A 55,846-nucleotide genomic window follows, 5' to 3' on the forward strand; every position below is an offset into this window, starting at 1 on the left:
ATAATTTTATATATATTGTGGTAAAGGGTTGTGACAACCGCAATCGGAATAATAGAACCTAAAATACCGAGCCACATTCCTTCCAATAGGAAAGGGATACGCACAAATGAATTCGTGGCACCTACTAGTTTCATAATTTCTATTTCATCTCGTCGAGCAATAATCGTAATTCGAATAGTATTTGAAATTAAGAAAATTGCTGTGAATAATAACCCTAAAATAAGCACGATTCCTACATTACGACTCATATTTAAGAAGTTAAATAGTTTTTCTACTTTTCCTTCGCCATACATAACGTCATATGTATACTCATATTTATCAATCGTCTTCGCCACTTTTGCCGTTTGCTGAGGTTCAGTAGCTTTTACATAAATTACATTACGTAATGGGTTACTTTGCTCAAATAGTTTAAAATCGTCACCAAAATCTTTGACTAATTTGGTTAACTCATCTTCCTTAGTTGAGTAGTTCATTTCTAAGACACCAGGTAATTTTTTAATTTTCTCAATGAGTGCTTTTTCAGCGGCCTCATCTGCTGTCTCATCAATTAAGACTTTTATCTCAACGTCGTTTTCTAAATCAGTTGCCACCTTATTTAAATTCATCATAATAAGCGCAAAAACGCCAACTAGAATAAGTGTAACTGTGACTGCACTGACAGACGCAATAGTCATCCAGCTATTTCGTCCAAGCGACTTTATACTTTCACGGAAGTGGCGCTTTACTGTACTAAATTTCATAGCCGTATTCACCTCCGTGTTCATCACGGACAATTAAACCGCCCTCAATAGCGATCACTCGACGTCGAATCGTATTGACAATTTCACGGTTATGGGTCGCCATTACAATGGTTGTCCCCCGCGCATTAATTTCCTCAAATAAATTCATAATCTCCCATGAAGTTTCTGGATCAAGGTTTCCTGTAGGTTCATCCGCAATCACAACTTTTGGTACATTGACGATAGAGCGTGCAATGGACACACGTTGTTGCTCTCCCCCTGAAAGCTCATTCGGAAACATTCTGGCTTTATGCTTTAATCCAACGAGCTCTAAAACTTCCATAACGCGACGTCTGATCTCATCAGGCTGTTCCTCGATTACTTCTAGTGCAAACGCTACGTTCTCATACACGTTCAAACGAGGTAATAATTTAAAATCTTGGAAAACAACACCAAGTTGACGACGCAAAAAAGGGACTTTCTTATTCTTTAACGTTGCTAAATCGATACCATTAACAATAATCTGCCCTGACGTTGCTTTTTCTTCACGGTACATCAATTTGATAAATGTAGATTTACCTGCACCACTTGGGCCAACTACATACACAAATTCTCCCTGCTTTATATTTACAGAAATACCATTTGTCGCAACAACGCCATTGGGGTACTTCTTTGTCACATTTTTCATTTCTATCATGATTAAACCACCTAAAACTCTCACTATGTAAGAGGTATTTCATTTACTATTATAGCACTCTATTTCTGTTTTTTTATTACAGTTTCATTTCAATCCGTGGTAGTTCCTTCTATTTCGTTCTTTCCTTGCCATAATCCTTAAAAATATGACATACAATAAAAACAGCAATCGACGACATACGGTGTCGATTGCTGTTTCACAAGAAAAAAGCATCCAGGCAATCAGCCTGAATGCTTTGTATTAAACTTGCTGCTCATCTGTTGTTGTGTAGCGAATTAAAACAGCACCTGTTTTTGATTCTCCCTCAATAAATAAGCGATTTGCATGTTCCACTTCTTTATCAAAACGGACAACTTTAGAGAGGAATTGATCCTGGGACTCCATTTTGGAAACATCCTGTATTCCGACGTCTACTTTCCCAAAGTTAGTTACCACTTTACCACTTAATGAAATAGTTCGAGGCACATATAATTCAACCGCTCCTGCAACAGTTTGAGCTTTTATTTTGGATGAATTTGTTGAACATGTTGTCACCACAACATGTCCATTTACAGATTTAGCTTCTACTTCATCCAACGCGCCATCTAAATAAACGCGACCATTTAAAGTTTCAGCTTCTAAATCTTTCCCGCGAACCTTCGTTAATTCAATGGAGCCATTAGAGGAATCTACTTCCGCTTTCCCAAAACTGAACTTAGTCCCTTTAATAGCACCATTTAATGTTTTCACCTTTAATTCTTCAACATCTGTATCCTGTAATGAAACACTACCATTCATAAGTCGGACGGATAGCTTTTCAAGTTTATCCTTTGGAACAAGTACCTTCGCATTGACTTGAACAAGCTTTAATTGACTTAAAATTCGAAGTGAATGCTCATCTTCTTTCACAACAAATTGCTCTAAAAAGTGATTGCGTGTTTCTTCTTCACTTTCATTCATAAGCGGTGCCTTCACCTTGCAAATAACTTGAATTGTATCTCCCTCACTGGATTCCAATGAAAAGTTACCATTCGGTAATTCAGCGATAATGCTTTCTACATTGGCAGCAGCCACTTCTTCTGTATGTGTAAACTCAATTTTGTCGCCAAATGGAGAAGCAACATCAAATTCCTTCACCTTTTTGACAGCTGTATTCATCATATCCATAAAAAGAGAACCAATCTGCGTTAAATCTTTACGGAAATCTTGCATCTCATCTTGGAAATGTTTCATAAAGTCTTCTTTTTTCTTGTCGCCATCTTTAGACTTTTCTTCAAATAGTGACTCTTTGTCAGTTGAAAATGACTGTGACTCTTTAGACACATCATCCATAACATTTTGAGTAGATTTGCCAGATTGCTCTAATGCCTCTAATAATGTAATCGCCTCTTGTGCCGAAATCGTACCTTTTTCTACAAGTTCTAAAATTCGTTGACGTTCATTTTGCATAACTAAATAGCCTCCCTCAGTTCGTTATACTATTTATACGATTCTTTAATTGAAAAGTTTCACTGCAAAATTGAAATAATATGGATTTTCTATCACAACCAAGGCTTTCCTTCTCGTCAGCTTGAAAGATGTGCTCCAATCTTCTTTAATTCTATAGATTAAGTAGCGCTTTTCGCATTCCATTGATGATTAGGATTAAGATTTAGAAGCTTCTGCTAGAACTGCATCCATTCTCATACGGTCGCGTTCTAAAATTGGTTTTAAATACTTTCCTGTGTAAGAACCAGGCACTTCTGCCACTTCTTCAGGTGTACCTGTTGCAATGATCGTCCCACCTTTGTCTCCACCCTCAGGACCTAAATCGATTAGATAATCAGCTGTTTTGATAACATCTAGATTGTGTTCAATGACTAAAACGGAGTCGCCATTTTCAACAAGACGTTGTAGCACGACAAGTAAACGCGCTATATCGTCTGCATGTAAGCCTGTCGTTGGTTCATCTAGAATATAGAATGATTTCCCTGTTGAACGTCGATGTAATTCAGATGCTAATTTTACACGCTGCGCTTCTCCTCCTGACAATGTTGTGGCAGGTTGTCCTAATTTCATATAACCTAAGCCGACATCTACAATAGTTTGTAGCTTACGTTGGATTTTAGGAATATTTTCAAAGAACACTACTGCATTTTCAATTGTCATATCCAGAATATCTGCGATACTCTTATCTTTATATTTCACTTCAAGTGTTTCACGGTTATAGCGTTTCCCGTGACAAACTTCACAAGGAACATACACATCCGGGAGGAAATGCATTTCTATTTTTATTATTCCATCTCCACGGCATGCTTCACAGCGGCCACCCTTGACATTAAAGCTAAAACGACCTTTTTTATAGCCTCTTACCTTTGCTTCATTTGTGGTAGCGAAAACATCACGTATATCATCAAAGACTCCCGTGTAAGTGGCTGGATTCGAGCGTGGTGTACGGCCAATTGGGGATTGGTCAATATCGATGACTTTTTCAAGTTCATCCATCCCAGTTACCTCTTTATGTTCTCCTGGTTTAACCTTGGAACGATTCAGCTTCTGTGCCAATGATTTATATAATATTTCATTAATCAGCGTAGATTTCCCTGAACCAGACACACCCGTTACTGCGACAAATAAACCAAGTGGTACGTCGACTTTGACATTGCGTAAATTATTCTCCTTGGCACCCTTAATCGAAAGCTTACGACCATTTGGTTGACGTCTTTCCACTGGCAATGGAATAAATTTTTTACCACTTAAATATTGTCCTGTTAAAGAATTATCATTTTCCATGACTTCCTGTGGTGTACCAGCTGCAACAATTTGACCACCATGTACACCAGCACCTGGTCCAACGTCAATCAGATAATCAGCTGCTAGCATCGTATCTTCATCATGCTCCACCACAATTAGTGTATTACCAATATCTCGCATGTTTTGTAAGGTGCTAATCAAACGATCATTATCCCGTTGGTGCAAACCAATCGATGGTTCATCTAAAATATAGAGAACGCCCGTTAATCGTGACCCTATTTGCGTAGCAAGACGAATACGTTGTGCTTCCCCACCTGATAATGTGCCTGCTGCACGACTTAAAGTTAAATAGTCTAAACCTACATTGACAAGGAAGCCTAGTCTTTCTTCTATTTCTCGTAAAACTAGACGAGCAATTTGCATATCCTTTTCAGTGAGATCTAGCTCTTTGAAAAATGTATCGGCTTCCTGAATCGAATATTGTGTCACTTCACCAATATGCTTATCAGCAACTTTCACTGCCAATGTTTCTGGCTTTAAACGATAACCCTTACAGGAAGGACAAGCCTGTTGTGCCATATATTTTTCCATCTGCTCACGAACATAATCTGAAGTTGTCTCTTTAAAACGACGTTCTACATTTCGCACAACACCTTCAAATTCAATCATTTGGTCTCGCACATTGCCAAACTCATTTTCATAATGGAAGTGAATTTTCTCTTTGCCTGAACCATATAAAACTTTATCCATCTTGTCCTTTGGTAAATCTTTTACTGGTACATCCATTGGAATCTCATAGTGGTCACATACTGCTTTTAATAATTGAGGATAGTACTGTGAACTTGTAGGCTCCCAAGGTGCAATAGCATGCTCTAACAAGGAACGATCCCAATCTGGCACCACTAAATCTAAATCCACCTCTTGTGTGGAGCCTAAGCCATCACAGCTAGGACAAGCACCAAATGGACTATTAAATGAAAACATGCGTGGCTCTAGCTCTCCAATGGAAAAACCACAAATTGGACAGGCATGATGTTCACTAAACAGTAATTCCTCGTGCTCCATGACATCTACAAGAACACGACCATCTGCTAAACGAAGAGCTGTCTCTAAAGAATCACTTAAACGTGCAGCAATACCTTCCTTCATTACAACACGGTCGATCACAACCTCAATGGAATGCTTTTTATTTTTATCAAGATCAATCGCATCATCTAAATCTCGTAAATCCCCATCAATACGCACACGAACGAAGCCTTGTTTTTTTAAATCTTCCAGTAGTTTTACATGTGTTCCTTTACGACCAGAAACCATTGGCGCAAGAAGTTGCATCTTGGTTCTTTCTGGATAAGATAATAAACGGTCCACCATTTGCTCAATCGTTTGGGAAGTAATTTCTATCCCATGATTCGGACAAATCGGCTTACCAATACGTGCATAAAGTAAACGTAAGTAATCATAGATTTCTGTAACCGTCCCGACCGTAGAGCGTGGGTTACGACTCGTCGTTTTTTGGTCAATTGAAATAGCAGGCGATAATCCTTCAATTGCATCAACATCTGGTTTGTCCATTTGTCCAAGAAACTGGCGAGCATAGGCGGACAGAGACTCGACATAACGTCGTTGTCCCTCCGCATAAATCGTATCAAACGCTAGTGAAGATTTACCTGAACCTGATAATCCTGTTAAAACGACTAATTGATCACGTGGAATTGTGACATTAATATTTTTTAAATTATGAGCACGTGCACCTTGCACGACAATTTCAGTATTTTTCACAAGTCATTCACCCTTCTACCTTCAATTCAAATATTGTATCTCTAAGCTCCGCTGCACGTTCGAAATCAAGCGCTTTTGCTGCTTCCTTCATTTCTATTTCTAGAGAAGCTAAGAGCTGTTCTCTTTCTGCCTTAGTCAGCTTTTTGCCCTTCGTCGCCTTTGTTACATAGGATTCTTCTTCTTCTGCCACTTGTGTAGCACGAATTACTTCTGGTATTTTTTTACTAATAGTTTGAGGTGTAATACCATGCTCTTCGTTATATGCCATTTGCAATGCACGACGACGTTTTGTTTCATCCAGTGCCTTTTTCATCGAGTCTGTTACATGATCCGCATACATGATGACATGACCATTCGCATTACGCGCAGCTCGGCCAATCGTTTGAATGAGTGAACGTTCTGAACGTAAGAACCCTTCTTTATCTGCATCTAAAATGGCTACAAGTGATACTTCAGGAATATCAAGGCCTTCTCGCAATAAGTTAATGCCAATTAGTACATCGTATGTGCCCTTCCGTAGCTCACGGATAATCTCAATGCGCTCTAATGTTTTAATCTCAGAATGCAAATATTCAACCTTTAAGCCCATCTCCTTCAAATAGGCGGTTAAATCCTCTGACATTTTCTTCGTTAGCGTTGTTACTAACACTCGCTCATCACGTGCAATTCGATCCTGAATTTCATCAATCAAGTTATCTATTTGACCTTCAATTGGGCGGACATCAATTAATGGATCCAATAAACCAGTAGGTCGAATAATTTGCTGGATCATTTCTGGTGTATGCTCCAACTCATAAGGCCCTGGTGTGGCAGATACATAAATAGCTTGATGTACTCGAGCTTCGTATTCTTCAAAACGCAATGGACGGTTATCTAGAGCAGATGGTAAGCGGAAACCATGTTCTACCAGTACCCCTTTACGTGCTTGGTCACCGTTATACATCCCTCGTACCTGTGGGAGAGTTACGTGACTTTCATCTACTACAAGTAAAAAGTCCTCAGGGAAATAATCAAGCAAAGTATAAGGAGTAGCACCTGCTTCACGTAAAGTTAAGTGACGGGAATAGTTCTCAATCCCCGAACAAAAGCCCATTTCACGCATCATTTCTAAATCATAACGCGTTCGTTGCTCTAGACGTTGAGCCTCCAACAATTTATCCTCGGCACGCAATAATGCCAAACGATCTTCTAATTCTTTTTCGATATTTTCAATTGCTTTTCGCATTTTTTCTTCTCGTGTAACGAAGTGGGATGCTGGAAAAATAGCAACATGCTCTCGATCTGATAATATTTCTCCAGTTAAAGCATCTACTTCACGGATACGATCAATTTCATCCCCAAAAAATTCGACACGAATACAATGTTCATCACGTGAGGCTGGGAAAATTTCAACTACATCTCCTCGTACCCGAAACGTTCCACGTGTAAAACTAACATCATTGCGCTCATATTGAACATCTACAAGTTTGCGCAGTAACTGATTACGTTCAATTTCCATACCTGTGCGAATCGATACAACCATTTCACGATATTCTTCTGGAGAACCAAGACCGTAAATACAGGATACAGATGCAATAATAATGACATCATCACGCTCAAATAATGCCGAAGTTGCAGAGTGGCGCAGCTTATCAATTTCATCGTTAATGCTAGAATCCTTTTCTATATAAGTATCTGTCTGCGGTACATAGGCTTCTGGTTGGTAGTAATCATAGTAACTAACAAAATATTCTACAGCGTTATTTGGAAAGAACTCTTTGAACTCACTATATAATTGGCCCGCCAATGTTTTATTGTGTGCCATAATGAGTGTCGGTTTTTTAACCTGCTGGATGACATTAGAAATCGTAAACGTTTTTCCAGTTCCTGTAGCACCTAGTAACGTTTGATGACGCTTGCCTGCCTTCACACCCTCCACTAATTCCGCAATTGCCTGTGGCTGGTCCCCATTAGGCTGATATGGCGCTTGTAAATCAAAAGTTTGCACACCTGTCCCCGTCCTTTCTTTCCAATTTGTACATATATTTTAGCATAGCAATATTAAAATATCGAACATTTAACGAACGAATGTTTGTAAAATTTTTTTCTATCCCTAAAAATGGAAGATGGCCCATCAACCTTCTACTTTCATCATAGCCGTTTCAACAGGTTTTCAAGCTTTATCTATTCATTAGTCAATTATAGAATGGTAGTCGCAATTTCTCGTTTCTCATTTTTAGTGCAATTTCATAAATTGAGTGCATTGGACCCCACCCACTCTATCATTTCCAAAAACAAAAATCCCGCTCTCCATAGACGCGGAGAGCGGAATAATTAGTATGATTCATCTTCTGTTTGATGCAAGGAGTTTAGTTCGGTTGCGTATTGATAAAATGCGTTTTCATCTTTATCATCGAGCGCTCTATCTATCAGAACTATGAGCTGCTCTTGTCGATGCATACGCTGGATACGATTTAAAAATAAATCTAAATAAATCTCGTTTAATAATCTCTCTGCCTCATCAACTTTTTTTGAATGACCAACGGCTTTTAGAAAATCTGTGTACGAATAATATTTATCCAACGATCTCACCCCGATCCTTTTCTAAATTATATGAAAATTGAAATTAAAAAGCAATGCTTACGATTTGAAAATAACTTGAATTAGCTACTAAACTCGTGAAGTTTAAAGCAAACTCTCTAAGCATTTCATTCATTTATAAGCCTTGTTCCATTATTTTGTATATTTTTTGAAATTCATATTATGTACTACACTACGATTATCAATAGAAAAGGGAGGCACTTTCACTATGACTACCAAATTTGTTAATGGCTATTTAATTTCCTTTAACACTTACTTGCTACAACCTATTCAGCATGACGCTAAAATTTTTACTCATGTTATTGACAAACATAATGAGCTAATTGTTACTCGGAAACCGATGCATGTACTAAGAAAATCCTGTATATCATTAGGCTCCACCTATGAAGCTGCCAAGCAATCTGCTAAACGTTTTTTTGGTAATCAACATAAGCTACCAATAGTTGTGGCTTTTGATTATGGGTTTCCTTGCATTTTTCTACCAACCTATTCACCGAATTCAATTCATAATATATGGATAGGACTCCATGCTATTACTAACATTACACCTAGTAAAACAGGATGTGTTGTCACATTAAAAAATGATAAAAAGATTGAGCTACCTATTCAATATGCTTCTATTAGTAAGCAGTTTGTAAATGCATCAATGCTCTATAAACATTATATGAACGAACGAAAACAGCTTAGTCAAGACTCCCCCTATCATCCACCCTTTTAACTACAAGAATCCCCCAAGATTAACTCTTGGGGGATGGATATTAATTAATTTTTGAACGTAAGTACGCATTAATAAACGGATCTAAATCGCCGTCCATTACCGCTCCGACATTCCCTGTTTCTTCATTGGTACGATGATCTTTTACCATAGAGTATGGATGGAATACATAAGAGCGAATTTGCGAGCCCCAGCCAATGTCCTTTTGTTCACCACGGATCTCATCAAGCTGCGCCTGTTGCTTCTCTAGCTCTAATTGATATAATTTCCCTTTTAACATAGCCATCGCTTTTTCACGGTTTTTAATTTGTGAACGTTCTGCTTGGCATTGTACAACCGTGCCAGTCGGGATGTGTGTAATACGAACAGCTGAATCTGTTGTATTGATGTGCTGACCACCCGCACCTGTCGCACGATACGTATCAATTTTCAAATCTTCTGTGCGAATATCAATTTCAATATTCTCGTCAAACTCTGGCATAACATCACAAGAAACGAAAGAAGTATGACGACGTCCTGAAGAATCAAATGGTGAAATACGTACTAGGCGATGGACACCTTTTTCGGCCTGTAAATAACCGAAAGCATTATGCCCCTTAATCGAAATGGTTACAGATTTAATCCCTGCTTCATCACCAGGAAGATAATCCATTGTCTCCACTTTAAAGCCACGCTTCTCAGCCCATCGTGTATACATACGTAAAAGCATAGAACCCCAGTCTTGTGACTCTGTTCCCCCTGCTCCTGGGTGCAATTCTAAAATGGCATTGTTTTGATCGTATGGACCGCTCAATAATAATTGCAGCTCAAAATCAGCCATTTTTTGTTGGAATTCCACCAACTCTTTTCCCAATTCTTCCTGCAATTCTTCATCTGGCTCTTCACGTAAAAGCTCCAATGTCATATCTAAATTCTCATGTGTTTCTTCTAATTCTTTATATTCATTAACGATTGCTTTTAAGCCATTACCCTCATTAATGATCACCTGTGCACCTTGCTGATCATCCCAGAACCCTGGCTCTAGCATCATTTCATCTAACTCCTGTATACGTGCCTCTTTGTTTTCTAAGTCAAAGAGACCCCCTGAAGTCCACCAATTTTTTGGCTGTAGTATCTAACACATTGCGTACATCTGCTAATTCTATCATTGTAAAATCCTCCGAACGTTTGTAATGGAGCATAGTGTGAAAGCTCCGTATCTTTTTATTATAACGTTTTTACAGAGGAAAACATACATAAATACACGATCCTAAGTCTCGTCCTCAAGCATATCAAGCGTAAAACGTTGAAATACTTTCACACGATCATATTGAACAAGTAAATGCTTCGTCCTTCTCTCTAATCTATATTTTAATAAAAATGCCCGTTGAATACGATACTCTATCGTTTTGACACTAACATCTACAATAATTTCCTGCCCATTCGTAAAGATTATCTTTGTACTCTTTTTATCCACAGAGATATACTCATCAATATGATGGACAGCAAACCATATACATTCCGGATGTAGAGGCGACTTGCTCGGAAACCATAAAATATTACCTCGCTCATCCACAACGATTGGGTTTTTATTAAGCTTACCTAAAATCATTTTTGATCCATCAAAAGCCCCTCTTAAGCTAGAACCATAATAACGCAGATTATAGTCCATTAACTTTGTCGGCGGTATTTTAGAAATATAATCTTTACTTTTTTCCATTACCCGAGTACATAAATTTCCAAAGGAATCATACACAGGCATATACAGCATAGTTTCACTACTCATAATATCCTTCTTATGCATCATTATTCCCCCTTTATGCACTTATGTTTTCAGCCTAAATAAAAAAAGAATATACAAATGTCCGTACATTCCCGCTTTTTTCTACAAGTCGAAATTGCTTGGAAAACTCTATTTCCACCCACATTTCTCCCACCCCATCTTTAATCTTTTGTCACTCTTAATTCTTTGTTTTCAACCCACCTAATTATTAGGTAATAATAGAAGTATTCTCTAAAACTAAATCCCTAATATTACAGCTATTGTATACCCATATTTTACTATTGTCTATAAATTCTGACTTTTATAACAAAAATTTATTTATTTATAAAAAAAAGATCATTTCAACACACAGTTAAAATGACCTTTTCCCTTTATATTATTGAGCTGCGCCATGACAGTTTTTAAACTTCTTACCGCTTCCACACGGACATAAATCATTACGTCCAACATTTTCAGCTTTACGAACTGGTTGCTTTTTCGGAGCAGGACCGCCTTCTTCCTTCGGATTAACAGCCTGACCTTTCGCCACCTCTTCACGCTCAAGATTACTGCGAATTTCTGCCTTCATTGCATACTTCGCAACATCCTCGCGAATGGAAGCAACCATATCTTCGAACATCGCAAAACCTTCTTGTTGATATTCACGAAGTGGATCATTTTGACCGTATGCACGCAGATGGATACCTTGACGAAGTTGATCCATTGCATCAATATGATCGATCCATTTTGTATCAATAGAACGTAATAAAATAACTTTTTCAAACTCACGCATACGCTCTGGAGTAAGCTCTGCTTCTTTTTCATCATATCGAGCATGAACAGCTTCTGAAATCAATTGATTAATGTCTTCAGCAGATTTGCCTTGGAAATCAGCTACTTTTAGTTGACCTTCCTCTAGCAAGTTAGCAGCCACAAAATCATCAATAGCCTTCAGATTCCAATCTTTTTGCTCCCCTTGTGTATAGAGTCCGACAACATTATCGATCGTCTCTTGAATCATCGATTCCACAAGCACACGCATATTTTCTGTTTCTAGCACATCATAACGCTCTTTATAAATAATCTCACGTTGCTGACGGAGAACATCATCATATTGTAATAAACGCTTACGAGCATCAAAGTTATTACCTTCGACACGTTTCTGCGCTGATTCTACAGCTCTCGACACAACTTTTGATTGCAATGGCTGTGTATCGTCCATTCCTAAACGCATCATCATAGACTTCATATTATCTGAACCGAAACGACGCATTAAATCATCTTCTAGTGATAAATAAAATTGTGTCACCCCTGGATTCCCTTGACGACCAGAACGTCCACGTAGCTGGTTATCAATACGACGGGATTCATGTCTCTCTGTACCAATTACCGCTAACCCGCCAATTTCTAAAACACCTTCACCAGGTTTAATATCGGTACCACGCCCCGCCATATTTGTGGCAATCGTTACAGCACCCTTTGTACCAGCATTCGCAATAATTTCTGCCTCACGTTCATGGTTTTTCGCATTCAGTACATTATGAGGGATTTTATGTTTATCAAGCAATTGCGAAATAATTTCAGATGTTTCAATCGCAACCGTACCAACAAGAACAGGCTGTCCTGCCTTATGGCGCTCTGCAATATCAGCCGCCACCGCTTTATATTTCCCTTCCATAGAAGCAAAAATTAAATCTGGACGGTCATCACGAGCAATGGGCTTATTCGTAGGAATCGCAATAACGCTCATATTGTAAATATTGCGGAACTCTTCTTCCTCAGTTTTCGCTGTACCTGTCATTCCCGCAAGCTTTTGGTACATACGGAAATAGTTTTGGAATGTAATGGTAGCCATTGTCATTGATTCATTTTGAATCTCAACGCCTTCTTTTGCTTCAATAGCTTGGTGGAGGCCATCCGAATATCGGCGCCCCTTCATTAAACGACCAGTAAAGCCATCAACAATCACAATTTCGCCATCTTGGACAACATAATCGACATCATTATGCATACTCACATGTGCCTTTAACGATTGGTTAATCGCATGATTTAAGCGGACATGTGTTAAATCAAACAAATTGTCAATGCCGAATGCTTTCTCCGCCTTTTCCACACCAGCATCTGTTAATGTAACACCTTTTGTTGACTCTTCGTATGTGTAATCTGTTTCTGCACTTAACATACGTACAAACGCATTAGACTGTTTATACAACTGTGCTGATTTCCCAGCCTGACCGGAAATGATTAATGGCGTACGTGCCTCATCAATTAAAATCGAGTCAACCTCATCGATGACAGCATAGTGAAGTGGGCGTTGAACACGCTCCTCTTTATAAAGCACCATATTATCACGCAAATAGTCAAATCCTAATTCATTGTTTGTACTATAAGTGATATCCGCTTCATAGGCCGCACGCTTCTCTTCTTTTGACAGGCTATTTAAATTTAAACCTACTGTAAGACCTAAGAAATTATACAGCTGTCCCATCTCAGCAGCGTCACGACTAGCCAAATATTCATTGACTGTGACAACATGCACACCTTTACCAGTAATCGCATTTAAATAAACCGCCATCGTAGCTGTTAACGTTTTACCTTCACCGGTCTTCATCTCTGAAATGTTACCTTCATCAAGAGAAGCAGCCCCCATGATTTGGACACGGAACGGATACATCTCTAACACACGTTTCGACGCTTCGCGACAAACAGCAAAAGCCTCCGCACGAATAGACTCTAACTGCTCCCCATCCGCATAACGCTTTTTAAACTCTTCTGTTTTCGCTTGTAATTGTTCATCTGAAAGCTGTTCCATTTGAGAAGCGAATCCCTCAACCTGGTCAGCGATTTTTTCTAATTTTTTTAACTCACGTTTATTGAAATCAAATAATTTATTTAATAGGTTTGCCATGAATGTTTTTCACTTCCTATATAGATTCAACTTTCATTTTACCATTGTGTAACAGTTTCATGCAAACAGTCACCCTACTTGCATGAGAAAGTCATACAAAAAAGACTCTCGCCATCGCGAGAGCCTTTGTCATCATGAAGTTTAAGTTGTTTCAATTAAGCCATATTTTCCGTCTTTACGTTTATACACAATATTTGTGCCGTTTGATTCAGCATCTGTAAAGACATAGAAATCATGCCCTAACATATTCATTTGTAATACAGCCTCTTCCTGATCCATCGGTTTTAAATCAAATTGCTTGGTACGTACAATGGAGTATTCTTCTTCATCCAAAGTCGTATCAGCGACTGCTTGAGTAGTAGCAAAATAAAGGCCTGCCCCTTCACGCTCACGGAATTTACGGTTTACTTTCGTTTTATGCTTACGAATCTGACGCTCTAATTTATCAACAATGAGATCAACCGCAGCATACATATCATTATGACGCTCTTCAGCACGAAGAGTTAAGTTCTTCATTGGGATTGTAACTTCCACTTTTGTTTGCTTGTCATTATAAACCTTTAAATTTACGTTAGCATTGGCGTTAACATCTTCGTTAAAATAACGTTCAACTTTTTCGATTTTATTCTCAACATACTCTCGAATAGCTGGAGTTACCTCAATATTTTCACCACGAATGTTAAAGTTTAACATGTAAACTCCTCCTTTATAACTGCTATACTATCTATTTCTACACAAGTGTGTGAAATTCCTCTAAAATAATTCTTTATTTTACAAAAAACTTTTATAAAATTAATATTGGCTTTGCTTTTTTATTTCTGCCGCTTCTTTTTTGCGTCGTAGCTTTAATTCATCTACAATCAACTCTTCAACACGACCTTGATCATTAAAATAAACGCCATATTGCTTACCACTACCAAATGGACGACTCCAAATCACTTCACCATAAGCCCGTACCTCTTGCGTATCAAGCACAAAATGGATATCCAATGGTGGGGGATTCACACCTAAATCCACTTCCGTATACATCTTTAACCCACGCGGACTAATATCCAGCAATTCAGCCATTGCCGTCTGCCCATGATTAACTCGCCCATTTTCATAAACAGCAAAAGTTATTTGAACAGGCTCCTCAAATTTAAATCGGAAACCTTCTTGACGCTTAAAAATCATATTCCCACCCCAGTATATTGTTAAACATTTATATTGCTTTGATTATGACACGATGCCCATCTTACAGCTAGGGGAATAAGTAACATATTTTACCGTTGAACAGCCTATTTTATGACTATTTAGTGATAATTTCTAACAGATGATTCTGTCTTAAAGAAAAGAGACCATCTTGGTGGATGGTCTCTAATAGTGTCTAAATTTGTCCGCTGTTTCCCTGACCAAATTGCTGTTGTCGATTAATGCGAATAACTTCCTTCCACGTATCGCGGAATTCCGTCACTAATCCTTCTACTTCTTCAATAATGGCTACATCATTTTGAATGTTTGCCTCGACTAGACGATGATTCATATATTCGTAAAGAGGTAGCATTTGTTTCGAAATCTCAATATCCATATTAAGCGTTGCCATTAATTCACTTATAATTGCCTGTGCCTTAATAAGATTTGTATTTTTTTCTTGGATATTTTTTTCTTGAATAGCTTGTTTCGCCTTATTCAAGAATTTTAAACATCCATTATAAAGCATTAACGTCAGCTCTCCTGGAGAAGCAGTGGTTACACTATTTTGTTTGTACGCATTTTGTGCTGTTAAATTTGCTGCCAATAAAGGACAACTCCTTTGAAAGGTTACTTATTTACTAGTTTAAACCATTTTCCGAAGAAAAGCTATTTGATCAATTACGCCCAAGCGTAATTGTGTCGGGATTTTGAATTGTGATAGCACAATTCACTTCTTTTAAAAATCCTTGACATACGCCTGGGCCTTATCTTCATTCAGCTTGCGGCTTCCACCACACTGAATGAAGATAAAAGGTCAATTCTTTTTGTCGTAATACATTCCGTCCATCACACGAACATTGGAGTAAGGGTTGAAATATTGCTGTTCACTTTTTTTCGTTTTTTGTAGGTTTGCCATGTCTTGCTTAACTGCATCCATAACAGCTGCTAATCGTTGTTTTATGCCCTTATCTAACTCTAACAGAGTACGATGAATACGATTTTGTTCATCGAATTGAAAACCTTCTTGTTTCAAGCCTTTAATAATTGTTTCACGCTTGTCCAACATGGTATTAATTGTTTCAATATATTCGTCACGTTCTTCACCATTTGGAATGTCACCTAAATGCTTAAATAGATTGGCAGACACCTGTAATAGTTGATCTGTTTGATACATTATACTCTCCTATCTAATAAAGAAATCCTTAGCCCTGCATGAACATGCTTGATTGTTGATTTGCTTTATTAATAGCTTGCTCCATTGCTGTGAATTGTTTCCAGTATCGTGCTTCTATATCCTCTAGTTTTCTTTTCCAAGTACTGATTCGACTTTCTGTATCCACTAAATTTTTTCCAATTGCATATTGAGCGTCGGTCATCGTAGAGCGGCCTGCTTTTTTTTCAATAGTAATTTCAAAAGTTTTCATCGATCCACGAAGTTTATCTAAATAACCGCGTGTATCGACTGTTTTTCCGTCTACGACATCATCCTTTTTACCTTCACTATTTTTAAAGAGTTTTTCAACTGCATCAGGATCTTCTTCCAATACTTTTCGTAATTTTGCTTCATCAATTTCTAAAGTACCGCCATCATTATAATTTTTTGATGTTGTAATCCCAATACTAAAGAGGGAATTATATTTTGAGTCAATACCAGGATTTGATTGGTATACTAAAGAACGCATACCTGCAAGCCCTTCACGAATAAGAGTGTCACCTCTTAATAACCCACTCTTCGCTTTTTCTTCCCAAAGTTTAATCTCACTTTCTGACATCTCTTCTCTTTGTTCACTAGTCAACGGTGTATAATCACGATATTTTGTTTCTTTCGTTTGATCATTTAAATCTTTGATAAAACCGTTATAAGTAGTGACAAATTCCTTAATTTTAGCCATGATGTCATCCACATCTGTTGTGGAAGTCATAGTGACCGCTTGTGCTTGTGGAGCAGCATTTACTTTATCCTCGTCAACTACTTTACCGCCACTACCATCATCCTTTAAAATATCTGCTGCAGTTGCATCTGCTGTTGCTGCTTTTTCGGTATTAGTGGCCTCTGTTAAACGAGTTTGAGCTGCTTTTTCTTCAGCAACTGCAGTTAAATACTCGGAGCGCTTAATATTTTGATCGGCTAAATCATAAAATTGACCTTTTTTTTCTGGTGATAAGCTATTCCAAATCTCTTTTTGTTTTTCTGTTAAATCCTCAACCTTTTTAGTACCTTCTTGCAACTCTTTAATTAACGCATCGCCTAACTGACTATATTTTTGTTTGAAATCGACAGCCTGAGCTTTTTCTTGATAAGTTTTCAAAGTTGCCGAATCTGTTGCTATTAAATTAGTTAAATCATCTTTACTTAAAGATTTTAGCGCATCTTTGACTTCCTTTGTAAACTCAGGATTATCATCTATATCTTTATGAATTTTTTCAATTGAATCACTGCTGTTATATGAGAATCGTTTTAATGCATCGATGGCATTTTGATCAAAATCTTTTAATTTTACACCATATTTTTCGTATTCCGCTTGAGCTTTAAAATCTGTAAGCTGATCTTTGTTTGAAAATAGAACATCTAACACATCATTAGATAAATCCTTTAATTTCGCTTTGCTTTCATCACTTAAAGAGCTTCCATCTAGATTATCTTTAATACCTTGTGCAGATGATTGGTTTTTAATGTAATTTATTTCATCTGTTGATAAATTTCTCCATGCATCATTTCCTAGTTTGTTATATTGCACTTGTTGTGACAAAGATAAAGTATTACCAAAAGCGTTTTTATACGCAGTTTCATGGTTAGCTGTATAACTATTAATATCACTAGCACCATAAGCATTTTGTTTTGTAATAAGATTTGCTTGCTTATTTGCTAAATTGGTAGTAGCATTTTTTAATTCTTCCACAGCAGCCTTATATTTATCTGCAATCGTTTGGAGGCCATTAAATGTATCTTTTAGCGTTACATTATAGCCTGAAATAGTAAATGTATTTGTTGTTCTTTCTGTAGCTATGCCATTCACAGTGAAAATAGCATTTTTTCCTTCTGTATTTTGAACTTTATTAGGATCAGCAAACCCTAACTTGTTGAAAATATCTAAACCACCTACAACTTTGATTTCATCATCACCTTTAACATCACCAGTGTTTTTGGCAGTAAAGGAGAATCGACCATTTTCAAATACAGCACTAATTCCTGCATTACTAGAATTCACTTTACTAATAAATTGATCAACTGTCATATCAGAAGTAATTTCAATCTTTGTTGCTTCACTTGCTAATTTGCCGTTAGTTTGGATGGCTTTAAATTCTATAGTTCCTGTTGCTCCTAAATCAGACATTTTCGTTGTTCCTACAGCATTCACCTGATCACCAACTTTACGAGCTGCTGTAGCTAATTGAGAAACACCCTCAATTGACAGTGTTCCCGCAGCACTTCCTGTTGCAGTTGCAGTTACTAAGTTAGAATTGGAACTAGCTGCAGTTTTAGAAATGAGACTTTTTAATACTAGATTATCTGAAATATAAGTATCAAATGTTTTTAATTTTGTATTAACACCTCGGTATGCATCACGTTGCCACTCGTACGTTTGTTTCTTTTGATATAACTTGTTTAACGGTGCTCTTTCCGCATTCATTAATTTTTTTACGAGTGCATCTATATCCATTCCTGAAGCTAAACCGCCGATTCTATTTACCATTATATTTCCTCCTAAATATTCTTATATTTTTTCGTCCACGATCATCCCTAATAACTTTTGCATCTCATAATATGCATCTAAAAGTTTTTTGGGAGGGATCTCTTTTACGACTTCTTCTGTTTGGGTATCAACAACTTGTACAAAATATCGATCTAAACCGTCATGTAACACAAATTTAGAAGCATTATGATTGATTTGCAAAAATTCATTCACAGTGTCTACTGCATGTTGCAGCTTCTCTTTAGATATTTCTTGTACGTCAGCAGTAGGTAGATTTTCTACTTGTGATTGCGTTACTAATTGAGCTTTACTAGTAGTCGTCATCGTAGTTTCCTCTTTTACTGTTTTCTTCGCAACAGTAGACGACGCTGCAGTTCCTACATCTGTAGATTGTCCTTGAGCTGCAATACGCATAATATGTAACCTCCTAAACTTTTCTTATTCTTATATTTAATATCGGAAGTTTTTAGGAATGTTTCACCTTTTTACAGTAAACTAGTTTTGATAATGCCTTTCTCACAAAAACCCCTTATTCAGATGGTATTTACCTGAAAAAGGGGCTTCCTTAAATCTTTTTTATATTCAATTTTGGTAGCTCTACTTACTAATCATGACAAACATATGTCCCATAGTCGTATAGCCTAATTCCACCATACCTTCCTTTACATCTTGCAAATATGAAGGGGTATGTTCAATTACCTTCGCAAGCTGTTGGACACATTCAATAAACATTTCTTGTGTTAATCGTTGTTGTTTAGCGGCCATGCCAATTAAATGCAACTTAATTAGCGTAAAATTGACAACAAGCATCATATAACTTTCAAATAATGTTTGATAATCATATGGGAATAAGTTTTTAAATACATAATTCACAATATAATTTTCAAACATATATTCATGATTACTAATAAATGGTTCATATATATGGGTATAGGAGTCTCGATATTTCGTAATTGTGTTTTCTATATCCTGTACTTCTTTTTCATCATTCTCTTCCAATGCTAAGCCTTCTATTAACTGTTGGAGTACAGTTATATATTTTTCTGAAGCTATACCACTTGTAATTCGCAAACGAAGTAGAGCTCGTGCTAAATTAAGCTGAAAATTTAGATTCCCCTTAATTTCCTTTAATGAATCAATAAATTCTTTATTATTTAAACGATTTAAATAATCCTGCATTATGAGTGGCAACTGTTGACCCAACTCACTCGGCTTCAATTGTTCAATTTTTTGTATAAATAATCCTAAAACAATTAAACGTATTTCTATTGGCTGTTGTCTACTTTGAAGAAGTTGGATTGAAAAAACTCGCAAATCCCAAAAATAGGGATATTTTTCTAATATCAGCTCTTTATTCATTAGGCCTCGCGTATTTTTGGGCTCTTCTGCCTCAATAAAACCAATCCCTTCTTTACGCAATAGAATAACTCTTGCGGCTTCTGGGCAAGACAATGTTAAACTTTTTTCTGTTACATTACCAACTCGTGTAAGATGCCTTGGATAAATGGCACATGTATTACATAAAAATTCTTCTCCTAATTCTTTATGAATACTACATAACCCATCATCTAACATCATATGGCACTTTTTATTTTCGTCTAAGATAAACTTTGCATAATTAGCATCATCATGTTCTTTACGATTTCTTTTTACATATTTCAGTAATTTTTCTGCCATCTCTGGCTGACTCACTTTACGGTATGTTTGGTATGTTTTCTTTTCAACTGCAATATTCCATCCAGCACAACAGGTATCTTCACAAGCACTACCTATACAATTAAATTCATTTAAATATTCAGGTATTAATATAGGTCTCACATTTTTCCACATCCTATATACTACACTCATATAATTATCTATTACATAAATGTTCATATTTATTTTTGTATTATAATTAGAAGGAGTTTGAGCTTTTTTATAAATCCTCAAATTTTAATGGTGAACCCACAATATAATCTTTTCTTGCTTTTTTTTTAAGTATGTGATTGAAATACTTGGGTTCTAAACCATATCCCGGACGTACAATTTTTATATTTTCTTTTGTAAATTGCTCTCCAGCTTTTATATCTTTGGATACATAAATTGAACGACGGAATTTTAAAGAAGCTTTTTCTTTTTCTGTTGGACCATAAGTAACTTTTCCCATAGCTATCCAAGCTCGTTCAGTCTCATCTACAAGTGCCTTCATTTCAGCTGGTTCCATTGAAAATGCTGCATCAACACCACCATCGGCTCGGTCCAATGTAAAATGTTTTTCTATGACTGTTGCCCCTAGTGCAACACTTGCTACAGCCACACCTATTCCAAGTGTATGGTCAGATAATCCAATTTGGACATCTTCAAATAAATGTTTCATATGTGGGATTGTTAATATATTTGTGTTTTCAGGTGTTGCAGGGTATGTACTTGTACATTTTAGTAATACTAAGTCTTTGCAGCCAGCTTCTTTTGCTGTCCGTACTAATTCATCTAATTCCGCCAATGTCGCCATACCAGTGGATATAATCATTGGTTTACCAGTTGCAGCAACTTTTTTGATAAGTGGTAAATCAGTATTCTCAAAGGAAGCAATTTTATAGAGAGGCACTTCTAATTCCTCTAAAAAATCAACAGCTGTTTCATCAAATGGCGTGCTAAAGGCAATCATCCCCAATTCCTTTGCACGATCGAAAATTGGTTTATGCCACTCCCAAGGAGTATATGCCTCATTATAAAGGTCATATAGCTTCTTATCTTTCCATAAACTCTCCGAATCACTAATCAAAAAATCAGGTGAGTCTACATTAAGAGTTAATGTATCTGCTGTATATGTTTGTATTTTTAAAGCTTGTGCCCCAGAAGCTGCAGCTGCTTCTACAATCTCTAATGCTCGATCCAGTGATTGATTATGATTCCCTGACATTTCAGCAATTATAAATGGTTTTGTTGAATTGTTTAATAATGAAATATCCATATTAATTCCTCATTTCTTTTAACTTAGATACAGGTGTATCCCAACCATTTATTAATAATCCATTATATTTATCTCTATCTTTTTTATAATGGATACTTCCTTCTTTAATACTTTGTGACATTGTTGTAAAATCGCCAGATCTTATAGTTGTCCAATATTCAAAAAAGAGTTTTTCAATTTCATCTATTAAGATTTTATAACTTTCACGTAAAGTAATATCTCCTCTAAAAGTAACTTCTTTTTGAATAATTATATTTCCTGTATCGATACCCTCATCAACTAAATGAATTGTTACACCTTTTATTGTATCTTCTATAAAGCTCCAAAAATTCGGATCCGCTCCTCTATTCCATGGCAAATAGGATATGTGCAAATTAATTATTCTATTATGTAAATAATTAATAATATCTTTACAAATAATATGTCTATATCCATAACTTATTATTACATCAAATTTATTTAATTTTACATATTCTAGTGATATTTTTTCCTCAGTTCTATAAACTTCATCATCATTATTCACTTGTAACTTATTACAAAAATCCTCACGATAAGGTCCTAAAAATAATATCTTCATTAGTTATTACACCTCCATTAAATGAAAAAACGCATATTGGATATCATATTATAAATTGTCATGTTTGATTTGAGCGTTTTATCAACACTATTCTGAATATCATTTATCAAGATTTTCTTGCTCAGCCCCAAATAAATACAAGCTCCTTTAATATGAGTAGCTTTTGCAATTTCAACTTGATTTTCTGCAACTGCAATTACAAGTGTAGGTAGTTTTAAGAATATTCTTTCCCAAGTCGTCGACCCACCCCCGCCAATTGCTAAATCGGCTTGTGCCATTAATTCCGCAATATTATTCACTTGGCAATGATAATGAGTATTTTCAATTTCGTCACATAGTTGTTTAATTTTCAATTTATTTGGATTTGAGTTTCCTACAACTACATCTACAACTAATTTATATTGGTCTATAATAGACTTAATTGCCAAAAGAACTTTCTCTGTTTCATTCGTTGGATCACTACCACCAAAGAAAATGAATAAGCGCTCAACTCTTCCATTAAAGGGTTTTATATGATTTCTCGCTTCTATAAACTCATCTCTTAACAAAGCATGGCTTGGCCCTAGTAGCATTTTAGTAGAAGAAGGAACTAACCCTTTGTACCTTGTGTCCATATCTAAATAGAAATTTTGATCCAGTAATATATCACAGTCATGGTTACGATTTGCCAAGTCATCAATAACCATTATACTCTTAACAAAAGGTCGGACTAATTGTTCCCATTTAATATCAATTGAGTAATGATCGATAATCAGCTTTTTCACCGCATATTGTTTTAAAATCTCAATTGTCTCATAAGCATCTTTTTCCCAGTATTCAGCTACAAAGTTCCATAGAGAACCATCACAAGGCGGTAAATTATAAACAACAAACCCTTGTTGTTCTATTAATGTTACACATTCACCCATTGCACCTCTACAAATAAAGGCTACCTGTTGACCATCTTTTTTTAGCTTGTGCGCCAATGTTAAACAACGCATCACATGTCCAGTACCAATTTCAACTGAGGCATCCACTCTTATTATTGTATCCATACCTTCACCTATAACTTCTTTTGTTCAATGTGAGTGTTAATATAAAACCAATCTGGATTCGCTTCCATAAGTTTCACTGTATCATGGAAGGTAAAATTGGGATTACAATTATACAGCTTTTCTATTATATTTTTAATTAGCTGAAAATCTTCCTCTGTATCCACTGTCCATCTATATTTACTATAATCCGTTTCATTTCGGACACTACTTATTTTAAAAACATCAGGATTCGTATAAAAATAAGACGTTACATGTTCACGATCCCTTTCCATTACAGCTTCCTTATAAGCTTTTTCTAAAGCTTCAAACGTAAATGCTTCTGTATCTAAACCCCTTGGATAAGTTCTATCAACCGTATTTGATACATATTCATAATTATTATCTACAAAGTATTGTATTGTTTTATCAACCACTTGCACATCAATTATCGGGCAATCTGAAGTAATTCGGACAATTGCATCTGCTTTAAATGTTTTAGCTGTCTCATAATATCTAGCCAATACATCTTTTTCTGACCCTCTAAACCACAAAATATTATTTTTCTTGCAAAACTCTACTATTAAATCATCTTTTTCATTCAAGGTAGTTGCTATTACTAAATCATTGATATGATTACTTTGCTGTAAACGCTCTAATTGATATGATAATAAAGGTCTACCATTCACTTTTTTCAAGATTTTCCCAGGTAGACGAGTTGAACCCATTCTTGCCTGAATTATTGCTACAATTCTCATTTTTTCACCTTTTCTAATTCCATAATCACCGAATTAATTACATCCTTTGCATCCTCATTCGACATTTTTGGGAATAATGGTAAGGTAATAATTGCTTCATATAGTTCTTCTGCTTTAGGCATAGACCCCTTGGCGTACCCCAACTCCTGATAATATGACAAAGTGTGTACTGGTATGTAGTGGACATTCACACCAATATTTTGAGCTAATAATGCCTCAAATATTTCTTTCCGAGTTGCGCTGATGTTTTCCAGATTTAATTTAATGATATAAAGGTGCCAACTTGAAACTCCATCTAATTGTTGAGTTGGTATAAATAAACATTCATTATTCTTAAACGCTTCATTATATAGTTGGGCAATTTCACGGCGACGTGCTACAAATTTATCTAACTTCCTGATTTGACTAATGCCTAGAGCAGCTTGAATATCTGTCATTCGATAATTGAATCCTAAAAATTGCATATCATAATACCAAGGACCATCATTTTTCGCAAGATTACTTGCCTCTCTTGTTATTCCATGAGAACGAAATTGTAAGAGTTTTTTATACAAATCTTCATTATTTGTTGTTATAATGCCACCCTCACCTGTGGTAACATGCTTTACAGGATGAAAGCTAAACATTGTCATATCACTAAAGGCACCAATTTTTTCTCCTTTATACTCAGCTCCTAGTGCGTGTGCCGCATCCTCAATGACAATTAAGTTATGTTTTTTTGCAATAGCATGTATTTCTGCTAACTGAACAGGCTGACCTGTAAAATGAACAGGAATAATTGCTTTTGTATTAGGTGTAATTTTCTTTTCAATTTCCAAAGGATCAATGTTATACGTATCTTCTTTAATATCTGCAAATACAACTGTGCCACCTACATAGCGTACACAATTTGCACTTGCTGCAAAAGTGATTGGTGTAGTTATAACTTCATCACCTTCACCAATACCCGCAACAAAGCATGCTCCATGTAGCGCTGCCGTCCCATTTGAAAATGCTACCGCATATTTAGAGCCAACATATTCTGCCATGCATTCTTCGAATTCTGCAATTGTTGGGCCTGTTGTTAAAAAACTACCTTTTAATACGTTCACAACAGCTTTTATATCCTCTTCATCTAACCATTGCTGTCCATACGGTAAATATGTATCACGCATTCCTTTTCACTCCCCGAAAGAAAAAATGCAGTCTGTGACTACATTTCTTCTACTAAATCTTTTAATTGTTCTATAGTTAACCATTCAGTATTATTATCACTTGTATAAGCAAATCCATCCGCTAAAGCTTTGCCACCATTTGTTTGCTCTTGAGCTAATGAAACTAGTTCTGGTTGAATGACATAGTAATCATTGAACTCTACTGTATGACGTGCATCATCTTCCATAATCATTGCTTCATGTAATTTCTCACCAGGACGAATTCCAATTACTTCTATTTCACATTCAGGACCAATTGCTTTTGCTAAATCTGTCACCTTCATACTCGGAATCTTGGGCACAAAAATTTCCCCACCATACATACGTTCTAGATTATCTATTACAAATTGCACTCCCTTATCAAGGGTAATCCAAAAACGTGTCATACGCTCATCTGTAATAGGTAACTTCCCTGTATCCCTAATCTTTTTAAAAAATGGTACTACGCTACCCCGACTTCCTACTACATTACCATAGCGTACAACTGCAAACCGTGTTTTCTTTTCTCCTACATAAGCATTGGCTGCGACGAAAAGTTTATCAGATGCTAGTTTTGTCGCTCCATATAAATTCACAGGGCTACATGCTTTGTCCGTCGAAAGTGCAATCACCTTTTCAACTCCACGGTCAATGGCTGCCTCGATAATATTTTGAGCACCATGAATGTTTGTCTTTACAGCTTCAAAAGGATTATATTCACACGCATCGACATGCTTCATAGCTGCCGCATGGATGACAATATCAACACCATCAAAAGCACGATATAAACGGTCTTTATCCTTCACATCACCAATAAAAAATCGGATGCGTTCATCCTGAAATTCTTGCTTCATTTCATATTGTTTTAGTTCATCGCGACTGAAAACAATAATTTTTTTCACACCAAGTGTAAGTGCTTTTCCGATAAATTTTTTACCAAAAGAGCCTGTACCACCCGTTACTAATACTACTTTATCTTTTAAAATACTCATTGTATTTCTCCTTATCTATGTATCATATAAATAATATATCGGATATTTTTTAAGTATTTCTACTTTAGAAAAATAAATATAACATTTAATGCAATATCAATTTCTATTCTCCTAAATTTTGCTTAAATCTGTAATCTTATTCTCTACCATTTTCTCAATTTCAAGGATATACGAAAAAACACTATTTAAATTTAAATACAAATTCAGATAGTGTTTTTAGTCTAATTATTAACCATTAATGTTTTGAATCAGGCTACAATTTCTTCAAAATATGGAAGCACTTCATATTCAAAAATATCAGCTACCAGAACAAAATCTTGCTTTTCTAGACCTTCATTGATTAGATTTAAATACTCTTCTAATTGATGTTTGTTTAAATTTGTATTAACACCTTGATTCATTAATACATCTTCCATTTGATTTATCCACGTTATTCCCTCTGAAAAATTCAATATTTCATTTAAAGCTATTTGAACATTGTCAGATCTTAAACTATCAGCAATATATTGTAACCCTGCTGGAATTTTAGCTATATATTTGTAATATTCATCCACAATCTCTACTTTATCCATTTTTAACAACCTCCAAATTCTTCTAATCCTATTCTTGTATATTTTAAAGATTTTTCTGTTGCCTCTAAAATATTTTCATAAAGGTACATATTTTGTCTATGAATCTGTTTAAATTTTTCTTTTGTCTCTAATTGTTTATTATCTATAGTCATTCTCATCACATCCATAGTAATTGGGTCAATTATTCTTTCCATAATTACTTGTGGGTAATATTCTTTCAATTTAGAATCAATTTTATCTAGTTTTTTTAATGTACTAGCCGAAAATACAGTACTATTTCTTTCTTCTTTCAGTAGATAAATCGCTTCTACTAGTAATTTTTTTATTTTTAAATAGACCTCTATTTCCTTACTCATAAATTCATTATAAATTGCATCTTGATTATTTATTTCTTTTTGAACTTTTACCTTCGTTACGTTTTTTGTATCATCAATATAAGTCTCACAAAATGCTTCAAAATCTAATTGTGGCATACCATTAATCTTTACACCGCCTTCTGTACAATTATATATTGTATGCTGATTGTGCAACATTATATTTAATCTCTCTATACTTTTTCTCATACTATTAAATTGGTGATTCGTTTTTACAGGTTCCCCGTAGTATCCTTCTACTTCAAAAGCCATGTCTTTCTTGAAAAATTCATCAGTTAACTCACTATAATGATTATTATTTTCTGCATGGGATTTATTGTTCGTATAGGCTAAATCTTGTCCAATAATTGCGATTGGTCCTGTACTAATTTTACTTGCTATTTCTAATGCAGTTATAGCAACTGTACCACCAGTTGATAGCATTGGTAACTCCTTACCTAGCCCTTCTTTAATACGTTTTTGTATACTATCTTCCCCATAGAAACAAAAACTATAACGGCTTCCTTTAAAATCTCGTTCTATTTTCCAGGCATTCCCTAAACCATAAATCAAATCGAAATCATTATTTTTAATGTTTTTAAAGTGAAAATAATTACTTTCTCCTCCATCCATTGTTACTACATAGTCAGGAGTAATTTTCGCTGCCAATAAAGAGTTTATTGTAGATCCTGCACTAATTATTAAACATTTATTTCTTATTTTTTTTAACAATGGTAACTGTTTTGTTAATGAAGGACCTCCCGAAGCTAAAATTACTGGGCAATCATATTTATTGAAAAGTTCTTTTAAACTTTGATCTTTATGAACATAATATAAATTCATAATGTAATTTTCCTGCCATAAATCACCAAAAAATCTTATTGTATTTTCATTCACAATATCTTCTATTTGAATATGACGAATAAAGTCTAGAAATTCTTTATATTCCTTGTCAAAAATTTTGTCATAATTAGGTGAGAGCAGTATATTGACTTTACGATCAAAATCAGCTATATAGTCTTCTGAACGTGTATAAAAGTCTTGTAAATCAGAAAATACGCCTTCTATTTTATCTTTACCCTCAATATTTAAACTACTAAATAAAGGGTCATACACTAAAATATCAGTGTTTCCATACTTTTTTGCAATAGCATTAGCTATGTACCCTAGTCCATACCCAAACAGTATATTTAAATATCCTTCTTTATAGTTTTTATCTATGTATTTATCCGCTTCTGCTTCTGGATTGTAATTACTATGTAAAAAATACCCATTTATTTTTGCGTTTGGCTTCCCATTCTTTGTTTGTAAATAAATTATATCTAAATCTTCCATAAAGTCGTCTCCTTGGTTAACCCTTGGTGTGGCTCTCTTTTTTAAAAAAGGGTTATTAAATCATATTCGTTTTACAGAAAAGTGTCTTACTTCTTTGATTATATCGGTATAAAAAAAGATTTTTAAATTTTTTATTAAAAAAAGCTTGAACGAAATTTCGTTCAAGCTTTTAATATTTAATGCTAAAAGTTAATCAATTATTGTAATAATTGAAGTACACCTTGTGGTTGTTGGTTAGCTTGAGCTAACATAGACTGAGCAGCTTGCATTAAGATGTTGTTCTTAGTGAAGCCCATCATTTCTTTAGCCATGTCTGTATCACGGATACGTGATTCAGCAGCTGTTAAGTTTTCAGATGTAGCACCTAAGTTGTTGATAGTGTGCTCTAGACGGTTTTGAACAGCACCTAAATCAGAACGTTGAGAAGATACTAATTCTAAAGCGTCATTGAAGTTTTTAATTGCTTTGTCAGCAGCAGTTTGAGAATCAATTTTACCAGTGATTTTTAAACCAGATGTTGACATTGTAGTGATTTTTAATGTAATAGATTGGCCATCATTAGCACCGATATGGAATTTTTTACCAGAGAATGTACCATCTAATAATTTTTGAGTATTGAACTCTGTGTTTTTAGCGATACGATCGATTTCTGATTTTAATGCTGTAACTTCCTTGTTAAGTGCTCCACGGTCTGCTGTTACGTTTGTATCGTTCGCAGATTGAACTGCTAATTCACGCATACGTTGTAGGATTGCGTGTGTTTCGTTAAGTGCACCCTCAGCAGTTTGGATTAAAGAGATTGAGTCTTGAGCGTTTTTAGTAGCCATATCAAGACCACGGATTTGTCCGCGCATTTTTTCAGAGATTGCCAAACCAGCAGCGTCATCGCCTGCACGGTTTACTTTGTAACCAGAAGATAATTTCTCAAGGTTTTTAGAAGCTTGAGTGTTGTTGAAAGTAAGGTTACGGTGTGTGTTTAAAGCTGAAATGTTGTGTTGAATTCTCATTTGGAATTCCTCCTTGAATGTTTGTTTTGTTATTCCACATCCGTGTGGAATTTAGGAATAGGTAGTATGTATATACTTCCTGCCCCTTACAAACTATATATCGTAATTAGTTGGAAATGTTTAATAGTTTTTTAGAAATTTTTTTTATTTTTTATGTAATAGTTTTAAACAACCTATATCTCTTATTTTTTCTTCAATTGCTCTAAAAAGTTTGTTGTTGAAGAAAGAGCTTCTTTATTTTGAGCTTGTATTGCTTCAAAAACTTCCGAACGATGTACTTTTACCGTTTTTGGGGCAACAATACCTAGCTTAATTTGCTCGCCTTCTACAGCTAAAATCTTTATTTCAATTTGATCACCAATCATGATTGACTCATCTTTTTTTCGCGAAAGGACTAGCATTATTTTGCACTTCCTTCCAATGACTGCATTGGGTAACGTAATGGATAGGATTTACTATCCTGAAGGACAATTTGTTTACCGCATTTTTTTTTCATATTAATGATTAAAGGTGCAAGTAAATTAATAGTTGAATCTTGGAATGTATCCTTCATTGTTACTATAGAGTATGTTAACACATCCTCTTCCTTCTCTAGGTGTAGCTGCTCAAGATCCTCTTCACTTATATCAAAGCTATAATCTTTTTTGAAAGCAAAAGGGTATGCAACGACAAAACCAATTTCAGACCGCTCAACTGATTGTAATATTGCTAACGGTAGGTCTGCATCAATTGGTAGCAATATAAATTTCCTCTCCTCCTCTAATCCTAGTAAGCCATGTTCAAATGTTAGGATATCCTGTTCAATAATTTCAACTTCTCCTAAAAATTTAGTAGCAATTTTCATTTATAAACTCTCCTTTAAATGATGACATCTATGTCAACATCTGGTCTTTGTATCATTGTACCAGTTACTTTTCCTGGTGTGTATTCATGTATAGGTTTGTTCACTTTGGCGTCAATTACTGGTTCTCTTCGTTGAATATTGATATCCGTTGTACCTGGAGTGAAATTAATTTTAACGGATCCTACGGATGGTACAAATTTGACATTAAATTGAACACGATGTGGACCGTGGTTTTGCTGAGCGATATTTTGAATTACTGCACGCCCTTGATCTTTCCCTGAATTCTCCATAATTTGTCGTCCTTCTCTTGCTCTTCGTGCCATTCCTTTTAGCGCCTCTTGTTTCCCTTTTTCAGCATAATTTGCACTTGATTCTAAGGGACCGATCATTCCTATGTCTCTTCTTGCCTGTGAGGAGTCAATCTTTAAAACACTTCTCGTTGTATTTATATCTAAAATAGCGGCTGGCTGTTCAATATGCTGTGTCGCTTTTGGTTGTTCAATATACTGCTGAGGTTTACCAATATGAAGATCAATTTTGGCATCGATTGTACGAATTTGTATTTGTGGTAGCCTCACAATACTAGCTCTCCTTTCAAGAAAAGCGTTTGAACAAGGTGTCCAAACGCCTAAATGATATTAACGGATAAAATCCACTAATGTTTGCTGAATTATTTTAGAACCTACTGAAAGTGCAGCCTGATGAATAGATTCATGTGTTACCATTTCAGTAATGGCCTTTGCATAGTCAACAGACTCATTATCTCTCAATTGCTTTGTTACGTTAACCTCACGTACACCCAAACGATTTTCCATCATTTCTACACGATTTTGTCGTGCCCCAATGTCTGCCTGTGCTTCTAAAACTTTATTATGCATGGCTGTAATATCATCATTTGTAGTTGATGAGGATACTCCACCTAGCATGCTAGCAATTTCTTCACCTGTTTTGGTTGGATCGCCTAATAAATCCGAAATTTTCCCCATCATATCATCTATATTATTAAATAGATCTTTCCCTGGGGTATTCACAGAAAGCTGGATACCATCATATATTTCTACTTTTACACTCTCTTGATTAGTATTTGGGTTTATGGCACCTCCTATAAACAAAGGCTCGTTAGTTCTAGTTCCGCTAAATATGTAACTACCACCTATATTCGTATTCCCTACATCCTGTAATTGTTGGCGAATTTGGTCAATTTCTTTTTTTATTTTGTCGCGATCCTCTGATGTATTTGAATCAGTGGCTGCTTGAATAACTAATTCGCGAACTCGCTTCATTTGCTCGCCAACCTGGTTAAGAGATTCATCTGTCGAATCTAACCAGCTACTTGCCGTAATCGTGTTTCGAGTGTATTGCTCTACTTTAGCCAAATCACGACGATAGCCCATACCCTTTACTGCAATAACAGGATCATCAGATGGACGAGTGATTTTTGAACCCGAATTGATTTGATCTTGAAGCTTAGACATTTTACCATAGCTGATATTTAAATTGCGTAGCATGTTACTTGATAGCATAGATTGTGTTACACGCATCTTGTAAAAAACCTCCTTCTTGTCAGTTGGAGAAAGTTGTCTCCATTAATTACTCTTGATTTCTTTCTATCGTTATAATCCAACTCGGCCCATGCCGTTAATAATTTTATCCAATGTTTCATCGACAACCGTAATCATACGTGCATTTGCATTGTACGCCTGTTGGAAAGTAATCATATTTGTCATTTCTTCATCTAGCGAAACAGCACTTACAGAATCACGGCTTTTGGAAACCATAAGAAGCTGGGATTCAGAAGATGCCGCTAAACGTAATGCTTCTTCACCATCTACACCAACTTTACCGACAATCGCTTGATAGAATGACTGTAAGCTTGCGTTATCTATATCTGCATATAATTTATGCTGCATATTGGCAAGTTCATAAGCATTTTTACCATTTCCTTCTTCTGTCGGGTTAGCCGATGCTGCTAAAAGATTAGGATTTTTTAAGATATCCTCATTAACCTTAATTCCACCTGCACCTGTTCCTTCAAAGAAAACGCCACCTGGTTTCGAAGCATTGATGATGTTTCCATTCGCATCTTTTTCTTCAAGGGTATAACCTTTTGCATGCTGCGCATTGAATTCTTTAATAAATGCATTAGCCAGCTGATCTAATTTTTGTAAAGTTTCCGAGTAGTATCCTTTAATATCGCCGCCTGCACTTTGATACCCAAACGAATTAATGAGTGAAAGTAATTTCCCTTTTGATGCTTCAAAGTCTTGCTGTTTAATGGCCGTTTGTGTACTAGTGACAACACCTGCTTCGTGCGCATCTAGAGATTCCAATCCTGTTAATTGTAATTCAGAGAAAGAGTTTGTAATATCGTCGCCTGTCACCTTCGTGCCATTCGTACCCATTGCTGTAAATTGAGCAAAATCTTTACCGTTTACTAAATCTCTGACAACACCGTCTGCACCTTTAAATGTAATTTTTAAGCTGCCCTCTGCAACCTCTGATGCTAAACCACCAGAAGGAATACGTTCAATTGATACGGGGATATACTCATTTAATTTATCAACTAGAGTATCACGAACATCATATAAATCATTTGGTACATGTCCACTAGGTTCAACCTCTTGAATTTGTTTATTAACAGCAGCAATCTGTTTTAGGATGGTATTAATTTGAGTTGTCGAAACATTAAGCTCATTTCCAATATTACCCTGAATCATTTTCAATTGTTTATCAAGATAATTAAAGGATTCAGCTAAGTGCTCTGCACGACTAATAGCTACTTGACGTGAAGCTCCATCTGCAGGCTTAGTCCCCACATCTTCAAGTCCCTTCCAGAACTGTTCGAAAGCTTTATCTAAACCGAATTCTGAAGGTTCATTCATAACATCTTCCATTTGAGCAATGGCATTTGTTCTAGATTCCCAGTACCCTAATTTATTCGTCTCCTGACGATATTGGCGGTCAATAAATTCACTGCGAATACGTTGGATAGACCCCGCTTCCACCCCAGTACCAAGATGTCCTGGATAGGTTGGTTGGTTTAATCCAGCGGTTGGAAAACCAGGTGTTGCCTGCATATTTACTCGTTGACGTGAGTAACCTAATGTGTTGGCGTTGGAAATATTATGTCCTGTTGTGTATAAAGCTGTTTGTTGTACGAAGAGGCCGCGTTTACTTGCTTCTAGACCCATAAATGTTGAGCGCATGTTTCTTCCTCCCTTATTAGGCTTGTGAATCGAAATATGATTTTTTTGCTATGTTATTTGTGCCGAGAACCTCGTTGCTAGAGTAGTTCATTTGCTCTGTACGAGGTCTTACGGCATCTAATGTTAGGTTGACAATTTGAAGTGATTGGAAAACGAGCTTTTGATTTAAGTCATTTTGTTTTCGTAGGTCATTGATAATTTGCAATAAGCGATCGCGAACTACTGATAATGTTGCTTTGTCAGTTTGTTTTTCAGCAGCCTCGATGACGTCCGCAACAGTTGTTTTGTCAGTTGAAGCAAGTCCCTTTGCTTCAAGGTAGTCCGTTACCTGTTTCTGACGCTGTTGTTCGAGCTTATCGATGGCCGCTACGTGTGCCTGCTCATCCTTGAGCAATTGGTCTAGCGCTTCGATATCGCCAGCTTTAATAATTTCTGTTTTTTTACAGGCTAGTTCAAGTAAGCTTTTATGCATTCTCTCTAGCATCGTTAATGTAGAATTAATCGCTTCTACAGACATATTGCTATACACCCTTTCTGCTATACCCTAGAAACGATAATATTTCAGCATATCCTCAGCTACTTTACGAGCATTTACTTTGTATTCTCCAGAATCAATGTCTTTTTTCAGCTGTTGAACACGGTCAGCTCGTTCCGTATTGTAGGTTGAAACGCTTTTCATGTCTTGAGCAGCTTTTGAAATTTCGATTTTGTCTGCAAAAGATGCTTTGTTTGTATCGGATTTAACATTGCGCACTTGGTTTTTATAGGCGTTCACTGCATTAATTCCATAAGATGTAATTTTCATCTTGAAACCCCCCGTCTAAAATCTTATCTTACTATTATTTCGGATTGTCTCACATAATGTTAAGTTTTCACATATAAAAAAGTGTGCTAATTTTGTTTAAAATTAACACACCTTCAATTATTAACGTTTTCGATCTGCGTGATATGTGACACGGTCGCGTTGCTCAACACTATCTCGGAATTCCTTAGCGGCTTCAAAAGTACGTAAATCAGCCTTTAATTCATCCTGACATTTAGTGCAAAGCTTGCCCGTTGTCGTTAAATGACCACAGTTATCACATGGGTAGCCTAAGTTAGGGAACATCGCTGGCTGCAAGCGACCTTTACGAACCCATCTATATAGTAGCTCTTCCTCAGCACCCGTTGCCTCTACAATACGCTCCACTGTTGCAGCACGATTTTCACGTTTACGAAGGAAGCGATATACGATCTGATACAGTTCTTCTTCTGATTGTGCACATTTATGACAAACTTCCCGTACCCCTGTATAATTAAAAAACTCATTACATTTTGGACAATTTCGAACCTCTGCCATCTACTTTTCCTCCTCTAACAAAATATCTTATCTACGCATACTAAACTCATCATCTATTATACATAATACATTGGAAAATTCATCCTTCAATTAATGTGAAGTATTGGACATTTTTCGCACCTGCTTGCATTAAAACTTCTGCAGCATGCTGTAAGGTGGTTCCCGTAGCTTTTATATCGTCAAAAAGAAGGTAATCTTTATGCTCTACATTCGCACGCGCTTTTAAGCGAAATAGCGGAGTTGCACGTAAGCGTTGTTCTCTATTTTTGGAGCCTTGTGTCTCTGTTGTTGTCTTTTCGAGCAGCTGAATAAAGGGTATATTTGCTGCCTTTAATAATTCATCGGTATGCGAGAAAGTGCGCTCCTGTTGTTTGATGGGATGCATGGGAATCGGTAGAATAATGGCCTTTTCTTTATTGAAACGAGCATACAGCTCCTGCCGAAATACTTTTGCCAGAGCTATATCTTGTAGGAATTTGAATTGGTGTAAATAGACTTTCATGGCCTCATTATATTGATAGATTGCTGTAACTGACTGTGATTGTTCAAAGCGAGCAGAGCATGATGTACATATAGTTGGAGTAAATTGCTTTGTTAATAGCGTTTTCCAAGAAATTGAGGTTTTTAATAGCTGTGAGCATAACAAGCAATGCGATTCCGTTTTATTCATACGGTAAATCCTTTTTTATTATAAAAAAGGATTTTCGCACATGCCTCATCCATCTCTGTCGTGATGCCATGGTGAAAGTATACGACGTCCCCATTAGGATATTGACTATTTCGTCCAACTCGTCCAGCAATTTGTATCAGTGCATTTGCGGTAAATATCGCGGATTCTGCTCCAATAACTGCCACCTGTACATTACTAATGGTGATACCTCTCTCTAATATGGTGGTCGTTAAAAGTCCGGGTACTTCATTATTTCGGAGCCTCTTTACTTTCTCTTTCCGATCCGGATCTTCTGCGTGCACAGCAAGTATATTTTCATTTACTAGCTGAAAAAGAGGCGCTGCTTTATGCATGAGGGCGATGGTAGGGAAAAATAGTAAAAATGGTTCCTTTCGTTCAAGGCGTTCTACTGTCCATTTTATTAATTTCTTAGGGAATCTTCCTTGATGAAAGCTTTTATTATAACCCCATAAAGCACGAATCTGAGGAACTGGTAATGGATGATTGTGAAAGCGTTTGGAGATGAAGGAATAGCTTTCATGTTGGAAAGCATTGAGTAATTTCTGTGATGGCGTTGCGGTAACAAATACGATAGGTGCCTCTCCCTTTTTGGCCTTTGTTACTGCTCTTTGTAGAGCTTGATCAAAAGTATAAGGAAAAGCATCTGCCTCATCTACGATCATGACATCAAATGCGTTCTCAAATCGGTAGAGCTGATGAGTTGTGGCAATAATAAGCTGGGCATAAGCATTTTGCTTCGTTACACCACCGTATAATGCATGAATAACTGTCTTAGGGAAAACTTGTTGAAAGCGTGGATATAGCTCTAATACTACATCCGTGCGCGGTGTAGCAATACAAACACGTAACCCTTTCTTTAATGCTTCGTGAACAGCAGGAAAGAGCAACTCAGTTTTGCCTGCTCCACATACAGCATGAATAAGATGGGATCGTTTTGCCTGTACACTTTCTCGCATTTCATTTGCTGCCTGCTGTTGGAGCTTAGTCAACTGCCCTGCCCATTTCAGTGTATGCTTTCTCATTTTGATAACTTTAGGGCCTGTCCAAATCATTAACTCTGTACAGCTACTCACCCTACCCATTCTAATACAATGCCGACAATATAAACATTGCTGCTGACATTTTGAACAATCGAATAATGTGAATAAATGTGGGTCTATATTGTGGCAACGATTGCATTTGATAACAGGCATCATTTCAATTCCATCTATTATATGGAAGTAATTTTGCTTAATTGCTCGATCAGTATCTGTAGTTGAAAATGGAGAATGATGTTTTAACCAAATACGTCCTTCATGGAAATCCCGTAAAGCTGGTGGTAACAGCCAACCTTTGTATCTCAAGATGATGTCTCCCTTCATCGAAAAAAGCCTCTACTTTTGCGTAGAGACTTTCATCAATTACATTTATTTTTTTGTCCAACCTAATCCCATTGATCCTTCTCCTAAATGGGTACCTATGACAGGACCAAAATAGCTTAATTTAAAGTTGACGTTTGGGTAAGTTGCAGCTAATTGTTCTAGCCATTCTTGTGCTTCTACAGGGCAATTGCCGTGTATGACCACAGCATCCATGGCATCATATTTTTTAGCATCCTCAGCTAATAATTCCTCTACACGCTTTAAAGCTTTTTTACGTGTTCGGATCTTTTCGAAAGGTACAATCACCTTATCCACAAAATGAAGAACAGGCTTCACCTGTAAAAGGCCCCCTATCAAAGCTGCCGCAGAAGACAAACGCCCACCACGTTGCAAATGTGCTAAGTCGTCTACAATGAAGTAAGCACGAATAGACTGCTGCATGTCCGCCAATGTTGCAAGTATTTCTTTTGCTGAATAGCCCTCTTTCGCCATTTCAGCTGCTCTTAAAACGTAAAAGCCTTGCACAGCACAGGATATTTCACTGTCAAAGGCATAAACATCAATACCTTCCACCATTTCACCTGCCTGCACGGCACCTTGGTATGTTCCACTAATTCCACTCGATAGATGGATGGAAATAACCTCATCGTAATCCTTTGCTAGCTCATCGAAAAGAGCGACAAATTCTCCGATTGGAGGCTGTGTTGTTTTGGGGAATTCTTTGGCACCACGCACCTTATCATAAAATTCAGATGCTGTGATATCTACTTCTTCTGCAAATAATTGACCTGAAATATTAACACTTAAAGGTATCATATGAATATTTAAGTGTGCACGTTCCTCAGCTGTATTATATGCAGTACTATCTGTTACGATTGCCGTCCTCATCTATGTCCACTCTCCTATGATTCATAGTTTACAATCTATTTCATCTTGGTGCAATTGTTGTTGGGCTTCCCACAGATTTTTGAATGAAAACAAAAAAGAAATGAATGTGTTGAAGGACGAACGTATATTTTACGTTTTAGTCATTCGAGAATCGAGCTAGTGGCTAGCTTTCATTTCACATTCATTTCCTATGTATAGTAGGCGTATCTTCACTCAATTCTACGTTGAATGAAGATCGCTCCTCTTAATTGCCTGTACTTGACTGTGAGTCATCACCAATATAAAAGACGCTTGTTACTTTCCAAGCATCATCTTCTTTGACAAAGACCGTCACCTGTCGTCCTGCACTTTCATGCTCGACATTTGTTTCAAGCTGAAGTGAATGCATTTTCATGTTGGCAAATACCTGTGCTTCTTCAGGCGCGTATTTGGCAATCGTTACATTTTCGACATCACGCTTTATATCAAATTGATCGAACACTTCTGTTGCATATGTTTTTTCTTCATCGTATTTAAAACCCTTTGGATTTTTGGAAATCGTTTTCATATAGCGGTCGATTTCTTCCGCATTTAGGGCTGCAATATACTCATCGAAAGAAGCTAAAATAGCTTTTTCATCTGCTGCTGGTACGTTTTCTGCCTTTTCAACATTACCGCCCATCATCTCAAAGCCAACGGTACCATCCTCTATTACCTTTTCTCGATCGTCGTCACTAATCTTCTCTTCTTTATTACCACATGCAGTTAAAGTGAATACAAATAAAATTAAAACTGCTAGAAAACTTTTCTTTAACATCACAAAACCTCCCGCGCATATTGTAGCATATAAATGCTGTCGTAGGAATTTTGTTGTGCTTTTTCAACATTTAGGTGCTACATCTTCCTTATGACGCATTTGACAGTAAAATGTTGCATGATCTGACAGTTTCCATATTTAATGTCTACTAACAGGACCAAAAAGCATTGTTACAAATTTGTGAAAGGCGGTCCATTATCTTCAGATGACAATACAAAAATTTACCAAAAAACAATAAAAAACTGTTTTAAAAACTACTCCCATAAAAAGTAGCTTTTAAAAACAGTTTTAACAATTATCGTACTTCAACCCAACCATTTTTAATGGCTGTTACAACGGCTTGTGTACGGTCATTCACATTCATTTTTTGTAAGATGCTTGATACATGGTTTTTAACTGTTTTTTCAGAGATAAACAGTGTCTCACCAATTGTACGGTTAGATTGACCATCTGTTAATAGTTGTAATACTTCACATTCACGTTTTGTTAGTAAATGGAATGGACGGCGAATTTCCGTTTGGTGGAAGTTCCCTTTATTTTCGTGTTCTGAAAGTCTTTTGAACTCTGCCACTAAATTTTTCGTTACTTTTGGATGTAAGTAAGATCCACCGTTTGCAACGACTTTAATTGCCTCCACGATTTCATCTGCATCCATTTCTTTTAACATATAGCCAAGAGCGCCTGATTTTAATGCATGTGTCACATATGTTTCATCATCATGGATGGACAGCATAATTACCTTCGCATCTGGAAATTCATTAATTAACTCCGATGTTGCTTCTACTCCGTTTTTACCTGGCATGTTAATATCCATCAGTACTACATCTGGTTCGTTTTCAGCGTATAACGTCACCACATCCGTACCATCGTCACCTTCTGCTACTACGTCAAACGTATCTTCAAAATCTAAAATACGTTTTACTCCTTCACGGAATAGCTGGTGATCGTCTACAATAATAATCTTTGTCATTTGTCTTTACCCCCTAAATTTCTGCAACAGTTACTTTACTTCTAACGGAATTTTAAATAACACCGTTGTACCTCGGTTGATTTCACTAGTAATAGTAATTGTACCATTTAAAATTTCAATACGTTCTTTCATTCCTAAAATACCAAAGGAATGGTCTTTCACTACTTGTTGGTCAAAGCCTATACCATCATCTTTAACAACGATATTAACAGCATCTTTTAACCACTCAAGCTTTACCCAAATGTCTTTACATTTTCCATGCTTCATGGCATTTGTTACGCACTCTTGCACAAGTCGGAAAATGGATACTTCATAATTGGAAGGTATACGTTTTTCAGTACTTCTCGATTGGAAATGAATGTCGACACCTGGATTATATTCAGTGACTGTTGATAAATACTTCTTTAATGTCGGAATAATTCCCAAATCATCAAGTGCCATTGGTCGTAGATCATAAATAATACGTCGCACCTCAGATAATGCGTTTCGCACCGTTTTCTTTAAATCAGCAATTTCTGCCAATGCATTTTCTATGCCTTTTTCACGATACGTTCTATCTATTAAATCAGTGCGCATTAGTACATTTGCAAGCATTTGAGCAGGTCCATCATGAATTTCCCTAGACAAACGCTTACGCTCCTCTTCTTGAGCTGCAATAATACGTATCCCAAAATCTTGCTTCATTTTTGCTTGTTCAAGCGCTAAACCAACATTTTTTAAATCTGAAGTTAAGTAATTCAAAACGACATTTACCTGATTGACAATATGATCAGCACGTTCAATCGTATCGAGTAATCCTCTTAATCTTCTCTCTAGATCATCTCTTTTATCCCGTAGCTGTTTTTCTTGCGTTCTAATAACGGAGAGCTTTACTTGAAAATCATGTGCAGTTTCATATGCTTCTCTAACTTGTTCTTCGGTATAATTATCAAAAGCTTTACTTACTAAGACAAGTCTTTGTTTAGCAAGCTGCGTACTTTTTTCCAATGCGTCGCCTTCATCAATTACAATTGATATTTGTTTTCGAACAATTTCTAGCTCTTTTTGCATATCTTCAAAGCTTATACGGCTTTGTTCGCTTATAATAAAGATATCATCTTTCGAGCTCATGATTGTATCTAACATTCGATTAAAAATGTCATCAAGCGACTTTAAATCGAAGGTATCATTTGAAAACATACTATACTCCCCAGTCTAATGTCTTATGATTACTTACTATTTTAATAGACCAAATTCTTATATTCCATAGTCTACACCTATTATAGCATTACCATGCTAAAATTTAATGCTTTTTCTTTATGAAAATTATAGAATAGAACTCTAGTTAAAAGGAGATTGATACGGATGAGAGAAAACTATTTAACAGTAAAAGGATATGGTGAAAGCGAAATTGTTATTTCTAAATCACGCTTTCTCACTTATATAGAACGTGCAGAAACGGAAGAGGATGCAATTTCTTTTATAGAACGTATAAAAAAAATGCATCACAACGCAACTCATAATTGTTCAGCCTATATAATCGGCGAACATGATCACATCCAAAAAGCGAATGATGACGGGGAACCTAGTGGTACGGCTGGCGTCCCTATGTTAGAGGTCTTAAAAAAGCAAGGCCTAAAAGATACGGTCGTCGTCGTGACACGCTATTTTGGAGGTATTAAACTCGGCGGTGGCGGTCTTATACGTGCATATGGAAAAGCAACAACAGAAGGTCTTATTGCTGCGCAAGTAGTGGAACGCAAGCTTCATCATTTCATGAAAGTTGCCATTGACTACACATGGCTCGGGAAAGTCGAAAATGAAGTAAGAGGTTCGTCTTATACGTTAGAGGAAATACGTTATTTGGAGGGTGTCGAAATCATCGTCTCTGTGCCTAAAGAGGAAGAAGAACAGTTTCGAGGTTGGATGACAGAAATCACAAATGGACAAGCATCCATTACATTCGAAGATGCTCAATTTATAGAATTTATTGTCAAATAAATAGTTTTAATTGTCGAAACTAAATATGCATAGTATAATTTTTTTGTTAGGCTATTTTTATGGACCACACGTTTACTTCTTTAGTAATTGAATAAAATTTAGCTTTATCGCATTATTATTCCCAATAATAAGAGGAGAATATATCCAATATGAAAAAAAGATCTGTTAATAAGTTCAAAAAGAGATCTTCTAAAGCTTCCTTAATTATAAAAGTTACACTACTCCTAGTGGCTAGCTTAGTAATTTGTGTTACTGCTTATGGTGTTTACCTTACAAAACAGGTAGAGCATGCGGCAAACTCAGCCCATGAAGTATTAGAAGGTCGGGAAGTATCTAAGCTCCGTGAGGAAAAAGTAGAACCCGTACATGATAATGTTTCTATTTTATTTGTCGGAGTTGATGATAGTGATAATCGTGGACAAGGTTCTGATCATTCACGTTCTGATGCGCTTATTTTAGCAACATTAAATAATAAAACACATACCGTTAAAATGTTAAGTATCCCTCGTGATTCTTACGTTTATATTCCTAAGGTCGGCTATAAAGATAAAATCACTCATGCTCACGCAATGGGTGGGACCCTTACTACGATTGAGACAGTAGAACAATTATTCGATATCCCAATCGACTACTATGTACGAATGAACTTCAATGCCTTCATTGATGTTGTCGATGCATTAGGCGGTGTAGAGGCTGAAGTACCGTATGCCTTACACGAACTTGACGAATTTGATAAGTTTACAATCAATTTACAGCCAGGACTACAGCATTTAAATGGTAGTGAGGCACTCGCTCTTGCAAGAACACGTAAACAGGATAGCGATATCGAACGTGGTAAACGTCAACAGGAAATTCTTTCAGCTATTATTAAAAAAGTAGCTTCTGTAGGTTCCATCACAAAGTATGATGATGTAATCAAGGCACTTGGTGATAATATGAAAACAGATATGACATTTACTGAAATGAAATCCTTCTTATCATACTTATCAAAAGGCGCTCCGCGTATCGACACTTTAACTTTAGATGGTACAGATGATATGTCTACTGGTATTTATTATTACCAGCTAAATCAGGATTCTGTGGAAGAAACAAAGGAAATATTCAAAAACCATCTTGGCCGAAATGAAGAATCTTCAAGCCTAACTTCAAGTGGTAGCAACAATACAGGAACTGATAGTGCTGCTAGCGATGAAAATTCAGTGGTTGAATAATCAGTTCGTATAACAATAAAACCCTTCAGACCATAGACGAAATTTTTGTCTATGGTCTTTTTATTCTAGCCAACGCCATTTTAGTTTATCTCTCCTTCTCTTTTCCATACGCCTTAACGACCATACGAGCAGATTTTTTGTTGTTGCTTCTTTTCCCTTTAATCTGCTACTTTAAACAGCTCTCCGTTAGTGACAATAACCAACTAACCTCATAATAAAATGTTAGACGCGAAGGAGGAAAAAACATAACGCCCTATGCATTGTGAAACAACGATTGACCCAATCAAAAGCCTTCAAGAAGTTCTCGCGTCTCTTTCGTATACTTCCCTTATGGATAGATGTCCTCTCTTAAAATTCCAACTCAAAGTAGAGATCATGCAGGAAGCATTTCGACCTAATCTGGAGTTATGGAAATCAAAAAAGACTAAAGACAAACTCAATTTTTTGAGTGCGTCTTTAGTCTTTAGTATGTCACAAAGCTTTATTTACTAAAGCTTCGTACAAAATTCAATAATGGTTTGTAGTTTTTACCAGCTAGCCCGATAATTTCTACAAATATTTCGATAGCTGTTAGAATGACAGCGACAAGTAAAATCGCACCCCATACTTTTGCCATTGAGAAAATAATTGCTGCTAATCCAAACATCACTGCAATTCCGTAAATAATAAGTACAGTTTGACGATGTGTGAAACCCATATCCAGTAAACGATGGTGTAAGTGGGATTTATCTGGATCAGACCATTTCTTCTTCATACGTACACGTCGAACAATCGCAAAGAACGTATCAGAAATCGGAACACCAAGAATAATAATTGGGATGATTAAAGAAACGAACGTAACATTTTTAAACCCAAGTAGCGCTAGTACAGAGATCATAAATCCAAGGAATAGTGCTCCTGTATCACCCATAAAGATTTTGGCTGGGTGGAAGTTATAAAATAAGAAGCCAAGTGAAGCTACAGCTAAAATGGCTGCTATTGCTAATACAAACATATTACTCATAATAAATGCCATGACCGCTAATGTAATCAGCGCTATTGTGGATACACCAGCAGCTAGACCATCTAAGCCATCAATTAAATTAACAGCATTTGTAATCCCAACAATCCAAATGATTGTTAAAGGAATACTTAGTAAACCAAAATCTAATGTACCTAAAAATGGTAGGTTTACCACATCAATTTGAATGCCACCTACAAAAACAATAATGAGAGCAGCACCCAGCTGACCAAGCATTTTTGCTTTCGCAGAAATCTCACGCATATCGTCCACAACGCCTGTCGCTACTATAATACAAGCACCAATAATAATCGCTATTAAATAATCGCTATTGCCATTTTTAGTATGAATTAAATAAGAATATAAAATCGTTACACCAATTATAAATGCAAGGAAAATAGCCAAACCACCAAGTCTTGGCATAATTCGAGCATGTACTTTTCGATAGTTTGGTGCGTCCACTGCACCTATTCTAAATGCTAAACGTTTCACTAATGGAGTTAACAAAATGGATGCAACGAATGCTGCTATTAAAGACACGTAAATCATGTCTCTCCTCCTCAAAAAATAATCTACATTGAAATCCAAATTGATTATAGCACGAACAAGCATTGAAATATACTTTTTCTAAACATTTTCCACGATTTCACAAATATTTTGTACATTTTAGCATTAATAGATTCCTATATAGTCAATTGTAGTCACCATACGTAAAATTTGATAGAATAATGGAGTGTCTAGCATTTAGACAACATTAAAGGAGCGTATATTTCATGTTCTCAATTTTCAAAAGTAACAAAGAGCAAACGAGTGCTCGTCAATTAAAACGCTACTACAAAATAGTAGATCAAATTAATAATCTTGAACAAAAGTATGTTAACAAGTCAGATGCCGAATTACGTGAAATGACTTTTATTTTCAAAAATCAATTAGAACAAGGTGAGCCTATTACATCAATCATCCCAGACGCATTTGCTGTTGTACGCGAAGCCTCAAAGCGTGTATTAGGAATGCGTCATTTTGATGTGCAGCTTATCGGTGGTCTAGTGTTAACAGAAGGTAATATTGCTGAAATGCCTACAGGTGAAGGTAAAACACTAGTGGCATCTCTTCCCTCTTACGTACGTGCATTAGAAGGTAAAGGCGTTCATGTCATCACCGTGAATGATTACCTAGCAAAACGTGACTATGAGCTAGTTGGTCAAATTCATCGTTTTCTTGGCCTAACTGTTGGTTTAAATATTCCAATGATGGAGGCTGATGAGAAAAAAGAAGCCTACAATGCAGATATTACATACGGTGTGGGTACTGAATTTGGTTTCGACTATTTACGTGACAATATGTCCTATAGCTTAGCAGATAAAGTACAGCGTCCTTATCACTTCGCAATTATTGATGAAGTGGATAGTGTATTAATCGACGAAGCTAAAACACCTTTAATTATCGCAGGTAAAATGCCTTCAAATGATGAATTACATCGCATTGCGGCTATGTTAGCTAAACGTTTCAATAAGGATGAAGACTATGATTTCGATGATGAAACAAAGGCTACATCTCTAACAGATAAAGGTATTGAAAAAATTGAGGCTGCTTTCAATGTTGAAAATCTGTATGATTTAGAACATCAAACACTTTTCCATTATGTCATCCAAGCAGTACGAGCTCATGTCATGTTTAAACGTGATGTGGATTACATTGTGAAAGATGACAAAATCGAGCTTGTGGACATGTTTACAGGCCGTATTTTAGAAGGACGTTCGCTTTCTGACGGTTTACATCAAGCAATTGAAGCCAAAGAAGGCGTCACTATTACAGATGAAAATAAATCACAAGCACAAATTACAATTCAGAACTATTTCCGTATGTATCCGAAGCTTTCTGGGATGACGGGTACAGCGAAAACACAGGAAAAAGAAATTCGTGAAGTATATGGCATGGAAGTTGTACAAATTCCAACGAATCGTCCACGTCAACGTGTCGATCAGCCTGATATTATTTTTAGCACTCAAGAGGCAAAATATAAGTATGTGGCAGCCGAAACTAAAAAGCGCCACGAAAAAGGACAGCCTATCTTAATTGGTACAACATCGATCTTACAGTCTGAGACAGTGGCCGATTATCTAAAAAAGGAAAAATTAACATTCCAATTACTAAATGCAAAAACCGTTGAGCAAGAGGTTGAGCTTATTTCGCAGGCAGGTCAAAAAGGGCGTATTACGGTAGCGACAAATATGGCTGGTCGTGGTACGGATATCGTGTTAGGCGATGATGTTCACGAACTTGGTGGTTTATATGTTATTGGTACCGAAAAGCATGAAAGTCGCCGTGTAGACAATCAGCTTCGTGGTCGTTCTGGTCGACAAGGTGACATAGGCGAAAGCCGCTTCATTCTCTCTATTGAAGATGATATGTTCCGACGCTATGCAAAAGAAGAAGTTGAAAAATTCTCTGCCAAAATGGTCGTTGACGAACAGGGCATTATTCAAAATAAAGAGGTTCAGGAGCTAATTGACCGTACACAGCGCATTGTCGAAGGTTCTCAGTATGGCATGCGTGAGTATAACTTAAAGTTAGACGATGTTATTAATGATCAACGTACTGTACTATACGGACTACGAGACAAAATTTTAGCTGGTGAAGACTTAATGGGCGAGCTGAAAAAAATGCTACATGAAACGGTTGACTTCGCTGTACTAGATGCTGCACCGGAGGATGTATCCTCAATAGATTGGGATTATGATCGGATGGAGCATGCACTTAACTCCCTTTTCATCACACCAGTTACAATCGATCGCGAGGTTGGTAAAGTAAAACAAATTTTAGCTGATATTCAGCCTTCTGAACAAGAGCTCCTCAATCATATGGAGAAATTTGCGGAAAATGAAAGAGTAATTGAAGTTCTTCCACAAATTATGCTTAGCTATATCGATAGTGGTTGGGTAAGACATTTAGAGGCAATGACGCATTTAAAAGAAGGAATCGGCTTACGCCATTATCAACAAGAAGACCCAATGCGAATTTACCAACGAGAAGGACTTGAATTGTTCGGTAAAAATTTCCAAGAGCTACGTCGTTCAATTATAATAGAGATTACAGGCTTCATGAAAACAGTCGAGGCACAACAGGAGGAACAATAATGGGTTTATTTTCATTTTTTAAAAAATCGGACAAAGTCGGTCAAGAAAATACGATTGACTCTAAAGACCTGCTAGGAAATGCTACAGCAAATAAAGGTGATCACCGTGATGTTGTAACAAAACTGTCCTTTCATCCAGAATGGGATGTGCCGCAGGAGCAAAAGTACATCTTTAACTTCCTTGCGAATGAGCTAGAACCATTGAAACCGAATCAATTATCACTATCTTCTATTAGTATTGAAGAGGCTCGCGCTGGAAAATGGCTAGTTCGTGCATTTTTCCGTTCTTCTTTACCACAAGCAATTGAGCTAGGTGAAATTGAACTTTTCATTCTAGATAAAAATGAAGAGCTTATCGCTTCTAAAAAATTCGATTTTAAAGCTTTAGGCACAATTCCAGCAGAAAGTGCTCGTCCATGGGTATTTGAATTTGAAAAATCTACTATTAAAGTAGACGAAGTTCCTGAAGATGGCTGGAAAATTGCCTTTAACCTAGTCTCCCTTCGTGGTCACCAATTAGAGCTAGATCCATCATGGGAAAAGCAATTACCAGCAGCTCAAAAAGAAGAGCTTGAGAAAATCGTCAAAACATTACCAGAGCTAGGTGAAACTGAGGTAAACTTTACAGGCCTACAGGCAAAATTAGCAGACAACGGTAATCTAAACGTATCCATCTTTATCCGAAATGGTCACAACAAAGCGATCAATCTAGAGCAATTACCTTTAGAAATTATTGATTCGACAGGTAAGCAAATTGCAAAAGGTTCTTTTAAAATGGACCCAATTCTAACTGTTCAACCGAACTCAACAAAGCCATGGACATTTATCTTCCCAGCAGAGCTTGTTGATGCAGAAGACGCTGATCTTTCTCGTTGGACAGCACGTGTAACGCAATAATACATAAAGCCCCTTCTCAATAAAGAGAAGGGGCTTTATAAGTTCCCACTACACTAGTGATCTCTGCCCTAGCAAAAATCCCTAGTTTTTTATTTCACATTATCAAAACGTTTATAGGCTACTAGTTTAGATGACCAGTATGGATACGTAACATCTGAAATTTCTACACCATCTGTACCTGCATGGACAAATTTATTCTCACCAAGATAAATACCCATATGAGAAATCCCTTCTTTATATGTGTTCTCGAAGAAGACTAAATCACCAGGTACTGGATTTTGTACAGCTGTTGTATTGCCATTAAAATACCCTTCACTACTCGCTCTTCCTATTTTTAAGCCACCTTGATTAAAGGTATAGAAAATAAAGCCACTGCAGTCAAGGCCTACAGGTGTATTTCCACCATATAGATACGGTGTCCCAACCAATGTATTGGCCACTTCTATTGTCTTCTTATAAATAGCTTGTCCATTAGTGGTAGGATCATTTGATGTTACTTTTGATGGTGTACCCGCATCTGAAGTCACATTATTATGTATTGAATCGCTCTCGGGAATGACTGCGCCTGGAGACATTTTTAACACTTGTCCAATGTAAATTGTGTCTTTCTCCAGCTTATTCCAACTCATAATATCCTTAATGGTCACATTATATTGCTTAGCAATTTTGGATAATGTATCACCCTTCGCTACTGTGTGAGAAGTAGTTGTTGGCTGCTTTACGGTTGTTGATGGAACTGAAGGATTTTTACTATCATTCGTCGCTAGCTTTTGAATTTCAAGCTTTTGAGCCACATAAATCGTATCTTTCGATAGATTATTCCATTTCATAATATCTGTAATCGTTACTTGATGATTTTGGGCGATTTTAGATAAAGTATCGCCTTTTTGTACAGTATATGTTGCAGCCTCTGCAGTTTGTAGTGTTAAAAATGAAGTGGCTAAAGTGCTTAAAACAAGAATTCTCCATTTTTTTGTTTTTTGCATACCAAAGTGCCTCCGTTCGTGCTAGAATATTTCCTTGTGTGTCTATCATACTAGATAATTATATTATGAAAAATCGGAAATACTGACTATTTTTCAAACTTTTTATCAAACTTATAGAAAACGACGAAATCCGACTATATTACAATAGTATATTCATTGCAAGAATTTAGTTCCTATGATAACATACACTTCTGTATTTAAAATTTTTAGAAAGTTTCATCTTTTCAATCTTAAAGGAGTTTTTAACTTATGAAAAACATCATGCATTTCCTCAAAGGAAATTTAGCAGTAGGATTACTACTATTTGCCTTATTCTTGGGTGCTGGGAATATTATTTTTCCACCGTTATTAGGTCAACAAGCAGGTGAAAATATCTCAGTAGCCATGATTGGCTTCCTAATTACAGGTGTCGGTTTACCATTATTAGCTATCGTTGCTGTCGCTAAAGCAGGAGGCGATTTACAACTGCTCGCCAATCGTGTTAGCCCCGCTTTTGGTATACTCTTTACATCTATTGTATATTTAGCAATTGGCCCGTTTTTTGCTGTACCACGAACTGGATCGGTGTCCTATGAAATTGGAATTGCCCCTTTTCTTTCAGAAGGTATGAAGGATCATTGGGCACCTCTTTTCATTACATCTATTTTGTTTTTTACCTTAATCCTTTATTTATCCATTAACCCTTCGAAGCTTGTCGATCGAGTAGGAAAAATCTTAACCCCTGCCCTACTTCTTGTCATTTTATTGCTGGCTGTCAAAAGCTTTCTTTCTCCAATGGGCGAGCCAGGGGAAGCGGTTGGAAACTATATTAGTTCCCCATTTGCTGAAGGATTTGTACAGGGATACTTAACAATGGATGTTCTGAGCGCTCTTGTATTCGGTATCGTTATTTTACAAGCATTACGCGATATGGGCATGACAGATAAGAAAAAGCAAGTCAATACAACTATATTTGCTGGTGTTGTTGCAGCAATTGGTTTATCTTTTGTTTACATCTCACTCGGTCATATCGGTAATACAAGCATTGCTGCCATTGGTACTTCTGCGAATGGTGGAGATATTATTGCAAAATCAGCAGAAGTACTTTTTGGAAGTCTAGGAAGTATTATTTTGTCTGCGACTATTTTACTAGCTTGTATTTCAACAGCTGTAGGTTTACTAACTGCCAACGCACAATTTTTCCATAAACTATTCCCAAAAGTATCCTACAAAACATTCTTAATCGTCTTTACTATTTTTAGTACAGCCATTACAAATGTAGGGCTTTCAACAATTATTAAAGCATCTCTACCTGTGCTGTTAATCATTTATCCAATAGCCATGGTATTAATGGTGCTATCATTAATGGATCACTTCTTTAAAGGTGGACAAATTGTTTATATTTTAGCGTTAATCCCTACCTTCCTTGTCAGCCTATATGATGGATTAAAGCAAATGAAAATCGACATCACTTCATATGAAAATATTCTTCAAGCCTTGCCATTGTATGAGCAAAACTTAGGATGGCTTGTACCAGCCATTGTTGGTGCATTTATCGGTTTTATTATTTATAAACTATTTAACAATCGAGTCTCGGCTTAATGGACCTGACATTTTTCATGAGAATCTACTTGCTATACAAGGCAAGTAGATTCTTTTTCTATGACATTAAATTCATCCACTATTTCTATCGTTCATGTATAATAAAAACTAGATACTCAATTGTAAAATGTATCCATCCATTAACTAGGAGGACATACATTCCTATTGTGAGTTCTAGAAAAGAGGTGTTCAATGAAAAAATTAATATGGCCGTTCGTATTTATTCTAGGCTTCTTTCTCCTACCACTAACATCTACGCAAGCAGCTAGCCATGAACAATCGTTAGTAAGAGAAGTAAAGGATATTATACAGAATACGTATGTGGGGACGATTAACGGAAACTTAGAAAAGGCTACATCCATCGCAGAAATTATTGATATGCTGGATCCTTACTCCACTTATTTTACAAAACAAGAATTTGAAGATTATATGAATAGCATCAATTTATCATCCATCGGCATCGGTGTTGTGATTGAAGAGCACGAAGATGGTATTCATATTTTACAAGTAATTGAGGGCAGTGGTGCATTTGATGCAGGCTTACAAGCAGGAGATATCATTATTGCAGTAAATGGTGAGTCAATTATTGGTCGTTCTACACAGGAGACCTCTTCTCTCTTAACTGGTCATGAAGGTAGTCAGGTGAAAGTTACACTTAAACATAGTAATGAAACGACGACGACAAAAACCATTACACGAAAAAAATTCACATTACCAAATGTACAATCTAAATTATTGTTTGGGCATGTTGGCTACATTTCACTAGCTTCATTTTCAGAAGATGGTGCACAGCTTGTCAAAAAAGCGTTAGCTGATTTAAAAAAGCGCGGTGCTAAATCGTTTATCTTCGATTTACAAAATAACGGTGGCGGGTATGTTACAACAGCTGAAGAGCTTACAGGTCTATTTCCATCAGCAAAAGTTGCGTATCTATTAGAGGAAGCACATGCCTCTTATACAATACCAGCCGTTAAGCAAAATACGAAGTTTCCAGTAAATACGCGTATTTTAGTCAATCGATACAGCGCTAGTGCTTCTGAAATGCTTTCTGCATCATTAAAAGACCAAAAAGCAGCTATTTTATACGGTGAAACTACTTACGGGAAGGGCGCCATGCAGGGCTTTTATATGCTCCATGACGGAAGCTACTTAAAATTAACTGTAGGCAAATTTACAGGTCCTGCCCAGCAAACCATTCATGAAGTAGGAGTCAAACCCAATATTCAAACAACAACAGCGCCTATTTTCCAGGCACATTTTGATGCCATAAAGGAGCAATACCCTAAATATAAAAAGCTTTCAATTGGGAAGACTAGCATTCAAACAGGAAAAATAACGGTGAAACTACCTACAGCACTTGTTTCACAAATGGATAAGGGGTCTATTCAACTTATTGCTTTAGGGGGCGATGAAGTATTAGCCACTACTAAAGTCGAAGGGCAAACATTAATTGTTACTCCAACGAGTCCTTTATCACTCAATCAGGAATATATGCTACTCATTCATCCGAATAAACAAAGCAAGGGACAAAAAGGTTATTATCAGCACATAAAATTTGAAAATTAAGAAAAATCCTCCCATCAATCTACATTACGACTGATGGGAGGATTTTTGTATGATTTCTTCAGTTTTCCAAAAATATAATTGTACAATATCGTTTGCTAGTTCTGCTGGCAATCTTTTTTGCTCTAGTAAATTGGTTAAAATCAGTCTCTCCATCGATCCAACTAAAGAATCTATTAAAATTTTAATATCTACACGATAACGTTGTAAATCCTTGTCACAATCATGAAGATAAATAAGATGGATTAATTCTTGCGTTAGTTGAGATTTTACTAAAATTGCCTGCTTAGATTCTATAAAACCGATTTTTGATAGCTTCGGATTTTCGATTATGTAGAGAAATAATTTTGACAGTTTTTGTTCTAAAATCGAAATAAATGCTTCTAATCCATTAGCCATACTATCAGAGGATTTACTATTCATCGCTTCAAAAAAGCCACTCTGAAATTGCAAGTTCAAATCATTATAAAGTGCATCTTTACTTTTAAAGTATAAATAAAAAGTAGGCTGTGTTACATTAGCAGCCTTCACAATATCACTAATTTTTGTATGATGATATCCTTTATCAGAAAATAGCTCTATCGCTTTTTCAAGTAATAGTTGTTTACTTCGTTCACCATTTGAATTAAATTTTCTACCCCTTGCCATACTTTCCACCTTATCTCAGTTTATAGTCGCCCTAATCCCTTAGCATCACTAATAGACACACTATTCTTAATCAAAAGTAACTAAATTTTCATAACATGTGCATTTTTTATTCATGATTATACACCATTGTATTATAATACACCTTTTAAATTTTTACTATAAATGATAGATTTATGATTACACTAAAAAGTGTATATTTTTTATTTAATTTCCAAAATACCTCAATTATCCATACCATAAAGTTATATCAACATATTATCAATAGAAGGATTTCACTTATTTCTTTTTTTCTTATAGATTGGGTTTAAATAAACACTCTTTCACCCAATAAATTAGCAAAATTATAGTAATAAACTCCTTCAATAAAGCAGCACTTCCGTTTTAAGACAAAAATTTTAACATAAAACAAAACTATTATTTTGAAAAGTCCTTTTTTTTGAAAAAATATTTTTTATGGCCGTTTTTAAATTCGAAAAATCAATTACGCCAAGAGTTTACCTCCTCAGTCATCTGTTCAAAAAAATTTTTTCTAAAAATCATCCCATTTTACTTTTCGAAAAAAGTGTTATAATCGCCAAGAATTTAAAATTTTCAATTTTGGAGGCATAAAAATGGTACTACGTGATTTTTTCATTTACTTATCAGAAAACAAAGTATTAAATAGCGCTGCACAAAAATATGGTCTAAAAATGGGGGCACAAAGTGTTGTTGCAGGCACTAGCTTACCTGAAGTTGTCCAATCTATTAAAGAATTAAATAAAGCGAATATTTCTTGTACAGTCGACAATCTTGGAGAGTTCGTTTATGAGAAATCAGAAGCAACTGCTGCAAAAAATAATATTTTAGCTGTTGTCCAAGCGATTCACGATGAGCAACTAGATGCTCATATTTCACTTAAACCTTCCCAATTAGGGTTAGATATTGATTACGCATTTTGCTACGAAAACCTAAAAGAAATCGTAGAGCTTGCACATCAATATAATATTTTCGTGAATTTCGATATGGAAAATTATGAACGTTTACACAGCTCTTTTGAATTATTAGAGGAGTTACACAAAGAATTTGATAATGTGGGAACTGTTATTCAAGCTTACTTCTTCGAGTCAGAGGAAAATATTGAGAAGTACAAAAACTTCCGTTTACGTATTGTAAAAGGTGCTTACAAAGAGCCAGAAAGTGTAGCATATCAATCAAAGGGTGATATCGACCGGAACTATTTGAAGCTAATCGAACATCACTTGTTACATGGTAAATTTACTTCTATCGCTACTCATGACCATAATGTTATTAATCATGTGAAGCAATTCGTTAAACAGCATAACGTTCCAAATGATAAGTTTGAATTCCAAATGCTATATGGTTTCCGTAAAGAAATGCAGTTAGACCTTGCACGTGAAGGCTATAATTTCTGCACATACCTACCATTTGGTAACGACTGGTACGGTTACTTTATGCGCCGTCTAGCTGAGCGCCCACAAAACGTAGCACTTGTAACAAAACAAGTGTTTAATAAAAAAACAAACCTAGCAATTGGCTTAGGAGCAGCAGCCTTCGCCCTTGGTCGTCTTTCAAAAAAAGGAAAATAAGACTTAAGGCTAGTGACTATCCAACAGTTCGATAATTCTAGCCGTCACTTTCGGAATTCTATCCGTCAGTTCGTCTGCTTTATCCATCATTCTAAACAAGCTATCAAAAAAAGCGAAAACATTGTTAATCCATGTTTTCGCTTTTTTTATTGAGCTTATAGTTTTTTACGCGATATTGTAAACTTTGTCGTCGAATTCCCAATGCAGCCGCGGTTTTGGAGATATTACCTTGATGAAAGTCTAAAGCCTTGGAAATATAATATTCCTCCACCTCTTTCATGTAGACATCTAATGGTCGAATGTCTTGCTGATTTTTAATGACAAACAAATCACTTGTTGATACTTCATTTTCTGTTTCCTCACATGTACTTTGGATTTTCCATTTAAAATGAACAGGTAGCATATGGGATTCTACGATCGTTTCATTGGTAATCAGAGAGGTGATTTCATCCAGCAATACTTCTAATTCCTTTAAATTACCTGGCCAATCATATTTCAAAAATATCTCTTGAACTTCTTCCGAAAGTCCTTGAATCGTTGAGCCAAAGCTATCACGATGCCTTTTGAAGTAATCATCAATAAATGGCATCATATCTTCTTTTCTTTCACGCAAAGGTGGTACATAAATTGTGATTCCAGAAAATAAGCGGTACAGTTTTTTAGAAAGCTCCTGTTTTTGAATCAAATCTATTGGGTCTTTGCCAACACTAGCAATTAAAACATGCTGATGATTTGGATGATCGTTGAATAGCTCGACAATCTTTTCTTGTGCCTCGAGTGATAAATATTCGATGCGTTCAGCAAAAAAAGTAATTCTCTCTTTTTCAACAATGTATTTTTCAAATTGATTCAACACTGTTTGCTCATCTCGCCGGCAAATTAATGCGATAAACATATCATTTTGCACGTTTAGATCATGATGAATCCCCTCAGCAATCATATCAATTCCAGTACCTGACTCCCCTATTAGCACAACAGGCATTCTGCTCAAGGCGACAATTTTTGCCTTTTCAATGACACCCTTCATAACTTCGGAGACAGCCGTAATAATATCAAATGTTAGCGGTGCACCATATCTTCTTAATGGCTGATACATCATATATTCAAGCTGCGTAATATCCCGAGCAAACTCTACAGCCCCTACTAAAACACCCTCATAGTGCAACGGATAAATATTGCTTATGTAGGTCACTTCTTGATTTTTTTTATTCCAATACGTTTTTTTTACATGTAGAACTGGCGTTTCAGAACTTAGAACTTTAAAGATATCGCTTTTTTCGATTTCGAAATCAATGATTTCTATTGCTCGCCTCTCCTCATACTCGTCTTCATTCACGCCTTCTAGTTCTCGCATTTTTTTATTGTAAATGAGCAATTTGCCTTCTGTATCCACAACGCAGATTCCCATATCACCTTTTTCAATGACGTATTTATAAATGCTTAGTAATACATTATTATCCATCTTGTCCTCCTGTATTCCATTATGCTTATTCTAACACCAATACGAAAAACAGATGCAATAATTAAAAAAGTTTTAAAATTAGTTGATTAATGCCAAATTATATTGCATTATATAATTAACAAAATCTTTAAAGGTGCATAATCATTTTGCACCCTTTATCCAGGGGAGGAAACAGATATGATTCCATACAAACACGAACCATTCACAGATTTTTCACAAGAGGCAAACTACAATGCTTATGTAGAGGCTTTAA

At 36.2% G+C, this 55,846-nt stretch carries 51 protein-coding genes (1 of these 51 running past the window's edge); 8 read left to right on the forward strand and 43 right to left on the reverse strand.

Annotation, left to right across the window (positions count from 1 at the left end; translation table 11 throughout):
- The 6 genes from ftsX to ACP3VS_RS03090 form a co-directional block, all read right to left on the reverse strand.
- Positions 1 to 740: the 5' portion of a permease-like cell division protein FtsX gene (gene ftsX, locus ACP3VS_RS03065; RefSeq protein ID WP_031418727.1), read on the reverse strand. The gene continues 145 nt to the left of window position 1, outside the view; only the first 740 of its 885 coding nucleotides appear in the window; the start codon lies at positions 738 to 740; its stop codon lies off the left edge, out of view.
- A complete protein-coding gene (gene ftsE / locus ACP3VS_RS03070; protein WP_025116775.1) occupies positions 730 to 1,416 on the reverse strand; it encodes a cell division ATP-binding protein FtsE in 687 nt (228 codons plus the stop codon). Before ftsE ends, ftsX begins: the two co-directional genes overlap by 11 nt.
- A 240-nt stretch (positions 1,417 to 1,656) precedes the next feature.
- Positions 1,657 to 2,844 carry a DUF4097 family beta strand repeat-containing protein gene (locus ACP3VS_RS03075; RefSeq protein ID WP_012292923.1) on the reverse strand — a complete coding sequence of 396 codons (1,188 nt, stop codon included), beginning with the start codon at positions 2,842 to 2,844 and terminating at the stop codon, positions 1,657 to 1,659.
- A gap of 195 nt (positions 2,845 to 3,039) precedes the next feature.
- On the reverse strand, positions 3,040 to 5,907 hold the full coding sequence (gene uvrA, locus ACP3VS_RS03080) for an excinuclease ABC subunit UvrA (protein WP_031418725.1): 2,868 nt from the start codon (positions 5,905 to 5,907) through the stop codon (positions 3,040 to 3,042).
- A 7-nt stretch (positions 5,908 to 5,914) separates the two neighbouring features.
- Positions 5,915 to 7,894, reverse strand: coding sequence for an excinuclease ABC subunit UvrB (gene uvrB / locus ACP3VS_RS03085; RefSeq protein ID WP_012292921.1), 1,980 nt, complete (start codon positions 7,892 to 7,894; stop codon positions 5,915 to 5,917).
- Between the two features lie 326 nt (positions 7,895 to 8,220).
- Complete coding sequence (locus ACP3VS_RS03090) at positions 8,221 to 8,469, reverse strand: IDEAL domain-containing protein (RefSeq protein ID WP_012292920.1); 249 nt, start codon at positions 8,467 to 8,469, stop codon at positions 8,221 to 8,223.
- Positions 8,470 to 8,695: 226 nt separating this feature from the next.
- Between ACP3VS_RS03090 and ACP3VS_RS03095 the strand changes: the two genes are divergently transcribed.
- Positions 8,696 to 9,205: a competence protein ComK gene (locus tag ACP3VS_RS03095; protein WP_036167193.1), complete on the forward strand. Its 510-nt coding sequence runs from the start codon at positions 8,696 to 8,698 to the stop codon at positions 9,203 to 9,205.
- Positions 9,206 to 9,245: 40 nt separating this feature from the next.
- Here ACP3VS_RS03095 and prfB read toward each other — a convergent pair.
- The 33 genes from prfB to ACP3VS_RS03260 form a co-directional block, all read right to left on the reverse strand.
- Positions 9,246 to 10,350 (reverse strand): peptide chain release factor 2 gene (prfB, locus tag ACP3VS_RS03100; RefSeq protein WP_206700897.1). Its coding sequence is split into 2 segments (ribosomal slippage): positions 9,246 to 10,274 and positions 10,276 to 10,350, totalling 1,104 coding nucleotides; the frame shifts between segments, so codons are not numbered across the junction.
- Between the two features lie 101 nt (positions 10,351 to 10,451).
- Entirely contained in the window at positions 10,452 to 10,988 is a 537-nt protein-coding gene (locus ACP3VS_RS03105) for a competence protein ComK (RefSeq protein ID WP_230584340.1), read from the reverse strand.
- Between the two features lie 352 nt (positions 10,989 to 11,340).
- The gene (secA, locus tag ACP3VS_RS03110) at positions 11,341 to 13,851 is read right to left on the reverse strand and encodes a preprotein translocase subunit SecA (protein ID WP_012292916.1); all 2,511 of its coding nucleotides are present in this window, start codon (positions 13,849 to 13,851) and stop codon (positions 11,341 to 11,343) included.
- Between the two features lie 141 nt (positions 13,852 to 13,992).
- The gene (gene hpf / locus ACP3VS_RS03115) at positions 13,993 to 14,544 is read right to left on the reverse strand and encodes a ribosome hibernation-promoting factor, HPF/YfiA family (protein WP_012292915.1); all 552 of its coding nucleotides are present in this window, start codon (positions 14,542 to 14,544) and stop codon (positions 13,993 to 13,995) included.
- A gap of 99 nt (positions 14,545 to 14,643) precedes the next feature.
- Positions 14,644 to 15,024: a PilZ domain-containing protein gene (locus tag ACP3VS_RS03120; RefSeq protein ID WP_036214791.1), complete on the reverse strand. Its 381-nt coding sequence runs from the start codon at positions 15,022 to 15,024 to the stop codon at positions 14,644 to 14,646.
- A 193-nt stretch (positions 15,025 to 15,217) separates the two neighbouring features.
- Positions 15,218 to 15,628 (reverse strand): flagellar export chaperone FliS, encoded by a 411-nt coding sequence (gene fliS, locus ACP3VS_RS03125; RefSeq protein ID WP_012292914.1) that lies wholly within the window; start codon positions 15,626 to 15,628, stop codon positions 15,218 to 15,220.
- A 210-nt stretch (positions 15,629 to 15,838) separates the two neighbouring features.
- The gene (locus tag ACP3VS_RS03130) at positions 15,839 to 16,198 is read right to left on the reverse strand and encodes a flagellar protein FliT (protein WP_012292913.1); all 360 of its coding nucleotides are present in this window, start codon (positions 16,196 to 16,198) and stop codon (positions 15,839 to 15,841) included.
- A 28-nt stretch (positions 16,199 to 16,226) separates the two neighbouring features.
- A complete protein-coding gene (gene fliD, locus ACP3VS_RS03135) occupies positions 16,227 to 18,719 on the reverse strand; it encodes a flagellar filament capping protein FliD (protein ID WP_426388357.1) in 2,493 nt (830 codons plus the stop codon).
- Between the two features lie 21 nt (positions 18,720 to 18,740).
- A complete protein-coding gene (gene flaG / locus ACP3VS_RS03140; RefSeq protein WP_012292911.1) occupies positions 18,741 to 19,133 on the reverse strand; it encodes a flagellar protein FlaG in 393 nt (130 codons plus the stop codon).
- 183 nt (positions 19,134 to 19,316) lie between these two features.
- The gene (fliB, locus tag ACP3VS_RS03145; protein WP_426388358.1) at positions 19,317 to 20,537 is read right to left on the reverse strand and encodes a flagellin lysine-N-methylase; all 1,221 of its coding nucleotides are present in this window, start codon (positions 20,535 to 20,537) and stop codon (positions 19,317 to 19,319) included.
- Between the two features lie 97 nt (positions 20,538 to 20,634).
- On the reverse strand, positions 20,635 to 21,672 hold the full coding sequence (gene pseI / locus ACP3VS_RS03150) for a pseudaminic acid synthase (RefSeq protein ID WP_426388359.1): 1,038 nt from the start codon (positions 21,670 to 21,672) through the stop codon (positions 20,635 to 20,637).
- Between the two features lies 1 nt (position 21,673).
- Positions 21,674 to 22,249, reverse strand: coding sequence for a formyltransferase family protein (locus tag ACP3VS_RS03155; RefSeq protein ID WP_426388360.1), 576 nt, complete (start codon positions 22,247 to 22,249; stop codon positions 21,674 to 21,676).
- A 17-nt stretch (positions 22,250 to 22,266) separates the two neighbouring features.
- Entirely contained in the window at positions 22,267 to 23,283 is a 1,017-nt protein-coding gene (gene pseG, locus ACP3VS_RS03160) for a UDP-2,4-diacetamido-2,4,6-trideoxy-beta-L-altropyranose hydrolase (RefSeq protein ID WP_426388361.1), read from the reverse strand.
- An 8-nt stretch (positions 23,284 to 23,291) separates the two neighbouring features.
- Positions 23,292 to 24,017, reverse strand: coding sequence for a cytidylyltransferase domain-containing protein (locus ACP3VS_RS03165; RefSeq protein ID WP_426388362.1), 726 nt, complete (start codon positions 24,015 to 24,017; stop codon positions 23,292 to 23,294).
- Entirely contained in the window at positions 24,014 to 25,171 is a 1,158-nt protein-coding gene (pseC, locus tag ACP3VS_RS03170; protein WP_426388363.1) for a UDP-4-amino-4,6-dideoxy-N-acetyl-beta-L-altrosamine transaminase, read from the reverse strand. Before pseC ends, ACP3VS_RS03165 begins: the two co-directional genes overlap by 4 nt.
- A gap of 38 nt (positions 25,172 to 25,209) precedes the next feature.
- A complete protein-coding gene (gene pseB / locus ACP3VS_RS03175) occupies positions 25,210 to 26,181 on the reverse strand; it encodes a UDP-N-acetylglucosamine 4,6-dehydratase (inverting) (protein WP_219361426.1) in 972 nt (323 codons plus the stop codon).
- Between the two features lie 248 nt (positions 26,182 to 26,429).
- The gene (locus tag ACP3VS_RS03180) at positions 26,430 to 26,753 is read right to left on the reverse strand and encodes a hypothetical protein (protein ID WP_426388364.1); all 324 of its coding nucleotides are present in this window, start codon (positions 26,751 to 26,753) and stop codon (positions 26,430 to 26,432) included.
- A 2-nt stretch (positions 26,754 to 26,755) separates the two neighbouring features.
- Complete coding sequence (locus tag ACP3VS_RS03185) at positions 26,756 to 28,441, reverse strand: motility associated factor glycosyltransferase family protein (RefSeq protein ID WP_426388365.1); 1,686 nt, start codon at positions 28,439 to 28,441, stop codon at positions 26,756 to 26,758.
- 197 nt (positions 28,442 to 28,638) lie between these two features.
- Positions 28,639 to 29,448: a flagellin gene (locus tag ACP3VS_RS03190; protein WP_107921590.1), complete on the reverse strand. Its 810-nt coding sequence runs from the start codon at positions 29,446 to 29,448 to the stop codon at positions 28,639 to 28,641.
- A gap of 182 nt (positions 29,449 to 29,630) precedes the next feature.
- Entirely contained in the window at positions 29,631 to 29,849 is a 219-nt protein-coding gene (csrA, locus tag ACP3VS_RS03195) for a carbon storage regulator CsrA (protein ID WP_008178850.1), read from the reverse strand.
- Positions 29,849 to 30,292: a flagellar assembly protein FliW gene (gene fliW / locus ACP3VS_RS03200; RefSeq protein WP_426388366.1), complete on the reverse strand. Its 444-nt coding sequence runs from the start codon at positions 30,290 to 30,292 to the stop codon at positions 29,849 to 29,851. The genes csrA and fliW overlap by 1 nt, the downstream gene beginning before the upstream one ends.
- Before the next feature lie 14 nt (positions 30,293 to 30,306).
- Positions 30,307 to 30,870: a DUF6470 family protein gene (locus ACP3VS_RS03205; RefSeq protein WP_012292900.1), complete on the reverse strand. Its 564-nt coding sequence runs from the start codon at positions 30,868 to 30,870 to the stop codon at positions 30,307 to 30,309.
- Between the two features lie 60 nt (positions 30,871 to 30,930).
- Positions 30,931 to 31,833 carry a flagellar hook-associated protein FlgL gene (gene flgL / locus ACP3VS_RS03210; RefSeq protein ID WP_012292899.1) on the reverse strand — a complete coding sequence of 301 codons (903 nt, stop codon included), beginning with the start codon at positions 31,831 to 31,833 and terminating at the stop codon, positions 30,931 to 30,933.
- A 72-nt stretch (positions 31,834 to 31,905) separates the two neighbouring features.
- The gene (flgK, locus tag ACP3VS_RS03215) at positions 31,906 to 33,498 is read right to left on the reverse strand and encodes a flagellar hook-associated protein FlgK (RefSeq protein ID WP_012292898.1); all 1,593 of its coding nucleotides are present in this window, start codon (positions 33,496 to 33,498) and stop codon (positions 31,906 to 31,908) included.
- A 16-nt stretch (positions 33,499 to 33,514) separates the two neighbouring features.
- On the reverse strand, positions 33,515 to 34,015 hold the full coding sequence (locus ACP3VS_RS03220) for a flagellar protein FlgN (RefSeq protein ID WP_012292897.1): 501 nt from the start codon (positions 34,013 to 34,015) through the stop codon (positions 33,515 to 33,517).
- Positions 34,016 to 34,042: 27 nt separating this feature from the next.
- Positions 34,043 to 34,303 carry a flagellar biosynthesis anti-sigma factor FlgM gene (gene flgM / locus ACP3VS_RS03225; protein WP_012292896.1) on the reverse strand — a complete coding sequence of 87 codons (261 nt, stop codon included), beginning with the start codon at positions 34,301 to 34,303 and terminating at the stop codon, positions 34,043 to 34,045.
- A 120-nt stretch (positions 34,304 to 34,423) separates the two neighbouring features.
- Complete coding sequence (locus ACP3VS_RS03230; protein ID WP_012292895.1) at positions 34,424 to 34,837, reverse strand: TIGR03826 family flagellar region protein; 414 nt, start codon at positions 34,835 to 34,837, stop codon at positions 34,424 to 34,426.
- Between the two features lie 79 nt (positions 34,838 to 34,916).
- Positions 34,917 to 35,507, reverse strand: a complete 591-nt coding sequence (locus ACP3VS_RS03235; RefSeq protein ID WP_036214694.1) for a ComF family protein — start codon at positions 35,505 to 35,507, stop codon at positions 34,917 to 34,919.
- Complete coding sequence (locus ACP3VS_RS03240) at positions 35,504 to 36,889, reverse strand: DEAD/DEAH box helicase (protein WP_426388367.1); 1,386 nt, start codon at positions 36,887 to 36,889, stop codon at positions 35,504 to 35,506. Before ACP3VS_RS03240 ends, ACP3VS_RS03235 begins: the two co-directional genes overlap by 4 nt.
- A 45-nt stretch (positions 36,890 to 36,934) precedes the next feature.
- Entirely contained in the window at positions 36,935 to 37,777 is an 843-nt protein-coding gene (locus ACP3VS_RS03245; protein ID WP_036214687.1) for a DegV family protein, read from the reverse strand.
- Positions 37,778 to 38,021: 244 nt separating this feature from the next.
- Positions 38,022 to 38,573, reverse strand: coding sequence for a DUF3225 domain-containing protein (locus ACP3VS_RS03250; RefSeq protein WP_012292891.1), 552 nt, complete (start codon positions 38,571 to 38,573; stop codon positions 38,022 to 38,024).
- Positions 38,574 to 38,868: 295 nt separating this feature from the next.
- Positions 38,869 to 39,543 (reverse strand): response regulator transcription factor, encoded by a 675-nt coding sequence (locus ACP3VS_RS03255; RefSeq protein WP_008178876.1) that lies wholly within the window; start codon positions 39,541 to 39,543, stop codon positions 38,869 to 38,871.
- Between the two features lie 30 nt (positions 39,544 to 39,573).
- On the reverse strand, positions 39,574 to 40,722 hold the full coding sequence (locus ACP3VS_RS03260; protein WP_012292890.1) for a sensor histidine kinase: 1,149 nt from the start codon (positions 40,720 to 40,722) through the stop codon (positions 39,574 to 39,576).
- 165 nt (positions 40,723 to 40,887) lie between these two features.
- Here ACP3VS_RS03260 and ACP3VS_RS03265 point away from each other — a divergent pair, with 165 nt between their 5' ends.
- Together ACP3VS_RS03265 and ACP3VS_RS03270 are read left to right on the forward strand one after the other, a co-directional pair.
- A complete protein-coding gene (locus tag ACP3VS_RS03265; RefSeq protein ID WP_012292889.1) occupies positions 40,888 to 41,523 on the forward strand; it encodes a YigZ family protein in 636 nt (211 codons plus the stop codon).
- Positions 41,524 to 41,672: 149 nt separating this feature from the next.
- Positions 41,673 to 42,734: an LCP family protein gene (locus ACP3VS_RS03270; protein WP_099804979.1), complete on the forward strand. Its 1,062-nt coding sequence runs from the start codon at positions 41,673 to 41,675 to the stop codon at positions 42,732 to 42,734.
- A 481-nt stretch (positions 42,735 to 43,215) separates the two neighbouring features.
- Here ACP3VS_RS03270 and ACP3VS_RS03275 read toward each other — a convergent pair whose 3' ends face one another.
- Positions 43,216 to 44,283, reverse strand: coding sequence for a glycosyltransferase family 4 protein (locus tag ACP3VS_RS03275; protein WP_031418680.1), 1,068 nt, complete (start codon positions 44,281 to 44,283; stop codon positions 43,216 to 43,218).
- 224 nt (positions 44,284 to 44,507) lie between these two features.
- Between ACP3VS_RS03275 and secA2 the strand changes: the two genes are divergently transcribed.
- Together secA2 and ACP3VS_RS03285 are read left to right on the forward strand one after the other, a co-directional pair.
- On the forward strand, positions 44,508 to 46,871 hold the full coding sequence (secA2, locus tag ACP3VS_RS03280; protein ID WP_426388368.1) for an accessory Sec system translocase SecA2: 2,364 nt from the start codon (positions 44,508 to 44,510) through the stop codon (positions 46,869 to 46,871).
- A complete protein-coding gene (locus ACP3VS_RS03285) occupies positions 46,871 to 47,767 on the forward strand; it encodes an accessory Sec system S-layer assembly protein (protein ID WP_031418678.1) in 897 nt (298 codons plus the stop codon). Before secA2 ends, ACP3VS_RS03285 begins: the two co-directional genes overlap by 1 nt.
- 89 nt (positions 47,768 to 47,856) lie before the next feature.
- On the opposite strand, the gene ACP3VS_RS03290 is transcribed toward ACP3VS_RS03285, so the two are convergent.
- Positions 47,857 to 48,753 (reverse strand): LysM peptidoglycan-binding domain-containing protein, encoded by an 897-nt coding sequence (locus ACP3VS_RS03290; protein WP_031418677.1) that lies wholly within the window; start codon positions 48,751 to 48,753, stop codon positions 47,857 to 47,859.
- 249 nt (positions 48,754 to 49,002) lie between these two features.
- Here ACP3VS_RS03290 and brnQ point away from each other — a divergent pair, with 249 nt between their 5' ends.
- The gene (brnQ, locus tag ACP3VS_RS03295) at positions 49,003 to 50,334 is read left to right on the forward strand and encodes a branched-chain amino acid transport system II carrier protein (protein WP_426388370.1); all 1,332 of its coding nucleotides are present in this window, start codon (positions 49,003 to 49,005) and stop codon (positions 50,332 to 50,334) included.
- Positions 50,335 to 50,526: 192 nt separating this feature from the next.
- On the forward strand, positions 50,527 to 51,900 hold the full coding sequence (locus tag ACP3VS_RS03300) for a S41 family peptidase (protein WP_012292880.1): 1,374 nt from the start codon (positions 50,527 to 50,529) through the stop codon (positions 51,898 to 51,900).
- Between the two features lie 24 nt (positions 51,901 to 51,924).
- Here the strand turns inward: ACP3VS_RS03300 and ACP3VS_RS03305 are convergent, their stop codons facing one another.
- Positions 51,925 to 52,545, reverse strand: coding sequence for a TetR/AcrR family transcriptional regulator (locus tag ACP3VS_RS03305; protein WP_031418674.1), 621 nt, complete (start codon positions 52,543 to 52,545; stop codon positions 51,925 to 51,927).
- A gap of 611 nt (positions 52,546 to 53,156) precedes the next feature.
- Here ACP3VS_RS03305 and ACP3VS_RS03310 point away from each other — a divergent pair.
- The gene (locus ACP3VS_RS03310) at positions 53,157 to 54,131 is read left to right on the forward strand and encodes a proline dehydrogenase family protein (protein WP_012292878.1); all 975 of its coding nucleotides are present in this window, start codon (positions 53,157 to 53,159) and stop codon (positions 54,129 to 54,131) included.
- Positions 54,132 to 54,255: 124 nt separating this feature from the next.
- Here ACP3VS_RS03310 and ACP3VS_RS03315 read toward each other — a convergent pair whose 3' ends face one another.
- A complete protein-coding gene (locus tag ACP3VS_RS03315; RefSeq protein ID WP_036165612.1) occupies positions 54,256 to 55,593 on the reverse strand; it encodes a helix-turn-helix domain-containing protein in 1,338 nt (445 codons plus the stop codon).
- Positions 55,594 to 55,846 lie beyond the last annotated feature (253 nt).

This window comes from Lysinibacillus sp. VIII_CA (assembly GCF_049943995.1).
Taxonomy (GTDB): Bacteria; Bacillota; Bacilli; order Bacillales_A; family Planococcaceae; genus Lysinibacillus; species Lysinibacillus pinottii.

Bases quoted from the DNA above. Each gene is read 5' to 3' on its own strand.
- ftsE (WP_025116775.1), bottom strand. From the start codon at position 1,416: ATGATAGAAATGAAAAATGTGACAAAGAAGTACCCCAATGGCGTTGTT.
- ACP3VS_RS03075 (WP_012292923.1), bottom strand. From the start codon at position 2,844: ATGCAAAATGAACGTCAACGAATTTTAGAACTTGTAGAAAAAGGTACG.
- ACP3VS_RS03095 (WP_036167193.1), top strand. From the start codon at position 8,696: ATGACTACCAAATTTGTTAATGGCTATTTAATTTCCTTTAACACTTAC.
- ACP3VS_RS03105 (WP_230584340.1), bottom strand. From the start codon at position 10,988: ATGATGCATAAGAAGGATATTATGAGTAGTGAAACTATGCTGTATATG.
- secA (WP_012292916.1), bottom strand. From the start codon at position 13,851: ATGGCAAACCTATTAAATAAATTATTTGATTTCAATAAACGTGAGTTA.
- hpf (WP_012292915.1), bottom strand. From the start codon at position 14,544: ATGTTAAACTTTAACATTCGTGGTGAAAATATTGAGGTAACTCCAGCT.
- ACP3VS_RS03120 (WP_036214791.1), bottom strand. From the start codon at position 15,024: ATGATTTTTAAGCGTCAAGAAGGTTTCCGATTTAAATTTGAGGAGCCT.
- ACP3VS_RS03130 (WP_012292913.1), bottom strand. From the start codon at position 16,198: ATGTATCAAACAGATCAACTATTACAGGTGTCTGCCAATCTATTTAAG.
- fliD (WP_426388357.1), bottom strand. From the start codon at position 18,719: ATGGTAAATAGAATCGGCGGTTTAGCTTCAGGAATGGATATAGATGCA.
- flaG (WP_012292911.1), bottom strand. From the start codon at position 19,133: ATGCGTATTGCAGCTCAAGGACAATCTACAGATGTAGGAACTGCAGCG.
- pseI (WP_426388359.1), bottom strand. From the start codon at position 21,672: ATGGATATTTCATTATTAAACAATTCAACAAAACCATTTATAATTGCT.
- ACP3VS_RS03155 (WP_426388360.1), bottom strand. From the start codon at position 22,249: ATGAAGATATTATTTTTAGGACCTTATCGTGAGGATTTTTGTAATAAG.
- pseG (WP_426388361.1), bottom strand. From the start codon at position 23,283: ATGGATACAATAATAAGAGTGGATGCCTCAGTTGAAATTGGTACTGGA.
- ACP3VS_RS03165 (WP_426388362.1), bottom strand. From the start codon at position 24,017: ATGAGAATTGTAGCAATAATTCAGGCAAGAATGGGTTCAACTCGTCTA.
- pseC (WP_426388363.1), bottom strand. From the start codon at position 25,171: ATGCGTGATACATATTTACCGTATGGACAGCAATGGTTAGATGAAGAG.
- pseB (WP_219361426.1), bottom strand. From the start codon at position 26,181: ATGAGTATTTTAAAAGATAAAGTAGTATTAGTAACGGGTGGTACAGGC.
- ACP3VS_RS03180 (WP_426388364.1), bottom strand. From the start codon at position 26,753: ATGGATAAAGTAGAGATTGTGGATGAATATTACAAATATATAGCTAAA.
- ACP3VS_RS03185 (WP_426388365.1), bottom strand. From the start codon at position 28,441: ATGGAAGATTTAGATATAATTTATTTACAAACAAAGAATGGGAAGCCA.
- ACP3VS_RS03190 (WP_107921590.1), bottom strand. From the start codon at position 29,448: ATGAGAATTCAACACAACATTTCAGCTTTAAACACACACCGTAACCTT.
- csrA (WP_008178850.1), bottom strand. From the start codon at position 29,849: ATGCTAGTCCTTTCGCGAAAAAAAGATGAGTCAATCATGATTGGTGAT.
- fliW (WP_426388366.1), bottom strand. From the start codon at position 30,292: ATGAAAATTGCTACTAAATTTTTAGGAGAAGTTGAAATTATTGAACAG.
- flgL (WP_012292899.1), bottom strand. From the start codon at position 31,833: ATGCGTGTAACACAATCTATGCTATCAAGTAACATGCTACGCAATTTA.
- flgK (WP_012292898.1), bottom strand. From the start codon at position 33,498: ATGCGCTCAACATTTATGGGTCTAGAAGCAAGTAAACGCGGCCTCTTC.
- ACP3VS_RS03220 (WP_012292897.1), bottom strand. From the start codon at position 34,015: ATGTCTGTAGAAGCGATTAATTCTACATTAACGATGCTAGAGAGAATG.
- flgM (WP_012292896.1), bottom strand. From the start codon at position 34,303: ATGAAAATTACATCTTATGGAATTAATGCAGTGAACGCCTATAAAAAC.
- ACP3VS_RS03230 (WP_012292895.1), bottom strand. From the start codon at position 34,837: ATGGCAGAGGTTCGAAATTGTCCAAAATGTAATGAGTTTTTTAATTAT.
- ACP3VS_RS03235 (WP_036214694.1), bottom strand. From the start codon at position 35,507: ATGAATAAAACGGAATCGCATTGCTTGTTATGCTCACAGCTATTAAAA.
- ACP3VS_RS03240 (WP_426388367.1), bottom strand. From the start codon at position 36,889: ATGAAGGGAGACATCATCTTGAGATACAAAGGTTGGCTGTTACCACCA.
- ACP3VS_RS03245 (WP_036214687.1), bottom strand. From the start codon at position 37,777: ATGAGGACGGCAATCGTAACAGATAGTACTGCATATAATACAGCTGAG.
- ACP3VS_RS03250 (WP_012292891.1), bottom strand. From the start codon at position 38,573: ATGTTAAAGAAAAGTTTTCTAGCAGTTTTAATTTTATTTGTATTCACT.
- ACP3VS_RS03255 (WP_008178876.1), bottom strand. From the start codon at position 39,543: ATGACAAAGATTATTATTGTAGACGATCACCAGCTATTCCGTGAAGGA.
- ACP3VS_RS03260 (WP_012292890.1), bottom strand. From the start codon at position 40,722: ATGTTTTCAAATGATACCTTCGATTTAAAGTCGCTTGATGACATTTTT.
- ACP3VS_RS03265 (WP_012292889.1), top strand. From the start codon at position 40,888: ATGAGAGAAAACTATTTAACAGTAAAAGGATATGGTGAAAGCGAAATT.
- ACP3VS_RS03270 (WP_099804979.1), top strand. From the start codon at position 41,673: ATGAAAAAAAGATCTGTTAATAAGTTCAAAAAGAGATCTTCTAAAGCT.
- ACP3VS_RS03275 (WP_031418680.1), bottom strand. From the start codon at position 44,283: ATGATTTACGTGTCTTTAATAGCAGCATTCGTTGCATCCATTTTGTTA.
- secA2 (WP_426388368.1), top strand. From the start codon at position 44,508: ATGTTCTCAATTTTCAAAAGTAACAAAGAGCAAACGAGTGCTCGTCAA.
- ACP3VS_RS03285 (WP_031418678.1), top strand. From the start codon at position 46,871: ATGGGTTTATTTTCATTTTTTAAAAAATCGGACAAAGTCGGTCAAGAA.
- ACP3VS_RS03290 (WP_031418677.1), bottom strand. From the start codon at position 48,753: ATGCAAAAAACAAAAAAATGGAGAATTCTTGTTTTAAGCACTTTAGCC.
- brnQ (WP_426388370.1), top strand. From the start codon at position 49,003: ATGAAAAACATCATGCATTTCCTCAAAGGAAATTTAGCAGTAGGATTA.
- ACP3VS_RS03300 (WP_012292880.1), top strand. From the start codon at position 50,527: ATGAAAAAATTAATATGGCCGTTCGTATTTATTCTAGGCTTCTTTCTC.
- ACP3VS_RS03305 (WP_031418674.1), bottom strand. From the start codon at position 52,545: ATGGCAAGGGGTAGAAAATTTAATTCAAATGGTGAACGAAGTAAACAA.
- ACP3VS_RS03310 (WP_012292878.1), top strand. From the start codon at position 53,157: ATGGTACTACGTGATTTTTTCATTTACTTATCAGAAAACAAAGTATTA.
- ACP3VS_RS03315 (WP_036165612.1), bottom strand. From the start codon at position 55,593: ATGGATAATAATGTATTACTAAGCATTTATAAATACGTCATTGAAAAA.